We start from the raw sequence: 57,671 nt of genomic DNA, 5'->3' as shown, positions 1-57,671 counted from the left end.
GGCGCCTGTATCCATTGTACCTATATTAAATGCGGCACAACAATTGGAAATAATGTTTCTATCGGGCATAACGCAATTGTTCATGGCTGCACCCTGCATGATAATGTGTTGGTAGGTATGGGTGCCATAATAATGGACAATGCGGTAGTTAACAGTAATACGATCATTGCAGCCGGTGCTGTAGTTCTGGAAGGAACTATTTGTGAAGCGGGTAGCATTTATGCAGGTGTTCCCGCCAAAAAAGTGAAGGATATAGAACCTGAAAAGATCAACGGTGAAATAAACCGAATAGCCAATAATTATGTACGTTATGCAGATTGGTTCCGTTAACCTGTCGTGGTCAGTAGTTTGTAACTGGTCTAAATCAATTAGGATTTTTACTCATTTTAATAAGAGCTTGATTAACATAAGCTGTGGTTTGAGGAGTAGTTTTGCTATAGTATAAGCAATTTAAACACCGTAAATTCGTTAGGCAAAATAGACTATGATGAAAAACCTGCGATACTTATTTACAGTTGCCAGCCTTGTGTTTTTGCTCTCGAGCTGCCGTATGTGGAATAATTTATTTCCCCCTAAGTATGGATGTGGTACGAATGGAAAAAATGTAGGTGCTGAAAAATTGGCAAGCGGTGATCCTAAAGCAGAGAAACAGGCACGAAAGGCAAAAAAATTTAAGAGTTAACGTATTTTATTGCAGCGTTTTTTCTTCGTAGTTTGTCTATAATCTAAACCCTTTAAAAAAACCGTTACCATGAGCCTAACTTTACGTACCACCCTAGGATGTACAGAAGCCATTATTGCCGATGATGGCGGACTAAAAAGATTCTACCAGGTTGCTGATATTCTCAGCAGCGATTTCAAAATAAAATTCACCAACAAAGAAGACGATTTCGATACTATCGACTGGGTTTTCCGATTCAAAGGTCATGATATGACCCTGCACTATAATATCTACACAGGCATTTCCCTTTATTCAGCAAAAACAAAAACAGCTGAAAGCAAAGATAATAAAGCGGTAGTTGACCTGGCAGGTGTTCTTGAAAACAGGTTGATGAACTTTGATGCAAATAGGAAGATAGCCTAACTGCCCTTTTCTCCGGGCTAAAGCCCGGAGCAATTCATAATTCATAACTCATAATTAATCCTCAGAAGTCTTACCTACAACCTTCAATCCGCCCGGCCATTGTTTATTAATGATCTTTTCACCTTTCAATTTCTTAGGGTCAATTTTTACATACTTTATTCTTTGCCTTCTCCATGTATAAACAATATGCACCATTCCATCTTTTGATTGTATTACCGATGGATAGGAATACTGGCTGATAGGTGAGTCTTCCAGTACCAATGCTGCATACCATGTCTTTCCATCTTTACTTATCGCTACATTCAATGGTGTACGTGGCCCCTTACCATTCACCCACGATGAATCAGGCAACAAATGATTATACACCAGCAACTGTCGTCCATCTTTTAATGTTACAGCGTCTGTCCCGGAATTATTATTCGGTAATGGGGATGCCTTCATTTCGCTCCATGTTTTACCGCCATCGCTGCTCCAGCTTTCGTTGAGTGTTGCATTTCTGCTTCTGCATAAGATCTGTAAACGACCATCTGAATACTTCAATATACTTGGTTGTATGGCCTGTATTATTTTAGGATCATTGATCGCTTCACTCTTTGTCCATGTCTTTCCGAAATCAGTTGTGTATTCAATATGAGCTTTCCAACCATTTTTTTCTGTACTGCTAGGACACAACAACACACCATTGATCAACTCTGGTTTATTTTTTATAGGCCCTAAAAAACCTTCTGGTAGTTTCTCTCTTTGACTCCATGTTTTTCCATTGTCTTTGCTTCGCATCATCCAGCCAGTCCAGCCTGCCACATTTGGCCCGATCTTATAGAACAACAATAACTCTTTATTTGGTGCATAAAATAAAACTGGATTGTAACATGCATAACGCAATGTGTCATTAATAATCCCTTCAGCAACTTTTTCAGGAGCAGTCCATTTATTATTCACCAATTTGCTTGTCCAGATGCATACATCTTTATTTCCTTCTTTTGTACCACCAAACCAGGCAGCTATCAACCCATCCGGAGTTTCAGCAATCGTTGAAGCATGAGCTTCCGGAAAAGATGCTTCTGTATAAATGAATTCATCAACAAGAATTCCTTTCTTCCATTTGTCTTTCTGTGCTGACAGATCAACAACAGATAAAATAGTTAAAATAAAAAGTATTGCAATCCTCGTTTTCATGTTTGATCAGTTTTGTTTTGCTTTCTTTTCAGCATTTACTTTATCGACATAGGCTTTGTACATCTGTCTCCAGTTGCGGCCATTATTATTCAGGTACTGCTCACATTTTGTTTTATAAATTTCAAAAATGGCAGATATCTCTTTCATGTTCTTGTAATCTATTGCCTGCTCTCTTGCTTGTTTTAGGTTCTTGAGAATTTCTGCTTCTTCTTTTGGCGTTAAGTCAGGAACAATTGCTTTATACCCCTTTAAGGTGAAATCAACTTTGCCAATCGTGTATTTATCTAGTATCGCCTCCACTTGCAAAGAATCCAGTTCTGTTTTCAAAACATTCATCAGGTTATCGTGAACAGATCTTGGCTTTGTGGAGCAGATAATTAGTTGCCTGTCCATTTCAGAAAGCTTGCCGCCTGTTGTTGGATTAATGCCTTCAGGGGTCATTGTAAAAGGATGGCTATTATGCCAATCCCTGACAGCCGTAAGATGGATTGCAATAGCTGATTTTAGTTTTTGTGCTTTTGTATTATCACTCAATTTCAGCGAAGCCACCCATTCTGATGCTTTGTTTTCAAGTGCTGTATCTGCCGCTGTTTGGCCAATCGTAGGTTTCGTTATCAGTATAATGGCTATAACAATAACTATCTTTTGCAAAAACCTCATTCTCATTTTTATTTTATTTGCGATATAAAATTGTATTGTCCACTTCCGATTTGCACAATTACTGAACCATTTTCCCATTTCACGGATAACACACCTTCTGCTTTTGATAATTCCTTTCCGGACTCCATAACATCATTTACAGATCTTGCAGGAATATAAACAGTTGCAGAAGTGTTGGCGGGAATTGAAACACTCCATTCAAAAGTCTTATCATTCTTTTTCCAATCACTCTTAATTATTCCATGTATGCTCTTATAAGATGCATTTACAAAATGCAGATCGTCCGGGAGCGATGGTTTCATAATTATTTTTTTAAATCCAACACTCGTTTTATCGGTTCGTATTCCTGCCAGGTTTTCATAATACCAGATCAGTAGATCACCCAGCATCATTACATGGTTTTGACTGTTCATGCCAGGATCTGCTGTGTTGCCGTTCCATAATTCCCAAATGGTGGTGGCGCCGTTGGCAGCCATATAACCGTAGCTCGGGTAGGTAGTATTAGAAGCCAATTTAAATGCAAGGTTCGTGTTATCGTATTCAGTTAAACCTCTCATTAAATATTGAGTACCGATGAGTCCTGTACTGATGTGGTCTTTACTTTCCACAGTGATTTTATGGTATATATTGGCAAACACTTTTTCCTTTAATGAATCAGGACAAATACCAAAATATAAGGGTAACAGGTTCGCTGTAATTGTATTATTGGAATAACCGTATTGCAACGGGTTATAAAATTTTTGATGAAAAGCTTTTTTCATATTTTCTGCCAGCATCTCATATTCTTTACTGTCTGAATCATTACCAGTAAGTTTTGCAAAACGCTGCATATAAGAAAGCAGTTTATAATAGTAAGCCGTTGCTATTAATTTGCCGTCTGTTAAACGGGAAGAATCTTTTGCATGTATCAGCTTCAGGTCTTCCGGCGGTACACACCAGTCGCCATACTTATCTCTTGTTACAATATAATTCGTCATGTATTTGCCCTGCATATACTGCATCCATTTTTTCATAGATGCATAATTTTTTTGAATGGGTTTTATATCGCCAAACTGGTTGTATAAATTATTACTGATGGTAATGAAAGCTGCCGGCCATGTAACATCATCCGAATAATAATTCCAGAAGGCAGGTGCTACATCCGGGATAGCGCCTTCTTCTGTCTGTGATTGCTGGATGTCATCCATCCATTTTGCATAAAGCTTTGCATTGTTAAATAAATAACTTTCTCCCATTGCGCCAATAACCCTATCACCAAGCCATGGTTGCCGTTCATTTCGCTGTGGACAATCAATGGGCATACCTTTATAATTAGAAGCAATACCCCACCATGCATTTTTATAAATACTATTGATAACAGAATTTGATGTAACAAATGAACCGGTTGTTTCAAATCCATCATAGATAAGCTTGCCTTCAAAATCACTTATAGTTGGTGTACCAGGAAAACCAGTTATCTCTACATAACGAAACCCATGATAAACAAATGAAGGTTCCCATGATTCTACAGGACTCGGTGAAAGAGAGACCTCCAGTCCATGGCCTCTTAATGTATATATGTCTGTAACTCTGGCATCACGCAGGTTTGCAGTAAATAATTCTCCATTGGATTGTAAGCTTTCTGCATAGCGAAGTTTTATTTGCTGGCCTCTTTTGCCTTCAACAATAACTTTAAGCCATCCTGCAAAGTTCTGTCCCATGTCAAGTATATACTTCCCGTTGCTTGCAGGCTTAATTGATACAGGTTTAATGATCTGCATCACTTTCATCGGTTCACTCATTTGGGCAATCATTTTTCCTGGTGGTGCAGCGACTAATTCAGGTTTCATCCATTTACTCTCGTCAAACCCTATATTATTCCAGCCTCGGAATTCTTTTGTTGCATCATACTCTTCACCGTCATACTCATTATTTGTTCTTATCGGACCATCTACATTAAGCTTCCATGTTTCGCCAGTCACAATTACTGTTTTACCTCCAGCAGCATATTCAATCTCTAACTGCAGTAACAACTTTGGATAACCGAATGTGTTATGCTTTTGTGTTTTATAATTCTGCCGCATTGTAAAAAAACGACCATTACCCAAAACTGCAGCAACTGTATTAGCACCCGTTCTTACTTGCTCCGTTACATCATAAGTATTGTAGAAAAATGATTTTCTATAGTCAGTTGGATTAGGAGCCAATACCTGATCTCCGATCTTTTCACCATTGATATATAATTCATATAAACCCAAACCTGAAATATAAACCGTAGCTTTTTTAATGTCATCAGTTGTTCGAAATTTCTTTCTTAAATACCGGGCAGAAAGTCTTGACCATTGTGTAATGCTATCCCATGGCGAAGCCTTGTCATAGCCGATCCATTTCGCTTTCCAATCAGTTTTATTTAATAACCCCATTGACCAATAAGCTGATTCGCTCCATGCTGTTTCACCTTTATTGGTAAATGATCTTACTTTCCAGAAATATTCTTTACCACTTTGCAATTCTTTGCCAGCATATTCTACATGTATAGATTGAGAACTATTGATTTTACCAGAACTCCACACATCGCCATCATTTTTTGATAATTTTTCCCTGCTTGATGAAACAATAATTTCATAAGCTGTTTGCTGAACATTTCTTTGATCAGAACTTAATTGCCAGCTTAAACGTGGTTCTTTTATATCAATTCCCAATGGATTAACCAGCATTTCACATCTAAGATTTTGTACGATCATCTGTGCATGCAACTGGTGAAATAAAAGAAAGAAGAAAAATATTGTAAGCTTCAATTTCATTATTATCGGTTTGCTGAAAAATCAAAATATAAAATAAGTTTCAAAGCCCTTGCCGGATCCTTTTCATAATCATAAAAAATATTCTTTAAGCCCATCGGACCTGTGGTTTCATTACGCTGTGTTTTAGTCCCTATACTACTGATACCATTCATGAAGGAAATATCTCCTGACGGAAAGAGGGGTTCATAATTATGCCACTGATCGGTTTTCCATGCAGGAGTAAACAACCTGAGAAAAACATTTTCATCCGGTGTAGTAACAGTAAAAGAATGATCGTCTCCCTTGAACACACACCAGTATAGATTTGAATAATACCCTTTAAACTCAGGGTAAATCCAGGGCGACTCACCAGTTTCAGTATTATTATATTTTTTTGCCCATACACCAAATTGCGTTCCTCTCATTCGGTTTTTCCATACACGATAGGGGCCATCACCCATATAATTAGCTTCCCTTACCCGCTTTTCAGGATAAGAAAAATTTACACCAACAAACGATGTGAAATATGCAGCAGGAAAATAGTTAACCTCCATTTTAATTATGCCGGTGGGATAGATAATCCACTCCAATGTATTGTAATGCTCTTTTTTTTCAAACACTGAACTGATAATAATATTTTTGCCATCCTGTCTTGCCGTGAACGAACCGAAATTATTTATTCCTTCCTGAATGATGGGACCATTAGTGAGTGGTATTATTCCTTTTGTAGTTCTTACTTCAGTCAACAACCCGGTTCTTTTATGAAAAGAGACTTCGTTGGTATTTGTTTTTACTGTAAATAAACTGTCGGTCTGTGATAGTAATGGTGATGAAAGCCCTTCATCTGCTTCAAGAATATTTTTTAAGTACACAGGCCTGATGATCGGGAAGCTTTTTGTTAGTATTTCTTTACCTGATTTGTCTTTTACAGTTATATACAAAGCGTAAAAATCTTTCCAGTCAGCAGGCAATTTAATTTTCAAAACTCCTTTTCCCCTTGGTTTTATATCCGGCGCTGCAATACTCCCGGTCTTCTCTGGCAAATTAGGAGTTGTAATAATCTTTAGCTTATAAGAAAATGAAAGCTGGTTAAGATTCGTAAAATGATACCTGTTTTCAATATTTAACTTACCATCAAATGCAGCAGTAATTTCTTTTCGCTCAAAATAAACCGGGCTCCATATTTCCTTGATCGCATAATAACTCCCCTCCTTTTCATGATGCGGCCCTAATATTCCATCTGCTGCACGATGCTTATCTGTATCTAATGAATCTTTCAAATCTTTTCTTACAACAGCATTATCAGCAAAGTCCCAAAGAAAACCGCCTGCACTTAAAGGATCATGCCACATTTTTTCCCAATAATCTTCCAGACCTGCACCATGACCACCATCAAATTGTCCGTGTAAAAATTCTGTTGGCATTACGATCTCTCTTCCTTGTTCATAATTGCCAATGCCATAATTGTATTCACGGTAATGTTGTGTTTCTATTCCATTAAATAACTGCCAGGGGTGAACAACAATTGGCGAGTTTTCGTAAAAACCAAGTAGACTATCCAATTCAAAATTGTGCCCACCTTCATTTCCATTTGCCCAAAAAATAATTGAAGGGTGGTTAATATCATGGGCTATCATTTCTCTCACCAGTTTAGTTCCTGTTGGTGTATCATAATGTCCATGCCAGCCCGCCAGTTCATCCATCACAAACAATCCCAATGAATCACATACATCTAAGAAATGACCATCAGGTGGATAGTGAGACATGCGAACTGCATTCATGTTCATATCTTTCATCAGCAATACATCTTCAATACTGTTTTGTTTGCTCGTCGCTCTTCCGGTTTCAGGTCTGAATGAATGGCGATTTACGCCTTTGAACTTTATTTTTACTCCATTTACGTAAATACCATCCCTTTGTTTTAACTCGATTGTTCTGAAACCAAATCTTTGTGTAACAGTATGAAGAATTTTTCCCTTATTATAAACAGTTAGAGTTGCATAATATAAAGTTGGACTTTCAGGGTTCCAGGCAAGAATATTCTTTATACGCTTTTGGAAAGAGAATAGACTGTAATTTAATCCACCTTCAGAGGCATGTATTGTATCAACCAACTTTCCTTTTATGTCTTTTATTTGGACGTCAGCAAAATCACAGTCGATTGCTAAAATATTTGTAACAAAACTGCCTCTTATAAAGCCTGAAGCAAAACCATTTATTTCTACATCGTCAATATGATTTTTCGGCAACACCTCCAACCATACCGGCCGAAAGATGCCACCGAATATCCAAAAGTCAGCTTTACGTTCTGCATTATTGACAGATTCGTTTGATGAATGTTTGGCAACTGTTACTTCCAGCAAATTCTTTTCTCCATATTTAAGTAACTTAGTTATGTCATATTTAAAAGCATAAAAAGCGCCTTGGTGTACTTCGCCTGCTGATTGTCCATTTATTTTTACTTCAGCATCTGTCATCACACCTTCAAAAACTAAATTGATGGCTTTTCCTTTCCATGCCGCAGGAACGTTAAATGAATATTTATACAATCCTTTCTCCTTGCCTCTTACACTATCTTTTGCAAAACCATAATCATATTTTCCGAAACCCTGCAACTCCCAGCATGAAGGAACTGGAATTGTTGTCCATTTGTTTGCATTCATTCCTCCTGTACACATGAATTCCCATTGCTTTGTATTATCACTGCCGGTACCAGAGAGATATACTTTTTCTGTCTGTTGAGCAGAGAGGTGAATGGTGAATAGTGAATAGTGAATAAAGAGAATAATATGTATGATTTTTTTGCGCATTCCTTAATACCTATAATTTTCCTGTAACTCTTTCCAAATTATTGGAAGCGGCCACTTTTTTCCCATTTACGAATACCTGCAAACCTTTTCCTCTTTTATATTTAGCTCCATCTTTATCCCAAAGGATGGTTATAATTTTCCCATGATATAAAATATTATCCAGGCAAAACCAATCCCATTTATTATCCGGCAAAAGAGAATTCACTTCAATTATATTATCAGCTCTTGGTCGCAAGCCAACCAAACCTGTAATGATCAGATCATTAAAAGTCGAATGATTATAATAGCGGCTTCTTTCTTCATCTCCTTTCAACCAGTAACCGGTTTTTTCATCAAGGTATTCACCTACATAAGGACGGCCACGATAGTATTGTGATTCGACATAAGTTTCAAGCAGATCAAAATAATTGCTGTCGGCTACATAATCTTGTTTATAATTATTCAACAGGTTAGCCATTCCTGTTAATGTTTGCGAAGTGGCGAAAGGCCACACAGCTCCATCCCACTCACAGTTACAGCAACCATGTGTACGGAATTGAGGGTGACTTCTGTCGGCGGTCGTAATACCAAACGGAGCACAAAATGTTTTCTTATCCATTAAATGCTTCCAGGCAATACTATAATTGCTATCGGGCATATTAAAATACCAGGGAATAAAACCAATCTCTTCCCGCACATTAGCTAATGTATCTCCTTGCTCCTTTCTTACTTCAAAAAATTCATTTCTATCATTCCAGAGTTTTGATTGGACCAATGATTTCATAGAGTCTGCTTTTTGCTGATAAAAGAAACCTTTACGTCCATTCCCCGTAAGTAAATTTATTTTTTGCATCGCCATGGCATTACCATACATGTATCCATTAATAGAAGGTCTTGGATTCTTTTCCCTTCTCCCGCCACTAATTGTTTCTTCCATCGCATCCCTGACATCATATTGCCAGAATAAACCGCTTGCTGATCTTTTTTCATGTTCCCATGCTTCATAATCGTTTTCTAAATCGGGCAATAAATCTGTAATGAATTTCTTATCCTGGTTAACTAAGTAGCGATTATAAATTGCATCTATATACCATCCGCTGTAAAATCGCAGCTTACTCATCGGTTTTCCATTATTTCCACGCAGCCATACATGAAGATTATTATCCATATACTGCTTATCATGCAACCAACGGCTCTCATAAATATGATGACCCAATGCACTGCTAATAAGATTATATTTATCTGCATAACTACGTTGGATCAAAAACTCCGTAAACACAAAACCCTTCTCTGTTTTTTTAATATGCTTACGTAAAGTCCACCAACGGAAATAAAATATCTCTTCAAAATTCTGTTGCGGACATTCAAAAAGTGGGATATTTTTCTTCATCCATGTCCAGGCACTGTCATTTGGTATTGCTTGCTCAATGTTCGGCGTTTCCATTTTGTTGAAGTAATCAACATAATGTTTGAAATTATCAGCCTTCAGTACAAGTGGCTTTGTATTGCTTTGTGAAAAACAATTGAAGCAAGACAAGCCAATAAATAATATGGTTAAACAATTTTTCAATTCGTGTTTCCGCTTTTAATTATTTTCTGCCAGCCAGTATAGTTTTTATTCATACTACCCGTCTCAATTTTTGGATGATAGAAAGTTTTATCAGTATTCAGCTTTTTTAAACTCTCAATGTTTTCATAAACCCCAATTTCTAATCCTGCGAGATAAGCTGCGCCTAATGCAGATACATCGGGCATGCCAATGGTTGCAACAGGTTTATTCAACAGATCGGCGAGGAATTGAATCACGAATTTATTAGCGGTTATACCCCCATCTGCCATTAGTTCTTTTAAGGAAAGCTTTGCATCATCTTCCATTGCAGCAATTACATCTGCGATTTGATAAGGGATTGATTCCAGTGCGGCCCTTACAATATGATTTTTCGTTGTGCCGAAATTGATCCCTGACAACGAAGCCTTTCTTCCCATTTGCCAATGTGGCGAACCCAATCCACTGAATGCGGGAACAAGATAAACTCCGCCATTATCAGCAATAGCGTTTGCCATTGTTTCGGTTTCTTTACTGCTACTAAATAAGTTTAGTTCATTTTTTAACCATTCAATGGTAGCGCCGCAGGAAACAATCACACCTTCCAGAGCATAATCAATTCTGCCTTCTGTACTCCAGCAAATGGTTGTTACCATTCCGTTTCCTGATTGAATGGGTTTGCTTCCAATATTCATTAAAATACTGCAGCCGGTGCCGAGTGTGGCTTTGGCTGTACCTGCTTCAAAGCAACCTTCCCCAAAAGCTGCTGCATGTGAATCGCCGATCAAGGCTGTAATAGGAACTGGTCCTGGTAAAAGATTGTTGAGTGTTGTTTCACCAAATAAGGATGAAGATGCCTTTAGCTCAGGAAGATTAAGTTCAGCTAATCCAAACTGGCTAATTAATTCCTCATCCCATTCCAATGTATGCAGGTTGAAAAATAATGTTCTTGATGCATTTGTATAATCTGTTGCGTATTCTTTTCCATTTGTAAACTTGTAAAGTAGCCATGTATCTATTGTTCCAAAGAAAGCTTCGCCTTTAAAGATGGCAGTTTGTATAGCTTGATTATTCTGATTGAGCCAGATAAGTTTGGTGGCGGAAAAATAAGGGTCAATCACCAAACCGGTTTTCACATTTACAGTTTCTGATAATCCTTTTTGTTTTAAATCTTCGCAGACCTGAACGGAACGTTTGCATTGCCAGACTATAGCAGGATGTAATGGCTTACCATCTTTATCCCAAATAACAAATGTTTCCCTTTGATTGGAAATGGCGATAGCTGCTATATCATTTGCATTAAATCCTTTTTCTGTGAATTGCTGTAAACATTTTTTAACTGATAATAAAACGTTCTGATAAATTTCTTCTGCATCCTGTTCTACAAAACCATTATCGAGATATGAAGTGTGTAAAGTTTCTGAACCTTTAGCAATGGCAATGCCTGCACTATCAAAGATCAATGATTTGGTGGAGCTGGTGCCCTGGTCAATTGCTAATATGTATTTTTTACTTATCACTTTTATTTATGTCTCCGGTCTAAAGACCAGAGCAATTCAGGTAACATAAAATTTTTCTAGTCCTTCTTCTCTCCTATCTTATCAATAATAACTGCTAACAATATGACACCACCCTTCACCACCTGCTGCCAGAAAGGTGAAACATTTAGCAATACCAATCCATTATTCAACACACCAATAATAATAGCACCCATCACAGTGCCCCACACCGATCCTTTACCACCGCTTAACGAAGTGCCACCAATTACCACCGCTGCAATCGCATCCAATTCGTAACTCATGCCTGCATTAGGTTGCGCAGAATCGAGACGGGCCGTAACAATTATACCCCCCAACGCCGCTAAAGCACCTGCAATCGCATACACGGTCATCTTTACTTTCTTGATATTGATGCCGGATAGTTTTGCAGCTTGCTCATTGCCACCAATAGCATATATATACCGGCCGAGTTTTGTTTTTTGTGTAATGAACACAGCGATCAGCACAACGACAATCGCCAGCCAAACCGGTACAGGAATACCTATCAATGAACCAGAGCCGATGAATGCAAAGTCATTTCCGAGATTGCTGATAGGATGGCCCTTTGTATACAACATGGTAAACCCTCTCGCAATAGTGAGCATAGCCAGGGTTGCAACAAAAGGAGGTACATTAAATTTTGTAACTGTAAATCCGTTGAACCAGCCGAGCAATGCACCCAATAACAAACCAGCAAGCAATGCGCCTGTGATTGTAAATCCTACAAACAAGTCTGATGATGGGAATTCTAATCCGTTTTTAAAAAGACCGGCTGTAACTGCCCCGCATAATGCCAATACCGAACCAACAGATAAATCAATGCCCCCAGTTAATACGATCAGTGTCATACCTGTGGCAATGCAGGCATTAACAGCTACTTGACGCAATACATTTAACCCGTTTTCAGCAGTAAAAAATTTATCTGTAAGAATACTGAGAATGACACATAGTAACAGCAGCGCAATCAGTGATTGAAATCTTTTAATTGGAACTTGTTGTATGCTTAAAGATTTTGTCATGCTGCTGTTGTGTTTTTATGCAAAGCATATTTTAAAATTCCTGCTTCGGTGGCTTCTTCAATTGGAATTGATGCAGTGAGTTCTCCTTCGCACAACACCAATACTCTATCTGAAACTGCTAATATTTCTGGCAACTCGGATGAGACCATCACAATACCCATTCCGGTTGCTGCCAGTGATTTCATCAGTTTATAAATTTCTGCTTTAGCGTTAATATCAATACCTCTTGTCGGTTCATCTAATAATAATACCTGTGGGTTTGTAGCCAGCCATTTTGCCAATACAATTTTTTGCTGGTTACCGCCGCTGAGGCTTTTTGCGGCTGCAGTATCAGAATTAGTTTTAATACCCAATTGATTGATGTAATTTTTAGAAAGTTGATTTTCTTTTTTACCGTTTAATATCAAACCCCAGTTTTCTAATTGCTTTAATACTGTGATGCTGATATTTGATTTGATAGTTTGATTCAATACGAGTCCATGCAGTTTTCTATCTTCCGGAACTAAGGCAATACCTGCAGCAATTGCATCAGCCGGTGATTTTATTTTTATAGGTTGATCCTTGATATTAATTTCCCCGCTGGCATTGCGTGGATGCAAACCAAAAATGGATTCCATTAACTCTGTACGGCCTGCACCCATTAACCCGTACACACCCAGTATTTCACCTTTGTGCAGGTCAAATGAAATATCAGAAAGTACATCAGTAAATCGTAATACCGGGTGACGTAAGCTTAGGTTTTTAACTGTTAACAAAACTGGTGCATCACTAATTGTCTTGCCTGATTTTTCAAAGCCCAACTTCCTGCCTGTCATTTTCTGTATCAGTTCATCTTGTGTTACCGATCTCATTTCACCTGCGTCCACCGTTTGACCATCTCTTAAAATAATATAGTTGTCAGCAATGGTAAATAGCTCTTTTAATTTGTGCGAGATATATACAATCGTTTTTCCTTCCTTTTTAAGTTGTGCTATGATCCCAAATAGATTTTCCACTTCTTTATCGCTGATAGCAGAAGTCGGTTCGTCCATAATTATTATTGTCGCATTCGTATATAATGCTTTTGCAATTTCTACCAATTGTTGCTGGCCGACTTTTAATGTGACGATTTTTGTAGACGGGCTTACATTCAGATTCAGTCTTTTCAGCAAGACAGCTGTTTCTTGCTGCATCTTTTTTTTATCCAGTACACCAAAAGAGTTCACCAGTTCCCTTCCTAAAAAAATATTTTCTGTAACGGATAAATAAGGAACCAGGTTAAGTTCCTGGTGAATGATGGCAATGCCCGCAACTTCAGCTTCTTTGGTGTTGGCAAAACGAACGACGTCTCCGTTCAGTACAATCTCTCCTTCGTATTGTGTATGTACGCCAGAAAATATTTTCATCAGTGTTGACTTACCGGCGCCATTCTCGCCAATGATGGCATTGACCTTACCCGGATGCAACTGAAGATTTACATCCGACAAAGCTATCACCCCATCAAACCGTTTTGTTATATGTTTTGCTTCCAGCATTTAGTTTACTACTTGAATTCTTACCGGTAATAATTCCATATTACTCCAGTGAATATGTTCTTTGTTCAATTCTACTGCCGCAACCACATTTAAATTATCGCCTTTTTTAACTGATGTCTTAAATGTTGGTAATATGCTTGTACGGATAATTTTATTCAGTTCTTCTGAAATGCTATTTAAATCAGTCGTATTAGGGAAATCTTTTACCTGTACCAAACCCGATGCATCACGTATGGCATTGCCATAAATAAATTCAGTTGCCAGGTTTACGGTAAGCAATGAATCACCATGCTTCATTGAAAGCATTACTTCATCTTCTTTTACATCCGTTACAATTGCATTCAGCTTCACCAATGCATAGCGATAATTACCGATAGCAAGCGCATTGGTGTATTTGTTTATTGAGGTTTCGCCTTCTTTGTCAATTGCGGTAATTAGTTGAGAGAGGTCAATAGCACTATCCAACTTTTCCGGCATTTTTTCTTCCCACAGTTTTTTACTGAACCCAACTGCGTCAAAAGAAACCGCAGCATTGTTTTTTCTTGCACTCAGCTTTTCAAAATACACAGACTTGTAAGCCAGCAATGCAACTAGAACTAAAAGCAAACAGTATTTTATGTATTTGTTCACTTTAATTATTTTTTTCCGTAAGCGATATAATTTTTTATATTCTTTGCTGTCACCAATTCAACTGCTACGGGCACTTTCTGCGGAAAATCCCTTCGTCCCTTTATATATTCATCTGCATATTGCGCCGCTGTTTCTGCCATCACTTTCGGAAACTGCATACCGGTTGCTGCCACTTTATTTTCGCCGATAGAAGTTATTACATCTTCCGCTCCATCAAAGCCAAACACTTTTACTCTATCAGCTTTACCTGCGGATAATAATGCCTGGTAAGCACCCAATGCCATACCATCATTACCGCAGAACACTCCATCAATATCCGGATGTGCCTGTAAAATGGATTCCATTACTTCCATCGCCTTATTCTGGTCGAACTCAGCACTTTGCTGTGCAACCATTTTAAAACCTTTGTAATTATCCACCACGCTATGAAAACCTTTACTTCTTGCCCATGTATTATTATCACCAACGATCCCTAACAGTTCTACATAATTCCCTTTTTTATTCAATTGCTGTGTAAAATATTTTCCAATGGCAACAGCGCCGGAATAACTATCGCTTAGTATTTGCGAAGTGGCGGCATTGAGTGAATTAATTTCTCTGTCCATACAAAATACGGGAACACCAGCAGCTTTTGCTTTCATTACATTGGCAACAGAGCCATCAGCATCGGTTGAGTTAAAAAGAATTGCATCAAACCCAGCGACAATAATGTTTTCGAAATGGTCGCTTTCCAAAGCTGTATTGTTTTGCGAATCAAAAATTTTTGCTTCGTAGCCCAATGTTTTTGCTTTGGCGGTTGCTGTTTCCGCTAAAAAAACAAACCAGGGATTGTTGAGCGTAGAAACTACCACAGCAATTTTATGTTTCTTATCTCCAGATGATTTGCTTTTGCATTGAATAAACAAACAAGAAAGCAATAATAAAAAAAAGGACAATCGTTTTAACATCATAATTATTTTAATAATCCAAGAACAGCATCAGCAATTCCTTTCTCACTTATACCGTAATGATTAAAAATATCCTGTTGCGGACCGGTAACAGTATACTCATCAGGAATACCAATGATCTTAAACGGCTTTGTAAAACCCTGCTGCAATAAATAGGATGCGCAGGCTTCACCCAGACCACCATACACACTGTGTTCTTCTACCGTGATAATTGCTTTGCATGTTGAAGCCAGTTTTGAAAGCAATTCCGTATCCAACGGTTTAATCGTATGCATGCTCACAACAGTAGCGGCAATTCCCTGTGTTTTTAATTTCTCTGCTGCTTTTACAGCAGGATATACCGTTTCTCCATTCGCAATTATCGCTACATCATTTCCTTCCATTATTACTCTGCCTTTACCAAAAACAAACCCATCACTATTATTCTGCTTTAATGCTGGCATAACCTTTTTACCAAAACGCAAATACACCGGATGCTTGCTTTCTGCTGCGAGTTCGGTTGCTTTTGCTGTTTCATAATTATCAGCCGGAGCTACAACGATGACATTATTAATAGCTCGCAGTACAGCAAAATCATGCAGACTGTGATGTGTACTTCCAAGTGCACCATAGCTAACACCAGCACTGATGCCTACTACTGTAGCCGGATTATCACTGTAGCAGATATCATTTTTTATTTGCTCCAGTGCTCTTGCTGTTAAAAAACATGCCGGTGAAACTGCAAATACTTTTTTACCACATGATACAAGACCGGCTGCTACGCCTACCAGATTTTGCTCAGCAATACCTACTTCTACGATCTGCTGAGGAAATTGTTTTCCAAACGCTACCAGTTTACCCGAACCTCTTGAATCACTTGTTACAGCAATAATATCCCGGTCAGTTGCTGCTAACCGTTGTAATGTTTCAGAAAAAATATCCTGGTTAGGTTTATCTCCACCAGGTGGTATATTTATTTGTTCAGCCATTCTTAAATTACGTTTAATGCATTGTCCAATTCCTGTTGCGCCAACTCATACTGCTCTTTATTCGGTACGCCGTGATGCCATTTCAGTTCATTCTCCATAAAACTTACTCCTTTGCCCTTCGTGGTATGTGCAATAATTACCGATGGTTTTTCTTTTTCAAAAGGCAATGCAGCAAATGCTTCCTTCAGTTCATCAATATCATTACCATTTACTTCTTTTACTGCCCAACCAAATGCTTCCCATTTTTTATCCAAAGGGTCGGTGCTCATTACATCCGATGTTGGTGCTGTTATCTGCAAATTGTTCTTGTCTACAATTGCACACAGGTTGTCGAGCTTGTAATGTGAAGCACTCAACGCTGCTTCCCAGTTACTTCCTTCGGGCAATTCGCCATCACCCATCAATGTAAATACTCTATAATTTTTATTATCCATCTTAGCGGCAATGGCAGTTCCTACGCAAATCGGCAGACCATGTCCCAATGCTCCGGTATTCTGTTCCACTCCTTTTACTTTTTTGGTAGGATGACCGATATAATGCGATTTGTATTTACATAGTGTATTCAAATCTTCTTCAGGGAAAAATCCTTGATCAGCTAGTACTACAAACAAAGCTTCGACACAATGTCCTTTACTCTGTATGTACCTATCTCTGTCAGACGATGAAAAATTTTGTGGCGATACATTAAGAACATGATTGTACAATACATTTAATATATCTGTACAAGACAGGCTACCACCGGTATGTCCCGCATTAGCGCCAACGATATACTTCAGGATTCTTTTCCTGTAGTTGATCGATTTTATTTTTAGGTCTTTTGTTGTCATTTTTATTCTAAATTATTCCCCGGCATGAATGCCGGGGCAAATCATAAATGCCGAGACAAGTCATTACTTCATTAATGCTGATAAGTTTCCCATCCCAAATAATTTTCAAATGCTTCTTTTAATACACCTGCTGTTTTGCTTGCATTCATTACTACATGATGTTCGAAACCGTTGCGGCATACATACTGCATCAGCCCTTGCAAATTATTTATCTGTGCTACGGCACGATTACCAAATGTTGTCAGTGCATCATTCGTCAATTCACCTTCTCCTATATATGCTTTCATAACACCTTTGCAATCATCTGTACTGATACGTCCGTAAGTTAACGGAGATGCTGGTGTACGTCCATCTAATGCGCCATAAGTGTTTTCAGTGCCTACTGATGTACCAAGAATTGGTGCTGTGCTGATTTGTATATCGGGCAAAAAGCTCTTAGCCCAGTTGCCACAATGAAACAGTACACATTTTTCATCATCGTCTGCATAATTATTATTCCAGTCAACCAATGCAGATGGCGTACTGCTTGCAAGCTGCATGGCATACATTGTCAATGTACCCGTTACATCTACTTCACATGCACTGGGCAGCATGTTTTCACTCATCATGCTCATGCTGGTGCATACATTACAGCCATAATTTTTTTGAAGGGAGGTCCAGCACTGAATAGCTGTTGCATCTAAATAATTTTCGGTCATAAAATCGGCGAGTACTACATCCAGTTTTGCAATCTGCACTAATTTATCCGGCGGTGTTAACCCGGTATTTGTATATGCATGAATTTTTTCTAGTTTTTCTTTTACTGATTTATCATCAGCATTTAGCTTATTGGCGTTCCCAAGAATTTCAGATAAATCAACTGTTGTTACTGAGATCCCATTACGCTGTAATATTTTTTCGCTGTACCGAACAGTGTTAAATGCACCCGGTCTTGCACCAACAGCACCGATACGAACCTTACGCAATCCTTTCACTACTTTACAAACTGCAGTAAACTTTTTTAGATCGTCAATAAAAGTTTCGTCGGTTACCGCAGTTACATGTTTAGTAGTAAGGGAATATTTTATCCCGAACTGGTATAGGTTATTGCAAACGGAAATTTTTCCGCACCATGCATCTCTCCTGTTTACCACATCCATTTTCCCAAGGTCATCAGGATGAGCCTGGATCAATACCGGCACATTCAGCCCTGACAGCTTGATTGTTTCCGCAACTCCTTTTTCATCACCAAAATTTGGAAGCACGACAAGTATTCCGTCAATTGCATCAGCATGTTGCTTAAACAATGTCGCACATTTTTTTGCTTCAGCAAATGTTTCTACCCCGCCCAATTTTGATTCTGTTTCATTCAGGAGTACAGGTGTAATGCTTAAGCTTTTAAACAGTTTCACAATTTCTGCTCTTGCTTCGGCTACCAGTTTATCGGGAAAGAAATCACGATTGCCGATGATCACTCCTAATGTGGTTTTGTTATTTGATGACATAATTATTTTATAAAGCTTTTGTTTTTAAATAATGAACCTGATACACCGCCTCCTTATCTCTTCGATCCGCGTCGGGTAGATCATAATCCTGGTCAGTAGGAGTATCCGCATCCGGAAAACGTCGCGTATTACCTGTTCTGAAAACGATCCGTTCAACAGACTCAACCGGTGCAAAACACAAATTGTTATTTGGTTTGCCTCCATTGATAATTACAGTATAAAATCTTGTTGTAGTATTTAATTCAACACTCATGGTTACAGTTTCACCAGCACTGTATTTACCCAGCGATTTATTGCGGTAACCTTGCTTAGTCAATATATTTCCTGTTGAGTCAAACATTAGCCTTAAACAAGGTGTACCTTTTGCATCTACTATTTCAATTTCAAGTGCGCCAAAATCTTTTTGTTGCGGTGTTATTGCAAATTCAACAGATACTTTTTTTGAATTTGGAAATATTCTTTCAGCTTTTGCATAATCAAAGGGATCACTATCTGCTAAACTCAATTTTTTATCCTGCACAACTGTCCTGCACCATAAAGGACTATACAAATTCCATTTATTAATTACAGTAGCATCAGAGAAATTATCATCTACATGCTTCAATTCTTTATCTTTTACCGGTATAGGTATTTTACTCACCCATATATCTTCCTTGTTCATGCTATAAGTAACCCACATATTTCCACCGGGTGGTGTACCATCCATCTCCTGGATACCACGAACATATTGCGGGCCGTAACTTTTATATGCACCTCCGTATCTTAAAGAAGTTATCTCACCATTCACAAGCAAGAGATTTTTATATTTCAATCCATCATCACTAATACTTAATGCCAATGGCCAGCGAAACTCCGAGGGATTATACACCGTTGCATATTTCTTATCGGAAGTTTTTTGTCCCCAGATCTTTGCATTAGCATTTACAAACCCCGGTGCTCTTGTTGGATTGTACAGCCATGTCTTTCCTTCGTTTTTGCTGATACTTGTAAGTGCATATTTCCATAATCCCACTACATTTCCATTTGGCAAATGATAATAATTAAATGCTTTAAAATCTTTTTGCAAAGGGATCAGCGGGTCGTTCCGATCTCCTTCTTCAACCGTTTGCATCATTAATAAAGGAGTAGCAAGAATTTCTTCACAAGCAGCAATCAAGTTTTTATCTCCGGATGATTTATAAAAAGGATATAAAGTGTTTTTTTCATTGAATGCATGATTATAGCGCAGGAAAAAAATGGGGCCGAAACTGCCATCTGCTTTTATTTCTCGTATTACTCTACCTATTCCATTGCCATCATTCGGATCATCACCTTTTGCCAGGGCAATGCCATAATAGGCCAGGGCATATAAACTCTTATTTTTAGAAGTATAAAAACCAACCCGCTGGTGCATTACCGCATAATCGTTTTTTGCTGTATCCTTCTTCCCTTCTTTTACAAATCCATCAGGAATTTTATAAGGAGGAAAAATAACAACAGGGTTGCTCCAGTTATATCCGTCCTTAGAAGTTTGCAGTAATGTTTGTCCAGGAGCCACATGTTCGCCAACAGGGTTGCTCAAATATTCTAAGTAAAATGCATTATTCCAATAAGCCAGCATCGGTGCATGGTTGTACGTCCATGAAGTGGTGTTATTATTATCAGCTCTATTAGTTCTCATGGTCTGAATATTGTGTACGCCAATTGCCGGACTTAATTGCCCATGATGATAATCCACATTAGAAAGTGTTTTGCCGGTATAACGAACAGTATCCTGAGCATTTGTTGCGATTGATATAAATAACAAAACAAAAAATGATATGCCTCTTAAAAATTTCATTTATTAATTAATTGCTTCAAATATTTTTTATCTACTGTCAAAATTGTTCCGTGCTTATGTGCATCGGGAACACTAATTAAACTATCAGCTTTTACAAATGTTTTAAAATCCTTTGTAAAACTTGCTCCGTATTTTTTATTCTGGTACACATCATAATAAACCATCCAGCCATCTTTTACTTTCAGTACCGCAGGACCTTCTGTAAATTTTTCAGTAAAGGGAGCAGATATATTTTTCCATGGGCCTAGAGGATTATCTGCAAAAGCAACTTTGATATTTCTTTCAGGTCTTGTATTATCTTTTAATACCAGTACATAGTCTTTTGTTGCTCGTTTCACAATTACCGCATCAATTACACTAAACTTTGGATCAAGAAACAATTTTGTATCGCTAAATGTTTTAAAATCCTTCGTCGTTACATAATACATCCTGTGATTATTACTATCTTCTTCAATTCCCTTTTCAAACCTTCCAGGAATACAACTAGCCCAGATAATAATATATTGCTGCACTTCATCATCATAAAATAATTCCGGTGCCCATACATTCACGACTGTCGGTTCATGCTGCATAACAGGAATGTACTGCTGTTCCGTCCAGTCAATTAAATTCCTACTGCTTGCATAACCAAAACCATTTCCGCCTTTCCATTCTGTTGTCCATACCAAATGAAATGTTCCATCCGGTGATTGGATCATCGACGGGTCACGCATAATTTTATCTTTCCCGATCAACGGCTTTAAAAGAACTGAATCTATCCGCTTCCAGTTGTATCCATCTTTGCTATATAATATCCGTAAACCTTCATTAGCTGGTTCTTTAAATGAAGTAAACAAATATGCTTTTGAACTGCAGGACATAATAAATACAACTAATAATATCGTAATTACCTTCCTGCTCATTTTTCCAAAATCAAAACCCAGTCATTTCCATTTTCTTTTTCACCGGGAGGATCAAATTTTTTATCCTTTGTATTCCTGTATTCAGTCATCCATTTTGTTTCTCCATTCTTTGGATTAAACCATCCTGCCTTTGAGGGATAAAATTTTAATTTATCCATAGCTACTTTAAATTCCCTTCCATTATAAACATAAAACAAAGCATAGCTTTTACCTTTTGTGGCTAATATCCTCTCATATTTTTCGCCATTATCAATTACCAGTTCCTGTGCAGGCACACGATCATAATAAGATTTACCTAACATTAACTTTTTTAGAAAATTCATTTGCGTTGCTCCCGGTGAAAGGATTGATTTTTTCCAATCAGCCGCTACACCATAATTAGCAGTCCAGTCTCCCATCTTATTAAATTGCATCACTCCATTTTCGCCATAAGTAAATCCAGCACCTCCTGCAAATACACTCCAGTATGCATAACGGCGTAAATCAGCTGCTGTCCATCTTGGTTGCAGACTATCATGCAATCCATGTGGTATATTTTCATACGAAGGCTCACCATCCATTGTTGGCTTAACAGGCATCAACCTGTAATCTGTTTCTGTATACTTCCAGTTATCTTCTCCATAATGCCGGGATTCCGTGCTTACCGTATCCTGCGCATAATCTTTATGACCGCTTTGAAACATATTGAAATCAAGCCATGCTTCATTATGAAACCAATCGCTGGAAGAAGTTCTTCCACGAGGATGATAGGTTACTAAAGTCCTGGCGTTATACTTTTTTAAAGTAGTACCTATTGCTTTCCATACGTCGAGTCCCTCCGTTCCTCTTACATCACCACCATTCAACCATATAATATTGTAACTATTTTTATACCGGTGCACTAAAAACTTTGCATAGGCCTCTGCCTGCTGAACATTTACTTTACCGCTTTTTACATTACTTCCCCATACTGGCACCATTGCCATATAAATTCCGCGTTTGGCTGCTTCGTTTACTATAAAGTCGACATGATCCCAGTAATCATATTGTTCAGCATTTGAAAAAGTATTCCCATATGTAGTATTTGGTTTTGAAACATCTTCATTAATCAATGCCAGATCTCCATATACATTTTTTGTATTATTCATATCGTGCAATACCATTACCTGCACCACATTAAAACCTTGTTGCTTTCTTGTTTCCAAATATTGGATCGCATCTTCCCGGGTGCATTTCACAAACAATAACCAACCAGTATCGCCCAACCAGAAAAAAGGTTTACCATCAGTAGTGCTGAAAAACCTTTTATTAGCCGATATTTTTAATTGCTTCACTTGTGCATTACTGGCCAGGCATACAAAAAGCAGGAAACTCAGCAGGTATTTTTTTATGTTACCAGCTGCAGTAATTCTTTTCATCTTTTGTTGCGTCGCACACTTCATCGTTCTGTATTTCTATTCAGCAGTTTTTAAATCAGGTTTATAGCCTCTTACAGCAAAATATATTATTACTAAAAAACAGATCAACGGTACGATATACCCGATTTGAATATTATCATTAAAAGCATCAATTATTCTACCCATTATATAAGGCAGCACCGCACCCCCAACGATTGCCATCACCAACAATGAGCCACCGATCTTTGTTTCTTTATCCAGTCCAACCAATCCCAATGCAAAAATGGTTGGAAACATGATGGACATGAAGAAGCCCATTGCACCTAAAGAATAAATAATTATTTTACCATGAGTAGCCATTGCAAGGCAGCATAGCAAAGCTGCAATTACAGAAAATACAGTCAGCAGTCTTTCTGATGAAAAATATCTTGTCAGCCCGGTTCCGATAAATCTTCCTGCTAAAAATGAAACGCCATAAATAGTTCCGAGATAATAGCCGGCTGTTTTTTCATCTACTCCACCGTACTTCATAGCCATGCGAACAAAGAAACTTGTTACACATACCTGTGCGCCTACATATGCAAACTGCGCAATCACTGCCCACTTTAAATGTTTATGCCTGAATGCACGGATAAACTCTGATAGCTTTGCTGTTTTTGATTCGTCTTTTACTTCCGGTAATTTGAAAAAGAAAAACAATAATGCCACAAATAAAAATCCTGCTGCAATAAAAATATAAGGAGTCTTTACCGCCGCTGATTCTCCATCGAGATAAGCAAGCCTGGCTGGCTCTGTCATTGCAGCAAGTTCATCAGCTGAGTGATTAATACCTGAAAAAATAAAAGCAGACCCGATCAATGGCGCAATAAAAACAGCAAGACCATTTATAGCTGCTCCCAGGTTTAATCTTGTACTTGCACCTTTAGCATCACCTAGTATTGCTGCATAAGGATTTGCTGCTGTTTCTAGTATTGTAATACCACAACCAATAACAAACAAAGCCAATAAAAACAATTCATAAGTTCTGGAATTGGCGGCAGGTAAAAAAAGTAAAGCACCGATACCTGCCAGTATCAAACCAGCAATGATCCCATTTTTATATCCCCATTTTTTTAAGATCATACCTGCCGGTATAGCCATTATAAAATAAGCAAAGAAGATGGCGACATCAATCAATGTACTCTGGCTGTTACTGAGCTGGCATGCTTTCTTCAGATGCGGAATCAAAATACCATCAAGGTTATGCACCATTCCCCATAGGAAAAAAAGAAAGGCAACAAGTATGAATGGAACAAGGTATTTATTTCCGCTACTTGTCTTTTTTTCCATGCTGATTATAATTGTTTCGGTTGGCTGCATCGTTTGGTTTGGGATTTATTTTATTATCTTATTAAAAAACTTCTTGTTGTTATATTATATATTACACTCTTTTTGCCATCACTTAATCTATATTCGTTCTTATCAGTTGATGCAATCGGCTTCATACCAGTTGCTGCTTTCATGACCTCATTATCGATAGTTTCCGGTAAAACAGCTAAACTTCCACCCGCCATAAATACTGCAATACCAAACTCTGGATAACTATCACCTGAATATACAACTGCTTTCCCGGGATATTTATCACGATATTCCTTTACTGCACGATAAACCTGTTCAAAACTTGTTTTCTTTGGTTTTAATAATCTTGCATGTTGGCGTGGTGCTAAACTTTGTCCGCCTTTGGGCTCATAAGTTGTACCATCAGCCTGGTAATGCCAGTAACGGATATCAATCAGGTCGACAATTGCAGCATACGCAGGATTTTTTAGAATTGAATCCTGTACATCTTTTGTTACACTCAAACCAATGATGGGGTGTTTGCCGGTTTCCTTTTCCCATTCCTTAATTACATCGAGCCAGAATTTTACAAAATGGGTGGGGCCTGTGAACTCCTCGCCTATTAATTGTATCACACCATTGTTGTCTTTAAAATTATTCAAACATTGACGGATATATTTTTTATGTAATTCTCTACGAACCGGATTTGAAACATCATAAAATTGTTCTGCATAAAAGATACGTTTATCACCCGCATAGTTAACAGGTTCTACAAAACCTGTGTTATTAATATTATTTGCGGTACGCCAGGGGAAATCTGCGTAATGGGCACCGGCCTCAATAATATTATGCTGAAAATAATTCTGATGAACCAGCAGCAAACCCTTTTGATCGGCTAAATCAGCGAACTGCTTTAAACGGCTCCAGTAAAAAAGATTATATTTTGTCAAATCATATTTACTTAACCCATCCCATGCGGTCTCTTTTCCGCTTCTTGCAAAAGGGAGTTCATAAAACGGCGGCCATACTTCGCCATCTATTCTCCTGGTGCGTTCATGATCATCTCTTCTTCTATCATACCACAACCCATAATTCTGTTCCATACCGATAATATTCTTTGCCTTCATATCATCAGTCAATTCATTTAAATCATCTGTTAAGCCGCGGCCTGTTCTACCAGGAACAAATCTTGTAATTGCGGGTTGTGCATTTTGCAGGTCTTTTCCTTGAACTCCGCCACTCCACCACGGAACATTTTGTCTTCTGCCCGTTACAATTTCATCTCCTCTCACCAACCAACCGTTTTTAATTTGAGTTGCGGGGGCATAGTTTGGAGCTTCTTGTTTTTTAATACCAATCTCATCAATTGTTTTTGCACTGTTGACATTTATTGAAATCGGATTTCGCTTTGCTGCTTCATCAATCCATTCCTTCAACTGCTTTCTTGGTTTTGATGCTTCCTTAGTCAGCTCCAATGCCGTCTCAACAGATGGGCTGCTTGAAGCTTCTGTTGGCACAAATAATAACTGTGCCTGTTCATCAATATTCTTATTTAATCTTTCTTTGAGTTGCTGATAAAATAAACTTCTTGGCGTGATTGTATTATTTGATTCTCCCCAATAACCATCACCCGAAAATTCGCTCCAGCTGCCGAATGACCAGTTTTGTGCAGTAGGTGGTTTATAACAATCAATTCTTGCTGCTGAACAATTCCAGAATAAACTGTTGGCCGCAGACCAGCCTGCACCATTTGCATCTTGTCCGCGGTTACCAAAACGCAGTGCATTGCCATCTACATTCACTACATCAAACAAAACACCGCTTGCCCAACTATCAATAGCACCGCTAAAACTATAGGGCAAAACAGATTCGCATTGCACGAATGCATTGGGACCGGGAGCACAATAGCCTACAGCAAAATCATGATAACCATTCTCCGCATAGCAACGCTGAAATAATGTTTGCTGTCCAGTAGTTAAAAAAGTATAACGTCTTTGTCCACCAATTTCTGAAACAGGTAAAAGCGATTTGCAATCTTCTACTGTAATTCTTTTTGATGTTTCTAAAATACTTACGACAGAACCTGCAAAATTTTCAAATTTGATTTGTCTTACCCAACAATCTTCTGCATTCTCAATATTGATCGCATTCCAGCGATGGTCCTCATCTTTAGGGTTGTTTTTATCATACACAGATAAACAACGAAGATTCTCAACGCCACAATTATTGATTCTTCCTGTGCCATTATAAAAATAAATTGTAGCACCGCCATAGGTTGTATCCAAAGCTGTCGTCAATGGAGCATCGATTGTAATCGTCGTTCCATCAATTTTTGTAATTGTCCTGTCGAAAAACAAATCTCTATCGCCTGGCTTCCATCCCAATGCTGTAATGCCTCCACCAAAATGATCTGTAGCTAAATCTTTAATCCATTTTTCAGTTGATGGACGACGAATAATAATTTTATTGGAATGGCTTTTAATTAAAATTGAACTGTCAACATTAAATTTTGTAGCATTCACAGGAACATACACATCTGTAATTTTTAACCCATACATATCTCTGGGAATATCATTCTTGCCAACAATCTTTATCAATGCCAATCTTCCAGTACCTGCACCCGTTATAGTTGTACTATTTACACCGCTACCCCTCAATACAACTCCTGAAGCTGCAATTCTTAATTGCCCTAGCACTTCATAATTTCCTTTTTGCAACAATACAGCACCACGAAAACCATTTGCATCAAGTGGCAATGAAGCAACATAATCCAATGCCGATTGAATGCGGAGTGTAGCATCACCTTTTGCAACAGGTACAACTACTTTTACGGGAACTGTTGGTATCGGTTTTTCAGAAGCCATATAGCCACAGTAAGAAAAATCGGGGATGCGGTTGCCCTGTGGATCGGGTGTATAAATAAGTTTTCCTTTATCAAAAAAAAGAGGAGGCAATGGTTTTGCCTCCTTCTGTGCTGCTATATGGAACGGGTTAGTAAGTACGATAAAGCATGCAGTTGCTGCATGAAGAATGAAATTTCTTTTACATAATTTCCCTGCTGATAATAAAGCCTTCAAAACGATTTTTTTTATTAAGTGCTGAACGCATTATAAATCTACTGTTATTTTTAAAACCCTTTTGCCGGTTTTACATTTTCTGCAGGCACCACACTGTTCAGGTAATTTTCGATATTGCTGTACCCATTTCCATTTACCTTACCTGCATCGGATGCGTCTTTCGGATTCAATTTGTTTTTTGTTTCCCAGTCATCAGGTATGCCATCACTATCGCTGTCCTTATAAGCTGTGCCTTTGTATTCGGGATAGCCACCCACCTGGCTTATATCAGTAATAATTCCTTGTTTATAACTATCCAATGGCTCACGGCGATGTTTGAATTGTGTTGTTGGCGGCACTATATCAGGCGATACAACTATTTTTCCTGTACGAACCTGCTCAGTAATTCTTTTATCAACGGCATCACGTTTCGGCAATGTAGCTCCTGCATTTTCCAATACATAGTTTTTGGCAGATTCTGCCGGCATAACAGTAAGCTCCGGCATTGGCAATGGCTTATGCCATTTAATATTATCTGTGTACTTACCTGCATTTGACATTTCTTCCACCTGTACTCCACCATTCCAGTTATCCTTTGTTACTTCAGGATATCCTTCCATGATATTTCCATTTACATATGCCCTGCCATAGGTTTGATATTTCAATTTACTTCTTCCACTTTCTGGTTTTAAAATACGATGGCCTACATTACTATTTTTAGGCGTTGCAGGACCAGGTTTGAAATAATTATTAATGATATTGTATTGTGCACGATAATCCCCACCGTCAATAGAACGATGCACCCAGTTGAACACAACATTATTTACAAAATTGAAAACGCCATGCCAGCCAATTGAAGGATTGCGACCGGTATTGTTCGCCCAGAGATTCCGCATGAAAGAACAATTTTCACCACCCAATGTGCTGCCGAATGAATGATTCCATGTATCCAGTGCTTCTGCAAAAATTGAATTCTGAATAGTGATATTAACTGTGCCTAATTTTTCTTCTGCAGGTTTACCTGTGCTATCATTATACATATGACGATACATGCTCATGTTTTCATCCAATCCCCATGAGGCACTTACATGATCGATCATGATATTACCTACCGGGTTTCCACCTATTGCATCATCTCTTCTTCCAACCCATGTTTCACCACGACGGAAACGCATAAATCGGATAATGACATCATGTGTATTGATCCAAACTGTTTCCCCCGCAACGCAAACACCATCGCCAGGTGCTGTTTGTCCTGCGATAGTTATATATGGTGCACGGATTATCAATGGAGATTTTAACCGGATGATGCCGGCAACATTGAATACAATAGTTCTTGCCCCACCTTGCTCACATGCCCAGCGAAAACTGCCCGGACCATCATCATTTAAATTAGTTACAACTATTACTCTGCCACCCCGACCACCAAAGCTAAATTTGCCACCACCTTCAGCGCCTGGAAATGCAGGAATTTCTGCTTGTGGTAAATCAGTTGGACGATTAGCAAAATCAATAAAAGGTTTTCCTTTTTTTGCTTCCTCCTGAATGATCGGCCATGCAACCTGCCATGCAGAATCAGAATGATTTTTTGCTGCACGAAGCAGTGAATCTGATTTACGTTGTACATCATCCGGAATTTCAGGATACTGGGCAAACGACAGATTTATACTCATCGCAAATACAATCAAAATAAAAATTTTCTTACTGCTGATTTTCATGGTTAAATATTTTGTTTATTAGACGACTATTGTTGTAAAAGCCTGTCTATTTACTGTCACCGTTCATCAATTTAATTTCATTAAAAAAGAGAAAGCACCTGCTTTCTCTTTGAGTATGCTTATACACTTTTAAGTCTTATAAAAATTACTTCTGCACTTTGACATCTACTTCTATCTGCGTTGTTTTATTCGGCGAATCTCCATTTACATACCGGATAAGTATTGCGCCAAACTTTCCGGCTGCAGTTTTAAATCCAATAACATTGCTACCAGCGGTCGTACTCACTGTAGACACCTTGGAAGAAGTACCAGAGGTCATGTTTCCGCCAATTAAAGTTTGAATTGCACCTGAAGAAGTTAAACCACTGACAAAATTTACTGATGTCGGCATTTTCTTTAACAACGTAACATTTTTTGTCCAGGTACTAATATCGTAGTAGGCCAATTGAGGCTGTGCAGCACTGAGTGAATAAATAGTGTGCTTCAAATCATCGGTGGTACTTGAAGATAAGCGTCCAGTTGTGTCCCAATAGTAACCAAAATCGATCTTAGCAGAATTGGCCCCACCATCACTATAACTATAGGTTTTCCCTTCGGTACTTGAGTAGTACGTCTTATTGGTTTTATCGACAGTATCAGGCACCTGCAGTATTCTGTAACTCCAGAAATAAAAATCTGGTGTAACGGTAACTACAAAATTTTTTCCGCCATCTCCCATAAAAATTGCCCGCTCATCTCTTGCTAACACCCTGTAGGAATAATCACCAGCAGCGCTATCAACGCGGTATCCTTTTCTTAAGGAAAAAGACCGGTTATTGGTACTATTTAATCTGAATGTATCCAGCCTTATACTGCCATTTTTCTGAATTTCGATATAAGACATATCAGTAGGAGACGTAATAGTAAAATCAAGATAAATACTATCCTTAGGATTTAATGTTATATCACCTGTTAAATTCTTGGTACCTGTTTTATACTCAACCTGCACCTGGAAATCATCAATCGGCTCAACCTTTTTCTCGCAGGAAGAAAAGAGTACTACTATTGCAATTGATCCAATTATATACTTTTTCATATTTAATTTCTTTTTAAGCATTAGTTTAATTATTGTAATGGATCAAAAGTTCCATTTATCCAGCCTGCTGTTTGCTCAATAAAAAAGTTTTGACTGAAAAAATTGGGCAATGCATAGAAATAGTATTTCGTCGGTATGCTAATGGCATTGGATCCCTCTAAAGTTGGTGTTGTTGAACCTGGCGTAACGAACATGGCAGTATACACTGATTTATTATTAAGGTTCGCTGTATCTCTTGGCTTTACGCCAAATGCATCTGGTTTATCCAGGAAAATATCAGTTGGCAATGCTCCGGTACGTGTGGTACCTGGATAATACGGAGGCTTGGCGGACAATTTATACGGCAGGCGTGCAGAAATCAATCCGTAATTTCTTGTCCTTCTCAAATCCCAATGACGTTTTCCTTCCAAGGCAAATTCGATCATCCGTTCATTTAATATCAAATTTCGCATTGATGCCGCGTCAGTAGCAATAGCTAAACCATAATCAAATGTCCCGGCAGTTATACCTGCTCTCTGGCGAATGCGGCGCACATTATCTTTTGCTTCTGCCAACCTTCCGGTCTCATTGGCACACTCGGCAAGGTTTAATACTACTTCAGCAAATCTCATCTCAATCCAATCCATTCCACTTCCACCACCCGAGTTAGAATTATATACGGATTGTGCAGGAGTAAGAGTATTATTAGTAAATCGTTTGAAATAAAAACCTGTAACTATTGTTCCGGAAGCTTCATCAAGAACTCCTGTATATGACCATTGTTTACGTGTAGCTTTTCCACTTAAAGGCCAGAGACCTCCGTTGTAAGCAATGGAAGCGTCAAACCGTGGATCCCTGTTTTGCCAGAACATAATAGGATCATATCCCGAAGAAGCATGATTAGTTGGCAAACCATCTTTCATGCCGTAGGCTTGTAGAAGGTTCCATGTGGGTTGATTTGAACCGCTCGGTCCATCGGTTTCAGAATCGGGCCGGGTAATAGCTTCCGTATTGGTACCTACATCCCTGGCGGCACTATACTTTCTTACCAATAACACCTCAACATTGTCCTCTGTAGTAAAAATATTTGCGTACGTTGGAAATAACGAGACCCCATCTCCAATGCATTGGTTATAAGCTGCAAGGTTTGCCTCGTATGCATCTGCCCAACGGGTTGAAATATTCGTAGGATTAAACTGGGGACTTGCCCAATACATCAGCACTTTTCCTTTCATAGCTGATGAAGCAGCTTTTGTTATTTTTCCTTTTTCAGCACTACCCCATGTAGCGGGAAGGTATGCTATAGCAGAGTCAAGGTCTTTTACAATTGACGCAATACATTCACTCGTTTTGCTGCGGGGAACATTCAGGTCCTCATCTTCAAGAGTCTTTGATTCCAATACTAATGGTACGCCGCCATATAAGCTAACTAACCTGAAGTAAACAAAAGCCCGCAAAAAGAAAAACTGGCCTTTCAGAACCGTCCTCGTTGCTTCCGGCAAAGTACTGGTAGAATTAAGACCTTCAATCGCAATATTACAACGACGAATATCAAAATAGCGATTGGTGGTAATACCATTCGCTGTTCCGATATCTGTAACAGAGTTTTCTACCAGAGTTCCGTATAAAAATGCGGTATTGCCTCCGTTCATTTCGTCAGACGTTATATGGATATTGCCTGGAGCAGTACCTGCAGCCGGCCACTGAGGTATAATTAATCCATAGGTTCTGTTTAAGAACAATCCTACTGCACCTTCATCACTCCATATCCGTGAATCGATCCCCTGCGGGTCTTCAATATCGAAAAATTCTGAATCTTTTTTACAGGCAGAAAAAACCATACATAGAGCCAGGGCTGCTATAACTATTGTTTTTGCTGTATTGTTTATATATCTCATAATATTTTTTTTAGAAATTTCTACTTATAAACTTGCATTGACACCAAAAGAAATAGTTCTTAATGTTGGGTAAAAACCAAAGTTGGATGTATAAGGATCTTTATACTTTAATGGGTTTACTATATTCCAAAGGTTAGTACCGGTGATCATAAATCTTAGATCGGGGATACGTATTTTCGCCGAAATGTTTTTAGGCAACTGGTAAGAAAGAACCATGTTATTAATCCTGCTTTGTGTACCATTAACAGCCCAAAAAGTTGAGTTTGCGGTGGCAAGTGGAGCATCTGCTCTCGGAAATTTTCCATTAGGATTTTCAGGCGACCAATGATCTGCCCAGAAGCTAGGTGCATTCCTTACCGTGGTCGGAGCAGTTCTTGCATCAGAATCATAGAAACGTTTACCACCTATTGATAGGTTGATATTCATAGACAATCTGAAAGTTTTATAGCTAGCACCGAGTGTAAATCCAGCGGCGACAACAGGTGAGGTTTTGTCGAACATCAAAGTAGCATCTCCGGCTTCAGTAATTTGGCCGTCGCCGTTTATGTCTTCAAAATCCATGAATCCAACCTGTGGTTTTACTCCACCAATCAGGTAATTCGGGTTCTTGGCAAGAATAGCATCAACCTCTGCCTGTGTTCTCAAAATTCCCTTTGTTATGTAGCCAATATTGTTGCTGTTGTATGTGCGTGGATCACGGCCAACCGTAATGCCTAATTGGTCGTTGCCAAACTGCCCCAAAAGAGTTTCGTTATAATATTGTTGCATCAATTGGCTATTTGTAAATGCAAAGTTGGCATCCACGTTAAAACCCCAGTCTTTGCTAAACCTCGTACGATACCCGATCGCAAACTCAGCCCCCCAGCTTAATTGCTTAAGATAGTTGACCACTGGCGGTGTAGTGCCAAAGGTTGGCGGGAAAGCACTGGCTGAATAACTATCATATCCATCATACGTGTAACGTTGGTAAAAATCTGCCGTTATAGTGATCTTGTTTTTATAAACAGCGGCATCAAATCCAACATTGAAGTTTCTTGCCTTCTCCCATGTAATTAAAGGGTTTGGGTAAATACTTGGATCCAGCCCACTGGTGGCAGTGTTGCCAAACAAAATACCTGTTGTTTGTGAATAACGTGACTCCCACAGACGGGCACCTAATCTGTCTTCTCCCACTACTCCATAAGTTGCCCGAATTTTAAGGCTGTTTACAAAATTGATATTACTAAAGAAGTCCTCATCACTTATTTTCCAGCCTAAGCCTACTGTTGGGAAAAAGCCCCATCTATCTTCAGGCAAAAAATTCACAGACGCATCAGCCCGGCCAATAAATTCGAAGAAATATCTGTTCCTAAAAGAATAATTGGCCCGGGTAATATAAGAACGTTTTGCAGTGATAAATGCCTGCGTTGGTCTTACCACCTCGTTTATACTGCCAAGCGCAGTAGGATCATTACTGAATGCCCAGAACTCATCTACGCCGGCAACTATTTGTGTAACCTTATTCAAAAGAACATTACGGCTTTCCGATTCGCTTTGATCAAACCCTGCCATTACATCAAATTCATGCTCTCCAAATTTTCTGCCGTATGATAGTGTAGTAAAAAATTGATAGTTATTTGATACGGTGGTTCCTTCCTGTATCTGGTCATTGTTTGCAATCCTTACAGTAGGACTTGCTCCTGTTGTCGTCACTAATTGATCGGAATAAAATAAACTATTTTGACCTCTCCGCTGGAGGTTTGCCACATTATAAGAAGCAAAATATCCTTTGGCGAGAGCATTCCTGTTATTCTGGCCAAACTGTACTCTTGCCGCTAAACCTTTTACAACTTTCGGCCTCCATTCTAACGAGGCATTCACCGCAAGTCCCTGAGATCTGCTATCCCTGTAAGTCCCGGAATTTTGTAGTCCCAGGAAATTCCAGTTTGTATTTTGCGGAGATGAATTATTTGCACCCTGGAACCCAGCCAATTTGTCGCCTAATATTACAGGCACCCATTTAGGCGTAAAGTATAGTGGTCGTATCGTTGCGTCATCGTTGTCCGTACCTGCATTTGAATGATTATTACTATATTCTTTGTTGTAATCAGTAGCAAAAGAGATATCAGCAGTAAGGCCTTCTATGATCTTAGCGTTGACGCCAAAACGAAGACTATATTTATTGACCTCAATTTTACCATAGTTACCTTTCTCGTTATAATAACTTCCTCCGGCAAAAAATGTGATCTTATCTGTACCACCAGAAACGGTTAATGTGTGCCTTTGCACTTTACCATTTTTCCAGAAATAATCAAACCATGATTCGTCTTTAAGTCCTTTTAACGAGTCCAGGTCGGCTTGTGAAAAACGTTGGTTAAATGCTGCACCTGTCAACTCAAAGCCATCATTTAAAAATTTGGCATGCTCATATGCAGTCATTGTTTCGGGATCCGTAGTTGGCGTGGATACTCCGTAATAACCGGAATAGGAAATTTTAGGTTTGCCTGCTTTACCTCTTTTTGTAGTGATCAACACTACACCTTTTGCACCGGCAGCACCGTAAATTGCTGCGGATGCATCTTTCAAAAATGTAATGTCTTCTACCTGGCTTGCATCCAGGTTTTCGAAGAAATCCGCATTTGTCGACTGTGCCCATTGTGCAGGATTGGAAATGATCCCATCAATAACAATTAAAGGTTGGGTGGTAACTCCCCCGGCATTACCTGGAAAACTAGCCGGACCTACAGATGAATTACGAATGTTAAGGGTTGTAGTTGAGCCTGGTTTACCTGAGCTGAAGTTGACACTCACACCCGGTACGCGGTTAACTAAAGCTGAAGGTAAATTAGCAACAGGTATATCTTCAATCTCCGCTGCTTTAAGAGTGGCAACAGCACCCTGTGCTTGCACTCTTTTTTTAGTTCCATAACCAACCACAACTACATCTTCCAGTTTGTTTTCGAATTTATTTAAGGAGATCGCAAGTGAGCTACTGGATGCTTTTGCTTCTAGCGTGGTATAACTCACAAGGGTAAACACCAGTATAGATGTTGATGAGGGAGCTTTGATGGTAAACTCACCTGCAGCATTTGTTGAAGTGGCTGTCTGTGTATTTTTCACCCTTACAGTTACACCTTCTAAGGGTAACTTAGATTCAGGGTCAGTTACTTTACCGGTAACTGTTACCTCCTGTGCAAGTGCAGTAATGTAACCACACATGACAAAAAGAACCATCAGCAGCCTGCGAAATAGAATGCAATTCATATAGCAGTTTGTTTTAAAATGTTAATTCAAAAATCGTATTAAGCGGTTTGTTTTTCTATGCTTTTTTTCTCTTTCAATCTATCCTGCCAGGCTTTTTCCTCTTTCTTCATATCATATCCTTCTGTTGACAGGTAATTATTTATTCTTCCTTTATATTTTCCAAAAACTTTGTGCTTGTCATCAGATGAGCCTTCATCCATTGCCAGTTCTCTTGCTTCTACCAACCAGTTGTAAATTTTTTTCTTTTGTTCTTCGGTAAGGTTTAATAACATTTCCGTATATGCTGTATAAGTAACATTGAGCACATTATAGGTCATACCATTCTTTACTTTCTCTATTTGTGCGTCGGTTAAATTCTTTTTTAATTGCGAGATATATTTCTTGTGGAGTTTTCCAAGCATTTCAGCCTTTGTTTCATCTTCTTTTTTTACCCGAGCTGTTTTCTCTTCATCAGGCAACTGTAAGCCTTTAATTGCTGCAACAGATGCTTTGGATTCATCATGAATTTTATTAAGACGATAATACTGATCAGCAACCAGCCTAACCACTTTATCGAATTTGCCCGAATCAGCTATTTCAAGTGTATTTACAATTTTATGTGAACGTTCAGTAAGTACTTTTTTAAATGCTTCGTCATTGCCGGGGGTATTCTGTCCAAATGCAGCAGCATTTAAAAGCAATGTAATTAGAAGGGAGATAATAATATAAACAGCAAGTGTTTTAAACCTGGTCGTAGTGAAAAAAGAAAAAGGAGATTTAAACTCTTTTACAGCAACTCTTTCTTGTCTGCGGTTAGCAGTAAAAATATTACGAGTAACGTTCATACAGCTTTGCTTTATCGTTGTTAGATAATGAGCAATTTGTTAATTTATCATTATCATGCTAAAGGTAAATGGCTGGATAGGGTTCAAAAATGTAAGGTTTCTCTATAAAGATGGAAGATTTTACTATTTCGTTGCTTAGTTTTTCCGGGAACGATTGCGTAATGCCTAGCCTTTAATTGCCTGTACTCAGAGATATAATAGCTGTTTGAATTCCGGGACTGGATACCTTTAATGTAATATTTCCCTTTTTTCCGTTCGATTGAACAATTGCTAATGCTATCCCTTTCCAGCAATTCCTGTTGTTGTTTTTTAAAGAAACGGTATCGGCCTGGTAACCGTTGTCTGTTCCTGCAATAATACCGTTGCCACTGATCGAAAACTGCAGCTTGTTATCAGCTGTTGGAACAATATTTCCATTCTTATCTAATATCCTTGCGGTTATAAAAGATAAATCTTTTCCATCGGCTTTAAGATTCTTTTTGTCGGCGATCAATTCTATCCGCGCAGGCTTACCAGCAGTTTTTATTTCTTTGGTTAAAATTATTTTGCCATTCTTTCTTGAAACTGCTTTTAATGTTCCGGGTTGAAAGGGCAGACGCCACATTACATGAAGATCATCGCCCTGCTTTTTTCGTATGCCTATTGATTTTCCATTTATAAATAATTCAACTTCATCTGCATTATTATAATATGCCCAAACATCAACCGTATCTCCGGAGTTCCAGTTCCAATGAGGAAAAATATGCAATACATTTTTTGTACTCCATTCACTTTGGTACATGTAATAAATATCTTTGGGAAAACCTGCTAAGTCAATAATTCCGAAATAACTACTTCTCGCCGGAAATTTTGGGTATGGCATAGGCTCACCCAAATAATCGAAACCACTCCATACAAATGCGCCGGCAATATGGTTATTCTTCTTGACGGCCAGCCATGATCTTTCATGTGTGTTGCCCCAATAAGCATAAGTATTATCATACGCCGCACTTGTATAATCTTTATTACCACCGGAAAAAGTATCCTGTACTTTATAATTGGGTGGCCAGATGCGAATGCTATCTGATGGGAATTGATAAACACCTCGTGTTTCTAATGCTGATGCAGTTTCAGTAGCAATAAATTTTTGACCTGGAAAACGTTTAGGTAATTCAGCATAATCATAATCCTTGTAATTAAAACCCAATACATCCAATGCATTTGCTTTGGCAATAAAATTTTTTTCTGAAAAAGTCTCTGTTAATGCAGATATTATCGGTCTTGTCGGATCAAGTTGCTTTACAATATCAACCAGTCCTTTTGTAATAGTAGTACCAGTGCTATCAAACTGTTCTCTTATTTCATTGCCAATACTCCACATAAAAACAGAAGGATGATTGCGGTCACGCAACACCATTGCTTCAAGATCTCTTTTATGCCATTCCTTAAAATCTAGATGATAATCAAATTTGTTTTTTCTTTTTTGCCACATATCAAATGCTTCATCAATAACAAGAAATCCCATTTGATCACATAGATCCAACAATTCAGAGGCGGGAGGATTATGTGAAAAGCGAATTGCATTGCAGCCCATTTCTTTTAAAATCTTTAATTGTCTTTTTGCAGCATTAATATTAAAGGCGGCACCTAATGCGCCGAGATCATGGTGCATGCAAACACCGTACAGCTTTAGCTGCTTGCCGTTGAATGAAAATCCCTTTTCAGCATCAAAGAAGAATTGACGGATGCCGAAAGGGACTATAATTTCATCCATCAGTTTTCCTTCCACATATAAGCTTGCCTTTAATTTGTAGAGATAAGGATTGGTGGGACTCCACAAAAACGGTTTTTTAAACCCATAAGTAAATAAATCCTTTGTGAGATTACCCCGGAGTTGCGTTTCCACCATAATATGGTAATTGATATCATTAACCGAATTGCCTTTTGCATCAACCACCTGGTATTTTATTTTATAAAAGCGATCTGTCTTATTCAAATCCTCAATCATAGCATGAATACCAATCTGCGCCTCGCCATTAGTATGTTCAGTAGTTATATAAATTCCATTCTGTTGAAATGCCGTTTGATTTTTAACTACCAATTTCACATCCCTGTAAATACCCGAACCGCTGTACCATCTTGAATCGGGTTGCTGACTGTTATCAACTTTTACTGCTATACTATTCTTTTGTGGTGATGGAAGAAGATATTTAGTTAAATCATAGCTGAATGAAACATAGCCATTAGGTCGCTTGCCGAGATAATGCCCGTTGATCCAAACCTCACTGTTTTTATATACACCATCAAATTCAATTGAAACATTTTTACCTTTTGCAGAAGTTGGCAACGAAAAAATTTTCCTGTACCAACCAATGCCCCCTGGCAATGCACCACCCTGTGTAGTAGCTGGTGCATCTTTTTTAAAATTAGATTCTATACTCCAGTCATGAGGCAATGAAAGTTTCCGCCATTTGCTGTCATCATGAACCGGTTCATTTGCAGTACTGTCATTTCCTAAATAAAACTTCCAGTCATTGTTGAAATCAATTATAGAACGTGGCTGTGCTATGCTGTTTAATTGAAACAACAAACAAAAAAAAATATAGAAATAAAGTTTTTGCATGTTTGAATATTAATGCAGCGAAACCATTGCTTTAATAACTCCTGTTGCCGGGTTTAACCAACTTTCAAAATTATCCTTTACTTCATCAAAAAGTACACGATGTGTAATATAGGTAGCAGGGTCAAGCAATTTGTTTTTCATTGAAGCCAATACATGATTAAAATCTTCCGGTGTAGCATTACGGCTGCTCATCAGTGTCGCTTCCCGTTTATGAAACTCGGGATGGCTTACAGCAAGTGCTTCCCGTTGCAAACCTACCAGTACAAATCTTCCGCCATGTGCCAAATATTGAAATGCTGTATTGATTGCTTTCAAACTTCCAGTCGCATCAATTACAACTGTAGGCATATCATTATTTGTAATCGATCTTAATTGTTCTATCACATCATCTTTCGCCGGATTGATAGTGTATGCTACATTTAATTTGTCTCTACAAAATTTTAATCGTTGTTCATTTACATCCATTGCAATTACATGTGCCCCGGCTATTCTTGCAAATTCCATTACGCCCAACCCAATCGGGCCGGCGCCGATCACCAAAACATATTCATTAGGTTTTACTCCGGCCCTTCTTATACCATGTGCGCCAATAGCCAATGGCTCTACCAATGCCAGTTCATCAAAGCTCATGTCATTTCCTTTTATAAGGTATTGTAAAGGCACAGAAATATATTCACACATGCCGCCATCAATATGTACTCCGAAAACTTTTATATCGGCACAACAATTAGTAAGCCCGTTTCGGCAGGCAATACATTTACCACAATAAAAATAAGGGCTGAATGTAACCCTGTCTCCTACTGCAAATTCATTACCGGGTTCGATTGCTACGATCTCTGCTGCCAGTTCATGTCCCAGTATCCTTGGGTAATTAAAAAAAGGTTGCGTGCCTTCGAAAGCATGCAGGTCCGTACCGCAGATACCTATTCTTTTTATTTTAAGAATAGCATGACCAGTCTCTAATAATGGTTTTTCTTTTTTGATATATTGAAATGAACCCGGTTGTTCACATACTAATGCTTTCATTCAAAAGATTTATTGTTTATATGTTGGGGGCTAAAGCCCATCTATTTTTTGTATCATTTGCCCCGGCCTTAAGGCCGGGGCAATAAATGTTAACCCTATCGAGTGGTCTTTAGCCCATGCTAATCAGAATTTACTTTAAAATAATATTTCCCAGAACCGATTTTCACTATTGCCTTTCCATTTACATAAGTTGCGGTTATGATCTTCCCACTTTCTGTCAAAACAGATTTTTTCGTTGCGGAAAAATAAATAGCTGCCGTTGTATTCACAGGAATTTCGACATTTAATTCAAATGTTTTTCCATCCTTTTTCCACTCGCTTACAATTTCTCCATAGACTGAATGATAACTTGCTTTTGCTGAAGTAACATCACCTACCGGTTGTGGTTTTATTTCAGTCTTTTTATACGCAACTGAATTACCTGCTTGCTTTATCCCGGCTAATCCTGTATAAAACCATTCCATCAAATGCCCGAGCATGAAATGATTATTTGAAACAGATTCATACGCTTGCCAGCTCTCCGTCAATGCAGTGGCACCATGCTTTAGTTGAAATCCATAGCCGGGAACATCGTCGCGGCTGTTCATATCAAATATTACATCACTTCTTCCCGCATCTTCCAAAGCCCGTAATACATAACGGTAACCAATGTCACCGGCAGTAAGTGCATTATTCCGGTTTTTAATATCATTTACCAAAGCATTAATCACTGCCTGTTTATACTTTGGTTCTACAAGCCCCATGTATAAAGCCATTGCATTGGCAGTCTGGCTTGCTGAGTCATATTGCAGGTTTTGTTTATCAAAAAAATTTTCGTTAAAAGATCTTTTAACTGCAATGGCAAGTTTAGTGTACATTTTTAAATCGGCTGCTTTATTTAACAACTTCGCTACTTCAATCATTATTGTTAAATCATAATAAAAAGTAGAAGTAGCTGTAACACCCATTTTGGTCATTTGAGCAAATCCGGATTTTTTTGGGCCAATGTCAAACCAATCGCCCAGTCCATGAGAAAGGATATTATCTTTGGCTTTGCTTTTCAAATACAACAAGTATTTCTTCATCATATCATACGCATTGAGCAACGATTCTTTATCTCCATACCATTTATAATTATACCATGGCAAAATGATTGCAGCACTCCCCCACTCCGGCGATTCATCAAAAGGAGGAGTGAATTGTGTAAACTCGGGAGCTATCTCCGGTATCTTTCCATCCGCATACTGTGCATTCATCATGTCTTGAATGATTTTTTTACAGAGCGACGCAATATCATAATTATATTGAACCGATTCTCCCATCAGGTGTGTTTGCTCCAGCCAACCTAATTTCTCCCGGTGAGGGCAATCAGTAAACACACTCATCGTATTACTTTTAATTGCCCAGTTAATCAGTGTATTTGTTTTATTAAATAAATCATTGGAAGAATTGAATGAGCCAACTGTATTTGCTGCGTTCCGGATATGAAGACCTTCAATATTTTTTACGACAGGCAATGATCCTGTATTGTTATTTGCAATACACTCCACTTGCATGTACCTGAAGCCTGTATAAGCGAATCTTGGTTGCCAACTTTCATCACTACCTCCCTTTAATATATAGGTAAAATAACTCGGAGAGCCGGTTGCCCGTTGATTAGCAGTTCCGTCAGCATTAATTAACTCAGCACAAAATATTTTTACTGTGTCGCCCATGTTGCCGTTAACCGTCACTGAAGGAATCCCGGAAAAATTTTGTCCAAGATCATACATCCAGGTATCCGGTTTTAATTGGGCCTTTGTTTTTACTTTAAAGCGTTCAGTTATTTTTATTGGCTCCTGTAATTGCGTAGTTAATTGACCTGGGCCATTGGTTATGATCACATCAAACCAATCAAGGCCATCTTTTAAAAAACCAGGTGTATCCCAACCAGGTTGTTCTTTATTCGCATCATAATCTTCGCCACCAAAAATGCTGCTGAATATTATCGGCGATTCAAATGTTTGCCAGCTTTCATCACTTATAATATTTTCAATTGTACCATCTGCATATTCAATCACTGTCCGCATTATCATTTTCGGATGTCCATATGCACCAGTCATCTTCCGGTATCGCTGTCCAGGTATATAATAAAACCCATTGCCCAGCATTATACCAATTACATTTCTCCCTTGCTGTAGTTGCTGAGTAATATCAAATGTTACATACTGGGCCTGCTTACTATAATTTGTCCAGCCCGGATCTAAAAAATGATCTCCAATTTTATTCCCGTTTATACTCAATTCAAAATGTCCCAATCCGCAAATAAATGCAGTGGCATTTTTAATTTTTTTGTTTACAGCAAATTCTTTTCGGAATAGAGGCAATACATTTCTTCTTGCACCCCATGATCTTTTTCCATTGCCATGAATATGCGGGGCAATGAGCAATGAATCAATTATCTCATCATGCCCGATCCATTTTGCATTACTCCAGTCTTTTTTGTTTAACAAACCCATTTGCCACATGGAAATATTACTCCACGAGGAAATATTTCCTTTGTTATCCCAAACCATCAGTTTCCAGAAATATTTTTTAACCGATTGCAGCGCTTTGCCATTGTATTGTACTTGTATGGATGCTGAGCTATTTATTTTTTTTGAATCCCAGATATTACCTGTATTCCCTTTTAACAGTAAAGAATCATCTGTTACTAATATGCGATAAGCAGTTTGTAAAACATTTTTTTGATTGCTTTGCAACTCCCAACTAAGACGCGGATTGCTTATATCAACTCCCAAAGGATCTTGTGTGTATCCGCAACGAAGATTGCTGACAGAAAGTTTTTGAGTAAACCCCTGCGTAGAAAGAAAACAAACTATAAGAATGTAAAGCAATCGTATCATCCCATCGTTTTATTGTATATCAATTCCTGAAATGGCTAAACCTTCTGCACTCTCAATTATCAACCGCACTATATAGTTGCCGGCATTGATCATATTACCAGTGTTGATGGTAAATTGGTTCCACTTGCCGGGGTTTGTAAATGTAAATTGAACCTGCTCCTCGAGCATCATGGAGTTTCCTGCTCCAATTAATTGCAGTTTTCCTTTTACTAGTTTGTTTGTTGCATAAAAGTATTTCATCGTGATTGAATAAATATCCGCTACACCTGTTTGCACCGGGTACTCAATAACAGCCTGTTTATTGTTTTTGATAACTACACAATATCTGCCATTCACGGAATCCTTCACAACAGCATCATTCAGATTTACCACATTTGTTTTGTATTGAGTAACAGGTTTGAGATCGTATGCAGGTTGCATATTGGTAGCTGGCGATATCATAATCAGCAAATTATTATCGACCTTCAAAGAAATCCTATTACCTTTTATAAATCGCTTACGATATACCTTGTAATATCGTCCCCCATATTCATCAGTTATAACAACATTGCCGGTATTCTCCCATTCTTTCAACCACCCAGGAAAAACTGCATCAATTCTTGAGCAGACAAATACATCAGCATCATTAGTTATGCTAAAAGAAATATCTCCTGCGGTACGACTTTTACTAAATTGTATCCAATCAGTTCCATATAAATTAGAAGGCAAACTATTAAACTGAAAATTAACATCCTTGAATTGCTTTTGCCCAATGTCCAGCCAGCTTTGTAGCGTACAATCACGTCCTGATAAATTTTCCACCAGGGATAACGGTTTTACGGGTATTATTTTTTTATTTAAAGAAGCAACTGCAATTGCCGAAATAATGGCTTGTCCTACTTTAGTTTCAGGAAATGAAATGATCATTTTGCCACCAGATATCTTCACTTTCACAATTTTCTTTAAAGCTGTATTCGTTCCTGTCTCACTCCAGATATCAAGGTCATTTAGAATTATTTTGCCATTAATTGCAATATCAAACAATCGCATTGCTTTAGCATTTGCTCCTCCCAGCCATGGTTCGATAAAATAAAGTTCAACTAAGTACTCACCATCGGGTAGCTGAAATTCATATTGTAATTTATCTTTTCCATAACGAAATGTTTGGAACAGTTTCCAATCCTTTGTGCCTTTGATTGGCGAAAAAGTTCTACGTTGACTGGCAAAGTTTTCAGGCATACCGGGAAAATCATTTGTCCACGATCTTGAAAACCCTTTATCCGCTATCCATGTATTTCCGCTTTCATCTTTATACTCCGGGCCTCCGCAGTTAATACGATAGATATAATTGTACCCAGTTTGTGGCTTCGTAATGGGTTTTGCACCTGCATACAATTTTTGAAAATTGGGTGATTGTGGTAAATTATTTAATACAATTGTGTCTTTTGCGACTGCTTTTCCATTTACATAACCAACAGCATAAAGAATATTGTATTCTATTTCCTGCCAGTTCCACATAAAGTGAGTACCGATACCATTTCGTTTTCGCTTTCCAAAAGAGATAGAATCGATATCATTGAACAATTCCACTTCATCACAATTTGAGTAAACATAAATACTATCTTTTGCTCCGTCCCTTACCCAACGACTGGGCCATGTATGAGAAACGATATACACCATAGGTTCTTTTTCCTTTGATGCATAGTTGCTGCGATACATATAAAATGCATCTGTGGGTTCTTCCCATGGAGTAAGTAATCCTTTATAATTTACAGGGCCTATCCTATCTAGTTCTCTCAATCCTTCACCACCTTGCACTCTCCCAGGATTATCATGTGATGTAAGTAGCCAGAAGAAATGTCCGGCGACACTATCTTTTACGGATTCTGCCAATTTTATTTTCTGTTCCATCAATTGCGTCATTCTGTCTTCACTTAGTGACCCGTTTTGCACAAAACCTCCTTCAGTATGTAAATCAAGTGTACGCCATGCACCATACTCACCAACCAATATTTGTTTTTTTAAATCGCTTGCATAAGTATTCGGATCGCCGCCATAAGTCCCTGTCCAGTTTTGTGGTACATCCCAATCAGTACCGCTTCCACCATTACAGGTAGTGACTAACCTTTGTGATGATGCAGTTGGATCCAGTGAACGAATCAATTCTGTACACTCTCTTGCAAAATCTTCCGGTAGTTTACTTTCATTTTGCAATCCCCATAAAACAACCGATGGATCATTACGTCTTTCGATCACCCATTCTTTTATTAGTTGTTTGAAATTATTTTTAAACTCAGGAGTATCATACCAAACATGAGCAGATAATTGTGTCCACCAGAGAATACCTTTTTCATTACAGAGTTTTCCATACAATAAATTATGCGGTTGATGACCATCACGAAATGCATTGAAGCCTGCTGCCTGTATCCATTTCATTCTTGCAACAATTTGTTCATTGCTGAAAGCATGACTTTGCCCGAGTAAATGTTCATACTCTGCAATACCATTAATAAAAACTGGTTTATCATTTAAAAAGAATTGATTGGTTGGAGTTTTCCAATTGATGACCCGGAAACCAAATGAAGTTTCCGTTTTATCAATTACAATATTATTTTCAGTTACAGTCGAAATTATTTTATACAGGTATGGATCTTCGGTTGACCATAATTTTATATAGGGATATAAAGTAATGCGGAGATTGGCAGCTAGAGTAGCCGTATCATTTGCTGCAACATTACCATTACTAAAGAATTCTGTAACCGAATTACCTATTGCATCTACTAAAAGATGAGAAATTTTCATCACCCTGTTTTTTGACGAATAGTTTTTCAAACTGGTCTTTACAAACAATTTTACCATACCATTTTTCGGATTAGTCCATCCATCTACTCCATTTATATCTGCCCAGGCATGTATACCAAATGGTTCTATTCTCACGTCATTTGTAATGATCAAATGCACAGGGCGAAAAATTCCGAGTGGTTGTGAACCTTCGGAAAAGCCTCTTTCATCACTACAGCCACCACAAACCCATGGCAGGTTTTTTATATTGGCAGGGTGTGAAGCTTTTACAACCAGTTCATTTTTTGTTCCGTCGGTTTTGATTGCATCAGTAACATCCAGCGTAAAAGTCGTTCGTCCGCCAGCATGAGAACCAACAGCTTTTCCATTTAAAGTGACTGTGGCATAGCTTCCAACACCTTCAAAAAATAAAAAAAAACGTTTGCCTGTTTTGCTTTGTTTAATGTTGAATGTTTTTTTATAAACTGCATCTCCGTGAAGATTACCATGTACTAATCTTCTGTAACCATAATAATCATCCCAATTGTGAGGAATGTTTACTTGTTTCCATGTGCTGGATCCTTGTAATGATGTTAGCCAATCATTGTTGAGGGAAATATCCTGTCGTTGAGATTTTGAATTCAACCACAAAGACACAAAGGCGCAAAGAAAAATTAAAGGCTTCACGCAAAGGCGCAAAGATTTTAAATCATAAGGCGCAAAGCGATAATGCAAATTTTCTTTGCGTCTTTCCGTATCCTTAGCGTCTTTGCGTGAAATAATAGCTGAATAGTTAATAAAAAGTACAAGAGTGCGACGCAACGAATGCCCAATAGTAGTACAAAAGCAGGCTACCAAATTTTTCTTATAATTTATTAAGCGACGCATCAAATTTATAAATGGTATTTTTTCCTGTTGCCATCTTCACTACTTTATCATTATAACGCAACGTTAATGGCTGACCTGCTTTTGAATTTACAATCAACTGCTGCAATTTTCCATCACTCCATTTTATATCCAGCACAAAACCACCTCTTGCACAAATGCCCTTTATTTGTCCGTTGGCTAAAGCCAACGGCAATGCAGGTAGAATATCTATGTATTTTGTATGACTCTGAACGATCATTTCGCCAATTCCGGCAGCGCCACCAAAATTGCCATCGATCTGGAATGGCGGATGCGCATCAAATAAATTCGGATAACTGCCTGCTCCGCCTTTTACAGGACTCATCAGCATTTGTATCATGCGATAAGTATGTTCACCATCTTTGAACCGTGCCCAGCAATTTATTTTCCATCCGAGGCTCCAGCCAGTAGCTGCATCGCCACGATACAACAACGATTGTCTTGCAGCATTCATTAATGCAGGATTTGTTTCCCAGTTAATTTCATTACCTGGATACATACCCCATAAATGTGAGATATGGCGATGTTTGTTGGTTGTGTCATCAACATCCTGCATCCATTCCTGCAACTGTTTATACTTACCGATCTTATTTGGAGCAATACCATTTATTTTTTCCTGTAATGTTTGACGCAAGGCAAAATCTGTTTTTAATAATGTACCTGCTTCTATCACATTATTAAATAATGCTCGTATGATCTGGTGATCCATCGTTGGCCCTGCCACTAATCCACCTTGCTCGGGTGAGTTGGATGGTGTGCTAATCAAATACCCTGTTACTGGATCTTTAATTAAATAGCTATTAAAAAATAAAGCAGCTTGCTTCATGATCGGGTATGCCCGGTCTTTTAAAAATTTTTTATCCTGTGTAAACAAATAATGCTCCCATAGGTGTTGAGATAACCATGCGCCGCCTGTCACCCATATTCCATGATTGGCTGCATTGATGGGGGCTGTGGCTCTCCATAGATCTGTATTATGATGCAGTACCCAACCCGGTGCATTGTAATGATCTTTTGCTGTTTGCTTTCCCGTTTGAGACAACTCCTCAATCATTTTGAATAACGGCTCATGCATTGGAGAAAGATTGAGCAACTCAGCGGGCCAGTAATTCATTTCTGCATTGATGTTGGTAGTGTATTTGCTTCCCCATGGCGGAGTAAGCAGATCATTCCAAATACCCTGCAGATTAGCTGGTCTTGTACCGGGTCGTGATGATGAGATCAATAAATATCTTCCGTACTGCAAATAGAGAGCTACAAATGACGGGTCATTACTTGTCGCGAATTTTTCTAATCTTGTATCTGTTGGCAAATTTTCATTTGCTGATTTATCAAATTTCAAAGAGAATGTGTTGAAATATTTTTGATACTCTTTTATATGAGCTGATCTTATTTGTTCGTACGTTTTTCCCGCCATCGCTTTTAAAGCATTCACACATAATAACGCCGGGTTCCCGGTAATATCTTTATAATTTTTATAATTGGTAGCCGCCGTTAAGTAAAGTGTAACATCAGTAGCATTGGCTATTGAGAATTTATTATCTGCAGTAATTAGTGTGCCTCCGTTAATTTTTATCCTCAGGTAAGCAGCACCTTTCAAAGCTCCGTTTCTTACCTGCACAGCTAATGTAATTGTGTTTACATCAACATCCTTTACAATAAAATTTTTATGAGGGCTGCTTAATGAAACTTCAAAACTGATACTTTCCCTTTGTGATGCAGATAGATTTACTACTAATGCCTGGCTTGGATTGCTGACAAAATATTCTCTTTTAAAATTTATTCCATTTGCCGAATAGCTTGTTGTTGCAATCGCATTCTCCAAATCTAGTTCCCGCCGGTAATTTGTTGAATGAACAGCATTCTTAAAGTTCAAAAACAAATCGCCGAAGGGCTGGTAAGCTGCCTGGTAAGCACCGATCGCCGGCGGTTCATCATCCTGTATAAAATATTTCCATTGACCGTTCAATGTGATCTTTGTTGATTCATCATTCACCGGATAGACGCCTATATGTTTTGTTGTATCCTTATAACCTTGTATGCCACCTTTATCAGCATAATTTAATATTTGAATTGCAATGCTATTCTTGCCAACGTGCAAAACATCTTTTGGGATCGTATACTTTCTTGGTTCATTATTTTCCTGTGAGCCGATCAGTTTTCCATTCACATAGGTAAGATCATAATTACTGAGACGGTTCAAATCAAGTATAATATCTTTTCCAACCCATGATGCAGGTAAATCAAAACTTGTACGCAACCATACGGCACCGTCTAATCCTTCAAAGCCTACAACCTCCCATCCATCATAGGATGGAACGGTCATTGCTTTCCATTTATTATCGTCAAAATTTTCATTTGCTTCCTCTTTATGCTGCAAAACCTTTTTTACCCATCCTGCTTTCTTGTCTTCATTACTTTTTAATCCCATGAATTCCTTTTCGGCGAGAGCTTCTGCTTCCTTTTGTTTTCCTGCAAATAAGAGTTGGCGTATAGTATCCAAATATTTATAAGCGCCGGGGCGACTATAGCTGCGTGGTTCGCCAGTCCACAATGTTTCCTCGTTGAATTGAATTCGATCCTGTTCTATTCCTCCGAATATCATTGCCCCGATTCTTCCATTGCCAATAGGTAATGCTTCAGTCCATTTTATCGCAGGCTGTTTGTACCAGAGTTTTAAATCCTGGGCAGCAACTGAGATCAAATTCAGTTGAAGTATGATGACTAAAGAATATTTTATTTTATTTAGCATTGCTTATTATTCAAATAACCAATCTATGTTTTTATTTTTCGCATCACTCATCAGCATCGCATCATACACAGGTATTGTTTGATCTCCATCTACAAAGCCCAATACCAGGCAAACACCCTTGCCCAATTTTAATTGGTGAGTACCTGCTTTAAAACTATATGTATGAATATTAACAGGTGGCATTCCATCTATTGCAATAGCATTACTGATCTTTATTTCTGCTTGTCCATAATCATCAGCGCTGGCATTTGTTTCCAGTTCAGGTTCCTTTAGGAAAATAGTATCTGTTATAAAAGCTCCCCTTTGTGTTTTGAAATACCCGATTAAAAGTTTCACCGGTTTGTTACAAGAAAAGTTTATTTCAGTTCCGTTTTTTACTTGTTGTAAATAGCTTAACTGTAGACCCAGTAGTTCTTTTAATTCTGTTGCGTAGGATATTATGTGCTGACCTCTATCTTCAAACGGTTCGGATAGTGAGTCAATCGTGTACCAATTATTCTTCTCGCTCAACAAACTCATTTCCGCTCTTTTAAAAGCTGCTCTTTGCGATGAAGCAGTTGAACTATTATTTTTTAAAGAATCAATTTTATGTTTGAAAGTATTCAACTCGGCTTCAAATACTGGCAGCATTTCCTTCCAGTGCTTATAAGTTCCATCAACACCCCGCATTGGTATTTTGCGCTGCTGTGTCTGCATACTGTTGGCATAGAGATATGTTCCTTTAGTAAGATTTACCAGGGCTTTATAACTGTTCATGCTTTTTTGTAAAATTGGTACTGCCTTTTCAAGGTCAGCTATATTACCAGAGTATTTGTATTTCAACACTTGCAATACTGCTTCAGTCTTTTCTGCAAAATGATATGCGAGTGCCCAGTAACAATCTATGTCCCTTCTTATCCTTTCAAATTCATCGTAGTCTTTTATAATACCACCCTTAATTGCTTCAATCGCAGCAACTGCTTTGTCAGCATGTTCCTTTATTTCTTTTATAATCTGGGCTGGTGTTTCACCAATATGTTTCTGTCCTTTCCATTCTTTATCTGCATAATCGATCAGCATCTCTCCTTCAGGGGCTTCACTATCATACAACAAAGTAAAAAGGCCATAACGATAAGGATTAATAAGCTGTGTCATCAACATTCCTAATGTCAATGTTTGACGATTACCATCTGTAATACCAAAGCGACGTAATAATTTAGGAGCTATCTCTCCGCTTTCTTCATAAGCTGTTAAAATGTTTTTGCCATCAGTTATGTTGCAACCAAATTTATCCGCCAACAATTTACTCCAGTAATTTATTTCATCTTCCCGGTTACGTTTAGCTTTCCATGCATAACGAGCCCATGCTTTATACCATATCCAATCTCTTTCAATTTGCAATAAACGCTTACCTCCTTTAATACTATCTGCGCTGTATGGCCAATCCCAATATGAAGCCTGCGGATATAAATGCAAGCCATTTCCTCCCATTACTTCGTGCATACCGATTACAGATTGCTGAATAAAATCAGGCGAACCATAACGGAATGGTTCAAGGTTGGCAAGTATATGAACATTTTCTATTTGCACACTTCCCAGTTTACTCAATGTCTGATGCAGCTGTGCCCAACTACCTCTTGGTCTTGCGTAGGTTAATGCCTCGCCATTAAATTTTGCTTCTGTATATAAATTTTTATACAATGGCAATGCAGCTTTCATTACTGCAGGCGCATCGGTATCATGTGCTCTTAAAACAATTGGCGGTTCTTCCGTTTTACCCAATGCTTTCAATCCATCCTGTACTCCGGGTATAATAGTTTTTGCGAACCATTCAATATCGTCATTGCCTACTCCTTCCATTGCTTCGCCCAAACAAACCATCAGGCCCACATTTGGATACTTTTCCACAAAAGCAGCAATAGACTTTCTAGTATAGTCAGCAATTACCGGAATAATTGGCCGTTCCCTTTCTTGTGTTTTTATTTTATGATGCTCAGCAAATGGTTTTGATACGATGATATTATAAAACATCTGTATTACCCAGATACCACGTTTATCTGCTTCGCTGGTAATGAAACGGTAGATTTCTTCATTTTTTTTGAAAGTAGCATCATCCACTTCTACTGCGTAAGGATAGTCTTTCAGTTTTACCAATGACGCAAAAGGATGTCCATTCCAGAGATACAAAGAGTTCATCCTGTTCTCCAGCATAGAATCCAAAACCTGTAACCATAATTTCTTATCATAAAACCACGGAAAGGTTTCTGGAGTGTAGGGGTATTCATATACATTTCTTCCGGGCAGGTAGGTTGATTTTTGCAAACCGATGCACTGACCACGCAAAACCATTTCGGGTACATCCGTAAGATTTAACCTCTGGGGAAGTGATTTAGTTGCTTTAATCCTGTCCATCAGTGCAAGACATCCATATAAAATTCCGGACTCATCGTTTCCGGTAATTTTAATTTTGTTTTTGTCGCCCGATAATGAAAAACTTTCCTTTTTTCCATTTGTTGCTGTATCAATACGGATTGAATACTTTGTATTATTTAATTTAATCTGATTGATTACAGCCTGTAATCTTTGAACAGCAAAATTTGTACGGTTAGTTTTATAATTATTTTGAATTTGAACCTGGGCAAATAATGATTGCTGAAACAGGACAAACAATATGATGAAATATCTTTTCATTTCTATTTCACAGTAGCCAGTTCATTTAAATAATTCTCTAGCATAGTATAACCCTTCTTATCAAACTTATTTCTGTCGTTTGCGTCGTTTACATTTAATCCATTCTTTTTTTCCCACTCATCCGGCATGCCATCACTATCAGTATCAGTCGGAGCTATAGCAGATTTGTATTCAGCCCAGCCGCCCACTACAAACGGCAAGTCAATAATTCCTGGTTTACCGAATACCCCTTTGCCTGTAGCCGTTCCATTTTTTGTTTCCTGTATCACTCGTTCATCTACTGCATCACGTTTGGGTAAATAAGCACCTGCATATTTTAATACCTTTTCATATGCTTCTTTTGCTGATTGTTCTGGTAACGCAGCTGCCACAGGAAATGCCTTTTCTGCAATTGCGTTCTTTGGATAGTTTGCTTCAGCTAAATCAATTCCACGATTATTCTTTTTGGTAAGCGAGTTATCTCCTTCCATGATATTACCATCAACAAACCATTCGCCTGTTCCTTTTGAATTTTCCTTTTGATAAGAAGCATGAATAAATTTTAACTCAGCCGGTGCTGCAGGGCCGGGTTTATAGTAATTGTTTACAATGTTTACTTGTGATACACCACCGGCAATATTTACTTCGCCGCCATAGCAGGCATTTGTATTGCCCCAATTATAAACAACATTATTCCTGTAATCAACCAATGCAATAGTATCATGTGCTCTTGCTCCATTGAAACGAACAGCTCTTGTATTCAAGTGTGCAATTAAATTATGATGATAGCTTGCATATTGTCCGCCCCACACACCTCCATAAGAACGCTTGCCCTTCATATGACCAGCATCATACAATCCTTCACTTACAATGCACCATTGTACCGATACATTTTTTGTATCATACATCGCTGCACATTCTTCATTGGCCCAACTGAAACTACAATGATCAATAATTACGTCGTGACAATTCTCCATATCAAAACCATATAATCCTTTTTTATCTGTACCACCGGGTCTTGAGCGTATGAACCGGATAATGATATTGCCATGATTTCCTTTTGCAGATGCGCCATTAACAATGAAAGAATAATTTTTCAAACAGATACCATCACCAGGAGCTGTTTGCCCGGCAATAGTGAGATTAGAACGCTTAATCACAATATTCGATTCGAGTTCGATAATGCCACTCACTTTAAAAATTACTGTAAGAGGCTCACCGGGATATTGCTCCAATGTCCAACGAAAACTCCCTTCTCCCTTATCTTGTAAATTAGTTACTGAAACTACTTTCCCACCGCGACCACCAGTTGCAAATTTGCCAAAACCTTCGGCTCCGGGAAAAGCAATAAGTTGTGCTGATACTGTTTGAGATAAAAAGAATGAAAATATGATTAATGCTTTTTTCATTTTAATTTTTTAAATAACAGGAACTACACCACCTTGCTCACTACTTTTATAGGCTGCTTCCACACAAGCCATGGTATGAATGCAATCTTCAACGCTATTATCCGGTTGATCGATTAATTTTTCTTTAGCCATCAGTAACTGCTCCATGCTTCCAATGAATGCATGAGGAAACCAGCTGCCTTCAATTTTCATTTCTTTCCATTCGGGCTCCTTTCCATCTTCAAGCAATACATATTCAAAACTATCTGCCGCACCACGGGGATAGTCTATCAATGCACCAAAATTTATTTTAATAGCTCCTTTGCTTCCTTCGAACTTAATATAGGATTGTTGTTTAGGTGTTCCGTAATTATGACAATGATTGGTAAGAATATTAGCTGCGATCATTTCTCCATAATCCATAATGATATTGCTACGAACTGAAGCCAGTTCCTTCATTGAGGGATGTTTTGTTGTTTTGGCGTAAACTGATTTTGGATTGCCCAACAAGCTCCTGATCAAATCTATGTAGTGAATGCTGTGATATAAAATTTCAACTCTTGACGAGGACGCAAGATAATCCCAGATATGCCAGGGTGTATATACATTTACATTTACTTCAATATCGTTTGGTTCGCCCAAACTCTTATCTCTAATAAATTTTTTAGCAGCTAATATGTAAGGGGCATAACGCAGCTGAAAATTCACTGCCGCCAATAGCTTTTTACTTCTTACAATATCGAGTATCTCTTTTGCCTCATCATAATTTTCACCCATTGGCTTTTGTAATAAAACCGCTGAGTCATCCGGCAATTGTTTCAGGACTGGAATAGTTTGAGAGCCTGGAACTGCTACATCAAAAATAGCATTGACAGGAGCAGCTTCGATCATCTGCTTCAACCCGGAATATGTGTTAGGTATTGAAAACGCAGCGGCAGTTTTTTTTGCTTTTTCTTCATTAATATCAAAAATCCCCTGCACGTTATAGCCGGCAATTTTATAGGCAGGAAGATGCGCATCATTTACAATGCCACCGGCGCCAATAATATAAATCGGGTTTTGATACATTTTGATTTATTGGAACCATAAGGTCATTGTGTTATCCGATGCCTTAACCATTCAATGGTTCAATCCTAAATTATAAAACTTATCAGCATTGCTGAAATAGATTTTCTTCCTATCGTCCTCATTTAACAACTCATCTATAATGCTCCTTGTGATCTTCCATGTCTGAGAATATGTATTTGCCAAAGCAGATACCGGCCAATCACCACCGCATATGCATCGATCTGAACTAAAATGCTCCAACGCATACGCAACATACGGCTTTATATCATCTGTTGTTCTGCCTTCAAAATTTCCATCCGCTGTTCCCAATCCTGATATTTTTCCAAATATGTTTTTATTCTGCGCTGCCTCTTTGATCAACTCTCCCCATTTGCCAAATCTTTGTTTTGAAGAAATGGGTGGCGCATTCAAATGGTCGAATATCATTCGTAGTTCCGGAACTTTATCTGCTACTTTCAAAACAGTTTCAATATGTGCCGGTAAAATACCTACTACATCATAAGGAATATTATTTTTAGCCAGCAATTTCAAACTTTCAATAACGGGTGCCTGCAATAGCCACGCTGGATCTTTTTCATCATGAATTAAATGACGGACCCCTTTAAAATATTTGTGTGCTAAAAATTTTTCTTCAAGCAATCTCTCCGTTTCTTTTGTATCCATCAACGGTAACCAGCATACCACTCCTTGTATCCAGTCATTTTGTTCCGCTACTTCCAGCATCAGGTTTGTATCATCCAAATTGCAACTGGCCTGTACCATTACTCCATCTGTAACACCGGCAAGCTTTCTTTCTTCTTCAATTTCATCAATTGTATAGGTTCTGTTCAGAATAGAAGTATCGTCTTTCAGCCAGGGATATTCCGCCCGGCTGAGATCCCAAACATGAATGTGAGTGTCAATAATGCGTTGCATAATCAGACGGCAGGAACAGTTTTATGTAAATTAAATTTTTTATCAATAAAACTGTTATGTTCTCCCAAAAGCGGAGCCCCTGTTTCTGATGTAAGTATCGAGCCATTTACCTGGATAGGACAACGGGTAGTTTCTACCATAAATCCTTTACCGGTTTTAACCTTCATCACCATATTGAGTTGCTGAAACGGTTCCTGTTTCATCAATTCTTCATAATTAAAAACAGGAGCACACCATATACCTTCTTTTTCCAATATGCTTAACCAGTGCTGATTCGTGTTTGAATGCAAATGTCCCGCTATCAGTTTTTTTATTTCATCACGTTGATCAAACCAGTCATCCTTGTTTAAAAATTTGGCCAACTCAATACAACCGATCAATTCTCCCAGCTTTACAATATCCGTCATTGCCAAAGCGAGAAAACTATCTTCTGTTTTGTAAATACCATAAGGGGCCGCTACATAAGCATGTGCATTGTTAATGGCACTGCGTTGAGGAAGCAGGTAACCATCATTATAATAACAGGTAAGCACTTCAAACTGAAAATCAAGAATACTTTCCAGCATACTTACCTGCACTAATGCGCCTTCATTTGATTTTCTTTTTTCATACAATGCAGCGAGTATTCCTTGTACTAAATGCGTACCCGCCAGGATATCAACAACTGCCACACCCATTGGAGTTGGGTCTTCTCCTTCATTATTACTTAACCATGTCAACCCTGAAACAGCTTGTAATAACAGATCTTGCCCCGGCAGATCTTTCCATGGTCCTTCAGCACCATAACCACTTATTTCCGCATAAATAATTTCTGGTTTTATTTTTTTTACTGCTTCATAACCGAGCCCCAGGCGTTCCATTACTCCTGGTCTGAAATTATGCACCACCACATCAGCTTTTGCGATCAACTGCTTTATTTTTTGAAGGTCAGTTTCATCTTTCAGGTTTGCCTCATAACTTTTTTTGTTACGATTAATAGCATGAAAAATAGTTGACTCCTCTTCAATTTTTACATCTGACACATAAAGATTACGACAAATGTCACCGGTTCCGGTCTTTTCTATCTTTATTACTTCTGCACCTAAATCAGCAAGACGCAGCGTTGCATATGGGCCTGAAAGAAACTGGCTGAAGTCAACAATTAATAGATCTTTTAATAGCTTGTTGTCAGTAGCTGTATCTGTATTTGCAAAATGTTTTCCGTTGACAGCACTGACGTTCAAAAATTCCTTTACAATCGCATTTGTATGAAAACCTATTGCAGGCGCAGGTTTTGTATTAGTGAAAATGTTTCCATTTATCCTCACTGGGCATCGGGTCGTTCTGATCTGTTCGCCATTTAATAATATGCTTTGTTCTATATCCAGTTGTTTATAGGCTTCATGCTCACGAAGCTGTTCCCAATTCAGTACTTCTGCAGCCCATAGATCTTTCTTTTGCAAATGTGATAACCAGTATTCAGATGTTTGCGTCGGTAAGTGTTTTACAATTATTTTTTTTATGTCATCTCTTAATTCAAAAGCCTGTGCTGAATTAAATTTCTTCAACTCATTACAATCAATTGCTTCTGCCAATTCCTCAAGTGGCATCATTGCCAATGCAAGATAGCTGTCAGCAGTTTTATAAATTCCGTAAGGTGCACTCAGTAATGTATGCCCGCTATTTATCCTCCCGCGTTGCGGTTGCTGATTACTTGCAAAAAAAGTTGTGAGTAATTCAAATTGAAAATCGAGTAATGCTTCGAACAAACTGATCTCAATTAATGCTCCTTGTCCCGTCAGTTGTCTTGAAGCAGCGGCCGCTAAAATACCTTGTGTTAATTGTGCACCTGCAAGAATATCTGCAATGGCAATACCAAACGGCATAGGCTGTTCACCTGCATTACCTGTTGTAAATGCCAACCCAGCGATAGATTGTAGTAACAGATCCTGCCCCGGCTTATTTTTCCAGTTGCCAGATTTTCCATACCCGGAAATAGAAGAATAAATAATAGCAGGATTTATTTTTTTCACCTCTTCATACCCCAACCCGTTTTTTTCCATTACTCCCGGGCGGAAATTATGAATGATAATATCGGCCTTGGCTATCATTCTTTTTATTTGCTCAAGGTCATTTGCATCTTTCACATTAGCCGTAAAAGATTCCTTATTGCGGTTGATGGTATGAAACAATAATGAATCATCACCCATCCATAAATTTTTGATAGCTAGTTTTCTTCCTGCTTCTCCGTGTACCGGTCTTTCAATCTTTATCACCCTTGCGCCAAAATCTGCAAGGCGCAACCCCGCCGAAGGGGCTGATAAATACTGGCCGAACTCCAGCACTGTTAATCCACTCAGTGGTAAATTGCTCATGCTGGTTGTTCTGTTTGTGTGTGTTTCATACTCTGTTTATAAATCGCATTCATTTCCTGCAATGCATCTTTTGCATTTATCTTATCCAATAAATATTGCTGCAGTGGCAATCCTGCATGATCCTGGAAATGCAAGTAGCCATTATATCTTGGTCTTATATAGCCATTTTGCATTACAGGCAATGTGTTTTTAAAAAAATCATGTGTAAGCGAATTAGCCTCGGCATTCTGCCACGC

General features: G+C 38.3%; 36 protein-coding genes and 1 pseudogene (2 of these 37 cut by a window edge). 3 read left to right on the top strand and 34 right to left on the bottom strand.

The window, feature by feature from the left end; translation table 11 throughout:
• From E6H07_09250 to E6H07_09240, 3 genes are all read left to right on the top strand, one after another.
• Window positions 1-330 carry the 3' portion of a gamma carbonic anhydrase family protein gene (locus tag E6H07_09250; protein ID TMI66069.1) on the top strand. It extends 183 nt beyond the left edge of the window, so only the last 330 of its 513 coding nucleotides appear in the window; the start codon falls outside the window, past its left edge; its stop codon occupies window positions 328-330.
• Between the two features lie 157 nt (window positions 331-487).
• Window positions 488-682: a hypothetical protein gene (locus tag E6H07_09245; protein TMI66068.1), complete on the top strand. Its 195-nt coding sequence runs from the start codon at window positions 488-490 to the stop codon at window positions 680-682.
• A gap of 69 nt (window positions 683-751) precedes the next feature.
• Complete coding sequence (locus tag E6H07_09240; GenBank protein TMI66067.1) at window positions 752-1,084, top strand: hypothetical protein; 333 nt, start codon at window positions 752-754, stop codon at window positions 1,082-1,084.
• A gap of 54 nt (window positions 1,085-1,138) precedes the next feature.
• Here E6H07_09240 and E6H07_09235 read toward each other — a convergent pair whose 3' ends face one another.
• From E6H07_09235 to E6H07_09070, 34 genes and pseudogenes are all read right to left on the bottom strand, one after another.
• On the bottom strand, window positions 1,139-2,260 hold the full coding sequence (locus tag E6H07_09235; GenBank protein ID TMI66066.1) for a sialidase: 1,122 nt from the start codon (window positions 2,258-2,260) through the stop codon (window positions 1,139-1,141).
• 6 nt (window positions 2,261-2,266) lie between these two features.
• Entirely contained in the window at window positions 2,267-2,998 is a 732-nt protein-coding gene (locus E6H07_09230; GenBank protein TMI66065.1) for a DUF3826 domain-containing protein, read from the bottom strand.
• On the bottom strand, window positions 2,929-5,703 hold the full coding sequence (locus tag E6H07_09225) for an alpha-rhamnosidase (protein ID TMI66064.1): 2,775 nt from the start codon (window positions 5,701-5,703) through the stop codon (window positions 2,929-2,931). The genes E6H07_09230 and E6H07_09225 overlap by 70 nt, the downstream gene beginning before the upstream one ends.
• Before the next feature lie 2 nt (window positions 5,704-5,705).
• On the bottom strand, window positions 5,706-8,492 hold the full coding sequence (locus tag E6H07_09220; GenBank protein TMI66063.1) for a glycoside hydrolase family 2: 2,787 nt from the start codon (window positions 8,490-8,492) through the stop codon (window positions 5,706-5,708).
• 10 nt (window positions 8,493-8,502) lie between these two features.
• Window positions 8,503-10,023, bottom strand: a complete 1,521-nt coding sequence (locus tag E6H07_09215) for a glycoside hydrolase (protein ID TMI66513.1) — start codon at window positions 10,021-10,023, stop codon at window positions 8,503-8,505.
• A 14-nt stretch (window positions 10,024-10,037) separates the two neighbouring features.
• The gene (gene glpK, locus E6H07_09210; protein TMI66512.1) at window positions 10,038-11,534 is read right to left on the bottom strand and encodes a glycerol kinase GlpK; all 1,497 of its coding nucleotides are present in this window, start codon (window positions 11,532-11,534) and stop codon (window positions 10,038-10,040) included.
• Between the two features lie 59 nt (window positions 11,535-11,593).
• A complete protein-coding gene (gene rbsC / locus E6H07_09205; protein TMI66062.1) occupies window positions 11,594-12,574 on the bottom strand; it encodes a ribose ABC transporter permease in 981 nt (326 codons plus the stop codon).
• A complete protein-coding gene (locus E6H07_09200; GenBank protein ID TMI66061.1) occupies window positions 12,571-14,088 on the bottom strand; it encodes a sugar ABC transporter ATP-binding protein in 1,518 nt (505 codons plus the stop codon). The genes rbsC and E6H07_09200 overlap by 4 nt, the downstream gene beginning before the upstream one ends.
• Window positions 14,089-14,775 carry a DUF2291 domain-containing protein gene (locus tag E6H07_09195; protein TMI66060.1) on the bottom strand — a complete coding sequence of 229 codons (687 nt, stop codon included), beginning with the start codon at window positions 14,773-14,775 and terminating at the stop codon, window positions 14,089-14,091. It abuts the gene before it with no gap.
• Window positions 14,724-15,665: a D-ribose ABC transporter substrate-binding protein gene (locus E6H07_09190; GenBank protein TMI66059.1), complete on the bottom strand. Its 942-nt coding sequence runs from the start codon at window positions 15,663-15,665 to the stop codon at window positions 14,724-14,726. The genes E6H07_09195 and E6H07_09190 overlap by 52 nt, the downstream gene beginning before the upstream one ends.
• Before the next feature lie 5 nt (window positions 15,666-15,670).
• A complete protein-coding gene (locus E6H07_09185) occupies window positions 15,671-16,633 on the bottom strand; it encodes a transketolase family protein (protein TMI66058.1) in 963 nt (320 codons plus the stop codon).
• Window positions 16,634-16,635: 2 nt separating this feature from the next.
• Entirely contained in the window at window positions 16,636-17,460 is an 825-nt protein-coding gene (locus E6H07_09180) for a transketolase (protein TMI66057.1), read from the bottom strand.
• Window positions 17,461-17,531: 71 nt separating this feature from the next.
• Window positions 17,532-18,944, bottom strand: coding sequence for a fucose isomerase (locus tag E6H07_09175; protein TMI66056.1), 1,413 nt, complete (start codon window positions 18,942-18,944; stop codon window positions 17,532-17,534).
• 7 nt (window positions 18,945-18,951) lie between these two features.
• Complete coding sequence (locus E6H07_09170) at window positions 18,952-20,763, bottom strand: six-hairpin glycosidase (protein TMI66055.1); 1,812 nt, start codon at window positions 20,761-20,763, stop codon at window positions 18,952-18,954.
• Window positions 20,760-21,665, bottom strand: a complete 906-nt coding sequence (locus tag E6H07_09165; GenBank protein ID TMI66054.1) for an arabinosidase — start codon at window positions 21,663-21,665, stop codon at window positions 20,760-20,762. Before E6H07_09165 ends, E6H07_09170 begins: the two co-directional genes overlap by 4 nt.
• On the bottom strand, window positions 21,662-23,062 hold the full coding sequence (locus E6H07_09160; protein TMI66053.1) for a DUF4038 domain-containing protein: 1,401 nt from the start codon (window positions 23,060-23,062) through the stop codon (window positions 21,662-21,664). Before E6H07_09160 ends, E6H07_09165 begins: the two co-directional genes overlap by 4 nt.
• A gap of 36 nt (window positions 23,063-23,098) precedes the next feature.
• Entirely contained in the window at window positions 23,099-24,400 is a 1,302-nt protein-coding gene (gene fucP / locus E6H07_09155) for an L-fucose:H+ symporter permease (protein ID TMI66052.1), read from the bottom strand.
• Window positions 24,401-24,423: 23 nt separating this feature from the next.
• Window positions 24,424-27,435 (bottom strand): pectate lyase, encoded by a 3,012-nt coding sequence (locus E6H07_09150; GenBank protein ID TMI66051.1) that lies wholly within the window; start codon window positions 27,433-27,435, stop codon window positions 24,424-24,426.
• Between the two features lie 50 nt (window positions 27,436-27,485).
• Complete coding sequence (locus tag E6H07_09145) at window positions 27,486-29,132, bottom strand: polysaccharide lyase (GenBank protein ID TMI66050.1); 1,647 nt, start codon at window positions 29,130-29,132, stop codon at window positions 27,486-27,488.
• A gap of 145 nt (window positions 29,133-29,277) precedes the next feature.
• On the bottom strand, window positions 29,278-30,207 hold the full coding sequence (locus tag E6H07_09140; GenBank protein TMI66049.1) for a hypothetical protein: 930 nt from the start codon (window positions 30,205-30,207) through the stop codon (window positions 29,278-29,280).
• A 29-nt stretch (window positions 30,208-30,236) separates the two neighbouring features.
• The gene (locus tag E6H07_09135) at window positions 30,237-32,084 is read right to left on the bottom strand and encodes a RagB/SusD family nutrient uptake outer membrane protein (protein ID TMI66048.1); all 1,848 of its coding nucleotides are present in this window, start codon (window positions 32,082-32,084) and stop codon (window positions 30,237-30,239) included.
• 24 nt (window positions 32,085-32,108) lie between these two features.
• Window positions 32,109-35,327 (bottom strand): SusC/RagA family TonB-linked outer membrane protein, encoded by a 3,219-nt coding sequence (locus tag E6H07_09130; GenBank protein TMI66047.1) that lies wholly within the window; start codon window positions 35,325-35,327, stop codon window positions 32,109-32,111.
• A 38-nt stretch (window positions 35,328-35,365) separates the two neighbouring features.
• Window positions 35,366-36,151, bottom strand: a complete 786-nt coding sequence (locus E6H07_09125; GenBank protein TMI66046.1) for a DUF3826 domain-containing protein — start codon at window positions 36,149-36,151, stop codon at window positions 35,366-35,368.
• Window positions 36,152-36,323: 172 nt separating this feature from the next.
• Entirely contained in the window at window positions 36,324-38,753 is a 2,430-nt protein-coding gene (locus tag E6H07_09120; GenBank protein ID TMI66045.1) for a DUF4982 domain-containing protein, read from the bottom strand.
• A gap of 9 nt (window positions 38,754-38,762) precedes the next feature.
• Window positions 38,763-39,779, bottom strand: coding sequence for a zinc-binding alcohol dehydrogenase family protein (locus E6H07_09115; GenBank protein ID TMI66044.1), 1,017 nt, complete (start codon window positions 39,777-39,779; stop codon window positions 38,763-38,765).
• 119 nt (window positions 39,780-39,898) lie between these two features.
• On the bottom strand, window positions 39,899-42,643 hold the full coding sequence (locus tag E6H07_09110) for an alpha-L-rhamnosidase (protein ID TMI66043.1): 2,745 nt from the start codon (window positions 42,641-42,643) through the stop codon (window positions 39,899-39,901).
• Window positions 42,644-42,652: 9 nt separating this feature from the next.
• The gene (locus E6H07_09105; protein ID TMI66042.1) at window positions 42,653-46,291 is read right to left on the bottom strand and encodes a DUF4982 domain-containing protein; all 3,639 of its coding nucleotides are present in this window, start codon (window positions 46,289-46,291) and stop codon (window positions 42,653-42,655) included.
• Window positions 46,269-49,061: a glycoside hydrolase family 95 protein gene (locus E6H07_09100; protein TMI66041.1), complete on the bottom strand. Its 2,793-nt coding sequence runs from the start codon at window positions 49,059-49,061 to the stop codon at window positions 46,269-46,271. The genes E6H07_09105 and E6H07_09100 overlap by 23 nt, the downstream gene beginning before the upstream one ends.
• 6 nt (window positions 49,062-49,067) lie before the next feature.
• Window positions 49,068-51,572, bottom strand: a pseudogene (locus E6H07_09095) (hypothetical protein).
• 161 nt (window positions 51,573-51,733) lie between these two features.
• Window positions 51,734-53,119: a pectate lyase gene (locus E6H07_09090; GenBank protein ID TMI66040.1), complete on the bottom strand. Its 1,386-nt coding sequence runs from the start codon at window positions 53,117-53,119 to the stop codon at window positions 51,734-51,736.
• Between the two features lie 9 nt (window positions 53,120-53,128).
• Complete coding sequence (locus E6H07_09085; protein ID TMI66039.1) at window positions 53,129-54,166, bottom strand: Gfo/Idh/MocA family oxidoreductase; 1,038 nt, start codon at window positions 54,164-54,166, stop codon at window positions 53,129-53,131.
• A 51-nt stretch (window positions 54,167-54,217) separates the two neighbouring features.
• Window positions 54,218-55,081, bottom strand: coding sequence for an amidohydrolase (locus E6H07_09080; GenBank protein ID TMI66038.1), 864 nt, complete (start codon window positions 55,079-55,081; stop codon window positions 54,218-54,220).
• A gap of 2 nt (window positions 55,082-55,083) precedes the next feature.
• Window positions 55,084-56,304, bottom strand: coding sequence for a CoA transferase (locus E6H07_09075; protein ID TMI66511.1), 1,221 nt, complete (start codon window positions 56,302-56,304; stop codon window positions 55,084-55,086).
• 1,127 nt (window positions 56,305-57,431) lie between these two features.
• Window positions 57,432-57,671: the 3' portion of an extracellular solute-binding protein gene (locus E6H07_09070; protein TMI66037.1), read on the bottom strand. Its footprint extends 921 nt past the window's final position; the window shows 240 of its 1,161 coding nt (coding positions 922-1,161); its start codon lies beyond the right edge, outside the window; the stop codon is at window positions 57,432-57,434.

This window comes from Bacteroidota bacterium, assembly GCA_005882315.1.
Classification (GTDB): Bacteria; Bacteroidota; Bacteroidia; order Chitinophagales; family Chitinophagaceae; genus VBAR01.
This window is presented reverse-complemented; position numbering and strand designations above follow the sequence as displayed.

Coding starts and splice junctions, on each gene's coding strand:
- E6H07_09245 (TMI66068.1), top strand. CDS start 488: ATGAAAAACCTGCGATACTTATTTACAGTTGCCAGCCTTGTGTTTTTG.
- E6H07_09240 (TMI66067.1), top strand. CDS start 752: ATGAGCCTAACTTTACGTACCACCCTAGGATGTACAGAAGCCATTATT.
- E6H07_09235 (TMI66066.1), bottom strand. CDS start 2,260: ATGAAAACGAGGATTGCAATACTTTTTATTTTAACTATTTTATCTGTT.
- E6H07_09230 (TMI66065.1), bottom strand. CDS start 2,998: ATGGGAAAATGGTTCAGTAATTGTGCAAATCGGAAGTGGACAATACAA.
- E6H07_09225 (TMI66064.1), bottom strand. CDS start 5,703: ATGAAATTGAAGCTTACAATATTTTTCTTCTTTCTTTTATTTCACCAG.
- E6H07_09220 (TMI66063.1), bottom strand. CDS start 8,492: ATGCGCAAAAAAATCATACATATTATTCTCTTTATTCACTATTCACTA.
- rbsC (TMI66062.1), bottom strand. CDS start 12,574: ATGACAAAATCTTTAAGCATACAACAAGTTCCAATTAAAAGATTTCAA.
- E6H07_09200 (TMI66061.1), bottom strand. CDS start 14,088: ATGCTGGAAGCAAAACATATAACAAAACGGTTTGATGGGGTGATAGCT.
- E6H07_09190 (TMI66059.1), bottom strand. CDS start 15,665: ATGTTAAAACGATTGTCCTTTTTTTTATTATTGCTTTCTTGTTTGTTT.
- E6H07_09185 (TMI66058.1), bottom strand. CDS start 16,633: ATGGCTGAACAAATAAATATACCACCTGGTGGAGATAAACCTAACCAG.
- E6H07_09180 (TMI66057.1), bottom strand. CDS start 17,460: ATGACAACAAAAGACCTAAAAATAAAATCGATCAACTACAGGAAAAGA.
- E6H07_09175 (TMI66056.1), bottom strand. CDS start 18,944: ATGTCATCAAATAACAAAACCACATTAGGAGTGATCATCGGCAATCGT.
- E6H07_09170 (TMI66055.1), bottom strand. CDS start 20,763: ATGAAATTTTTAAGAGGCATATCATTTTTTGTTTTGTTATTTATATCA.
- E6H07_09165 (TMI66054.1), bottom strand. CDS start 21,665: ATGAGCAGGAAGGTAATTACGATATTATTAGTTGTATTTATTATGTCC.
- E6H07_09160 (TMI66053.1), bottom strand. CDS start 23,062: ATGAAAAGAATTACTGCAGCTGGTAACATAAAAAAATACCTGCTGAGT.
- fucP (TMI66052.1), bottom strand. CDS start 24,400: ATGCAGCCAACCGAAACAATTATAATCAGCATGGAAAAAAAGACAAGT.
- E6H07_09145 (TMI66050.1), bottom strand. CDS start 29,132: ATGAAAATCAGCAGTAAGAAAATTTTTATTTTGATTGTATTTGCGATG.
- E6H07_09140 (TMI66049.1), bottom strand. CDS start 30,207: ATGAAAAAGTATATAATTGGATCAATTGCAATAGTAGTACTCTTTTCT.
- E6H07_09135 (TMI66048.1), bottom strand. CDS start 32,084: ATGAGATATATAAACAATACAGCAAAAACAATAGTTATAGCAGCCCTG.
- E6H07_09130 (TMI66047.1), bottom strand. CDS start 35,327: ATGAATTGCATTCTATTTCGCAGGCTGCTGATGGTTCTTTTTGTCATG.
- E6H07_09125 (TMI66046.1), bottom strand. CDS start 36,151: ATGAACGTTACTCGTAATATTTTTACTGCTAACCGCAGACAAGAAAGA.
- E6H07_09120 (TMI66045.1), bottom strand. CDS start 38,753: ATGCAAAAACTTTATTTCTATATTTTTTTTTGTTTGTTGTTTCAATTA.
- E6H07_09115 (TMI66044.1), bottom strand. CDS start 39,779: ATGAAAGCATTAGTATGTGAACAACCGGGTTCATTTCAATATATCAAA.
- E6H07_09110 (TMI66043.1), bottom strand. CDS start 42,643: ATGATACGATTGCTTTACATTCTTATAGTTTGTTTTCTTTCTACGCAG.
- E6H07_09105 (TMI66042.1), bottom strand. CDS start 46,291: ATGCGTCGCTTAATAAATTATAAGAAAAATTTGGTAGCCTGCTTTTGT.
- E6H07_09100 (TMI66041.1), bottom strand. CDS start 49,061: ATGCTAAATAAAATAAAATATTCTTTAGTCATCATACTTCAACTGAAT.
- E6H07_09090 (TMI66040.1), bottom strand. CDS start 53,119: ATGAAAAAAGCATTAATCATATTTTCATTCTTTTTATCTCAAACAGTA.
- E6H07_09085 (TMI66039.1), bottom strand. CDS start 54,166: ATGTATCAAAACCCGATTTATATTATTGGCGCCGGTGGCATTGTAAAT.
- E6H07_09080 (TMI66038.1), bottom strand. CDS start 55,081: ATGCAACGCATTATTGACACTCACATTCATGTTTGGGATCTCAGCCGG.